Raw genomic sequence first — 56,093 nt, forward strand, 5'->3', positions numbered from 1 at the left:
GACGATCGCATCCTCAGCGGAGGGCGCGTGACCCTCGACATCGACCGGCACACGGTGGCGGTGGACGGCAACGAGATCAACATGCCGTTGAAGGAATTCGAGCTGCTCGAGGTCCTCATGCGCAACGCGGGGCGCGTGCTCACGCGCGGCCAGCTCATTGATCGCGTGTGGGGGACCGACTACTTCGGCGACACGAAGACCTTGGACGTGCACATCAAGCGCATCCGGTCGCGGATCGAGCAGAGCCCCAGCGAGCCGGCGATGCTCGTCACCGTTCGAGGGCTCGGCTACCGCTTCGAGTCCTGAGGCGACAAAAGGGGAAGGCGCCGCGTGAGAACGTCGGCGCCTTCCTCGTTGGTCGAGAAGTCGACCGGTTACGGCGTGGGGGTCGGCGTCGGGACGCTGGGCGTCGACGTCGAGCTCGGCATCGGGATCGGAGTTGCCGTGACCGTCGGGTACGGAGTCGGCGCGAGGGTGCTGAGGTACTGCACGGCACCGTCCAGGACGGGCACCTGCATGAGGGCGCCCTCGCCGTCGCCGGACTGGAAGTACACGGGGATCGTGGAGCCGGGAACGGCGTCGATTCCCTCGAGGCGGAGGGGCTCCACGCCGTTGGCGAGATCGCCGAGGCTGAGGGTGCTGCTGGCCGGGACCTTGACGGAAGCACGGACCGCCGAGGAGCCTTCGCCGACCTCGACGCGTAGGGTCTGCGGCTCGCTCGTGGAGTTGACGACGGCGGCGACGAAGTTTCCGAGCTCGCCGTCCTCGTCGGCCACGATCAGCGCGTTGCGCACGTCGAGCGGACCGGAGGCCGCGGGGACGTTCACGCCGTCAGAAGCGGAGTAGTCGATCGTCGTCGCCTGCGGCGCGAGGATGTTGCAACCCGTCGTGCCCAGCACGACAGCGGCACCTACGGCGATGGACGCGATCAGGCGCGATTTCACGGATCCTCCCAGGACGACAGACGGCACGCCCCCATCCTACGGGGTCGGCGCGCCGCGGTCGGCTCGACCACGCGTGCGGACGTGCGTCGCGCGGGCGAGATGCGCGCGTGAGAGAGGCGTCGGCCAGGAGGGCGGAACCTTAGCGTATGACTGCCTGTGGTATCCTGGATGTTGCCGAAAGGACATAACTCCATGCTTTTTGAGGTTGGCGAGACCGTCGTTTACCCGCACCATGGCGCGGCCACGATCATCGAGGTCAAAGAACGCGTCATCAAGGGCGAGACGAAGAAATACCTGAAGCTGAACGTCACGCAAGGCGACCTCGTGATCGAGGTCCCGGCTGACAACGTCGACCTGGTCGGCGTTCGCGACGTCATCGGCAAAGAGGGTCTCGATCGCGTCTTCGACGTGCTGCGCGCACCGTTCACCGAAGAGCCCACCAACTGGTCTCGTCGCTACAAGGCGAACCTCGAGAAGTTGGCCTCGGGCGATGTCATCAAGGTGAGCGAGGTCGTCCGCGACCTGTGGCGCCGCGACCAGGATCGCGGACTCTCCGCGGGCGAGAAGCGCATGCTGGCCAAGGCCCGCCAGATCCTCGTGTCCGAGCTTGCTCTGGCCGAGAAGACCGACGAAGACCGCGCGAGCGTCGTGCTCGACGAGGTCCTCGCGTCCTGAGACGCTTCATCGCCCGTCGCTCGCTCCGAGCGGCGGGCGATGCCCGCGCTAGCGTAGGGGAGTGACCCCCTCGCCTTCTCCGCGCCTCGCAGTCATCGTCGTCGCCGCCGGCTCCGGAACCCGTCTGAACGGGGGAGCGCCCAAGGCGTTCGTCGCCCTCGATGACCGCGCGATCCTGGAGCATTCCCTGGACGGGGTGTTCGCCGCCCCGTCCGCGCACGTCGTGGTCGTCGTTCCCGACGGTTACGAGGATGCCGCGCGCACCGCCGCCGGAGGCCGCGGCGGGCGGGTGCACGTCGTCGTCGGGGGGCGCACCCGGCAGGAATCGGTCGCCGCCGGTCTCGCGGTCCTCGAGCCGAGCGTCGAGTTCGTTCTCGTGCACGACGCGGCCCGCGCGTTGACCCCCGTCGCCGTCTTCGAGAGGGTCATCGACGCCCTCGAGCAGGGTGCGCCGGCGGTCATTCCGGCGGTCCCCGTCGTCGACACGATAAAGCGCGTCGACGATGACGGCATCATCGTGGCCGCGGTCGACCGGTCGGAGCTCGCCGCGGCCCAGACGCCTCAGGGCTTCCGTCGCGATGTCCTCGAGGCGGCGGTCGTCGCGGCTGACGCCGACCACACGGACGACGCCGCCCTCGTCGCGGCAGCTGGTCACACGGTCGTCACGGTCGCGGGCGATGCGAACTCGTTCAAGATCACCACCGCCCCCGACCTCGAGCGCGCCCGAGGCCTCGTCGCCCCGCGCCACGCGATGATCCCTCGCATCGGCATCGGGACCGATGTCCACGGCTTCGGGGGAGAAGGCACCCTCTGGCTCGCGGGTCTCGAGTGGCCCGGCGAACAGGCCCTCTCCGGTCACTCCGACGGCGACGCCGTCGCGCACGCGATCGTCGACGCGCTCCTGGCCGCTGCGGGGCTGGGCGACATCGGCACGCACTTCGGCACGGATCGGCCCGAGTTCTCGGGTGCCCACGCCGAGGCCTTCCTGTCGCACACCGTCGAGTTGCTGGCGGCCGCCGGCTGGCGGGTGGGGAACGTCTCGGTGCAGGTGCAGGCGAACCGCCCGCGCTTCGCCGCTCGCCGTGTCGAGAGCGAGCGGGCTCTGTCGGCAGCACTCGGCGGAGCGCCGGTGTCGGTGAGTGCGACGACGACGGACGGCCTGGGATTCACCGGCCGCACCGAGGGCGTCGCCGCGTTCGCGACCGCCCTGGTCGTCCCCCTCTAGAGCTCCCGCATCATGAACGTCGACAGCGGATCGGGCGCGTAGGGCGCGAACGGCGGGCACTCCGCGAAACCCTCGCTCGCATAGAGACGACGAGCGGCGACGAACTCCTCGGTGCTTCCCGTCTCCAACCACAGACTCCGGATGCCGCGCGCCCGCGCCTCGACCATGAGGTGCCGCACGAGTGCTCGTCCGATCCCCTGTCCGAGGAAGCGCTCGTCGACGCGCATCGACTTGATCTCGGCGCGCTCGTCGCTCAGGGCGGATAGCGCCCCGATGCCGGCGAGCTCGCCGTCGACCCACGCGGACCACAGCTGTACCCCGTCGCCCGCGAGCCGGTCGAGGTCGTAGGCGTGCACGCTCTCGGGCGGGGTGTTCGCGAGCATCCCGCCGAGGTGAGCGGCGACCAGCGCACGGGTCGCCGCGCCGGTCAGGTCGTCGGGTCGGATTTCGAGGGACACGACTCGACCGTAGCGTCCCCGTGTTTCCGGCTCGGGTCGCGGTCAGGGGCGGCCGGTAGGCTAGGGCGGTGACTGTTCGGCTGTACGACACGAGAGCGCAGGCCCTGCGCGACTTCGCTCCTCTCGACCCCTCGAACGTCACGGTCTACGTCTGCGGCCCCACCGTGCAGTCGGGCCCGCACATCGGTCATGTGCGCGCGGCCCTCGCGTTCGATCTGCTCCGCCGCTGGCTCGCCCACCGGTACGGCCGGGTGACCTTCGTCCGCAACGTCACCGACATCGACGACAAGGTGCTCGCGAACGCCACCGCCACCGAACCGTGGTGGGCGCTCGCCTACCGCATGGAGCTCGAATTCTCGCGCGCCTACGCGGCCATCGGCATCCTGCCCCCCACATACGAACCGCGGGCGACCGCCTCCGTGACGCAGATGCAGGAGTTGATCGCCGAGCTCATCGAGCGGGGTCACGCGTACGCCGCCGCCGGCGACGTCTACTTCGACGTGCGGTCCTGGCCCGCGTACGGCGAGCTGACCCGGCAGAGCCTGGATGCCATGGAGCCCGCCGCCGATGCCGACCCTCGGGGCAAGCGGGACCCGCGCGACTTCGCCCTCTGGAAGGGGGCGAAGGACGACGAGCCCGCTTCGGCCACCTGGGCGTCGCCCTGGGGAGCGGGCCGGCCGGGCTGGCATATCGAGTGCTCGGCGATGTCGCGCCGCTACCTCGGTCCGGAGTTCGACATCCACGGGGGCGGTCTCGACCTGCGCTTCCCCCACCACGAGAACGAGATCGCCCAGTCCACCGCGGCGGGCGACGCGTTCGCGCGGTACTGGGTGCACAACGGGCTCGTGACCGTCGATGGGCAGAAGATGTCGAAGTCGCTGGGCAACTTCACGCTCGCGTCCGACGTGCTGGCCGAGAACGATCCCCGCGTGGTGCGTTATGCGCTGGCCGCGGCGCATTACCGGTCGAACCTCGACGTTTCCGATCGCGCCTTCGCCGAGGCGGCCAGCGCCCTGGGCCGCATCGCGACGTTCCGCCAGCGCGTGCTGCGCGCCGCCGGGGCCGACCCCACCGTGATCCTTCCCGGGGACGTCCCCGAGACGTTCGCCGCCGCCATGGACGACGACCTCAGCGTTCCTCAGGCCCTCGCCGTGGTGCACGAGACGGTGCGCGCCGGTAACGTCGCCCTCGATGCGGGCGACCTCGACGCCGGCGTCGCGGCCCATCGCTCCGTCGCCGCGATGCTCGGCATCCTGGGACTGGATGCCGACGAGCCCGCGGTCGCGACAGGATCGAGCGAGACCGCTCTCGACGCCCTCGTGCAGACGATGATCACTCAGCGCGCTCAGGCGCGCGCCGACAAGGACTGGGCGGCGGCCGATCGCATCCGTGATGCCATCGCCGCCGCAGGAATCACGCTGGAGGACACTCCGGCCGGAACACATTGGAGTATCGATGGCTAAGCCTGGACGCCCGGGAGCACGCAACCCCGGAAAGAAGAAGGGTCCCCTGAAGGGCACCGGCGGGCACTCCCGCAAGGCGCTCGAAGGTCGGGGTCCCACCCCGAAGGCGGAGGACCGCGCCTGGCACCCCGCCGGCAAGCGCAAGGCCGCCGAGGAGCGGTACGCCGCCGCCGGCGGCAAGGGCCGCCCCGGCGTCCGCGCGGTCGGGAGCAACTCCAACCGGAAGAGCCCGAAGGCCTCGGACGACACCGAGACCGTCACCGGCCGTAACTCAGTGCTCGAGGCGCTGCGCGCGAAGATCCCCGCCACGGCCTTCTACATCGCCCAGCGCGTCGAGATGGATGACCGCGTCAAGGAGATGCTGTCGATCGCGACGAACCGGGGCATCCCCGTCCTCGAGGTCACGCGGCCCGAGCTGGACCGCATGGCCGGTTTCGACGGCGTCCACCAGGGCGTCGCGCTCAAGGTGCCGCCGTACACCTACGCGCACCCGCAGGACCTGCTCGAGCAGATCATCGACCGCGGCGAGGTTCCGCTTCTCGTGGCGCTCGACGGCGTCACCGACCCGCGCAACCTCGGGGCGATCATCCGCTCCACCGGGGCGTTCGGCGGTCAGGGGCTCATCCTTCCGCAGCGCCGCTCCGCGAGCGTCAACTCCGCCGCGTGGAAGACCAGCGCCGGCGCCGCCGCGCGCATCCCGGTGGCCCTGGCGGCCAACCTCACCGCGACGCTCAAGGAGTTCAAGAAGCAGGGCGTGTTCGTGCTTGGTCTCGCCGGTGACGGCGATGTCTCGCTGCCGGCGCTCGAGCTCGCCGACCGTCCCGTCGTGATCGTCGTGGGGTCCGAGGGCAAGGGGCTCTCGCGCCTGGTCACCGAGACGTGCGACCAGGTCGTGTCGATCCCGATCTCGACCGCGACCGAGTCCCTGAACGCCGGGATCGCGGCATCCGTGGCCCTGTACCAGGTGTCGACGCTCCGCGCCGCCCACTGAACCGCTGAGAGAGGAACGCTCATGACCCGTATCGCCGTCATCGGTGGCACCGGCTACGCCGGCAGCCACATCGTCGCCGAGGCCGTCCGCCGCGGACACACCGCCGTCTCGATCGCCCGGTCGGTTCCCTCCGAGCGCCTCGAGGGGGCGACCTATCTCGAGGGCACCGTCCTCGATGTCCCCGGTCTCGTGGCCCAGCTGGAAGGCGTCGACGTCGTCGTGTCGGCCGTGGCTCCCCGTGGCGATATGGAGGGCAAGCTCCGCCCCGCGATCGCCGAGCTCGTCGCTGCGCTGCCCGACAACGTCCGCGTGGGCGTCGTTGGCGGCGCGGGCGGCTCGCTCGTCGCCGAGGGCGGCCCGCGCCTGATCGACACCGACGGGTTCGCCGAGGAGTACAAGCCCGAAGCGCGCGAGGCCATCGACATCCTCGAGGACCTCCAGGCCGACGACACCGGCCGCGACTGGTTCTACGTGCACCCCGCCGGCGGGTTCGGCTCGTGGGCTCCGGGCGAGCGCACCGGCAGCTACCGCGACGGGGGCGACGTGCTCGTCGTCGACGCCGACGGGAACTCCTTCATCGGCGGTGCCGACTTCGCGATCGCGGTCCTCGACGAGATCGAGAACCCGAAGCACACGCGCGAGCGCTTCACCGTCGGTTACTGACGCTCGCTCCACGCTGAAGGCCGTGGCATCCCGGATCGATTCCGGATGCCACGGCCTTCCTCATGTGCGGGTGTGGCCTCAGACCAGGTCGCGCCAGTCCACCACGTCGGTGTCGGTCGTGGGCACCTCGCCGGTGGCGGGGGCATCCGCATCGGAGATCGTCGGGAGCGACATCGTGTCGGTCGGCGGGCCCATGACGGTGGCTTCGTCTCGGCGGTGGCGCAGAACGTCGTCGATGTAGGACGTCACGACCTCCGCGAGGGGCACGGAACGTCCGCGCGCCTGCGACATGTACCAGCGGTGCTCGAGCACCTGGTGGAACACCTCGGCCGGCTCGAGCTTCGCGCGCAGGTCGAACGGGATCGACATCACGATCGGCTCGAAGACGCGGGTCAGCCACTCGTGGGCGACCATCTCCTCGTCCGCGCCCAGCCGTGAGACGCGGGCGCGGAACTCGTCGAGGTCGTTCAGCAGGCGGCGGGCCTGATTCTCTTCGACGTCGAGACCGGTCAGGCGCAGCAGTCGGCGCTGGTGGTGGCCGGCGTCGACGACCTTGGGCTGGATCGACACCCGGGTGCCGTCGCTCGTCGTGCTCATCGACATCTCGCCGATGTCGAAGCCGAGGGCGTTGAGCCGGTGCACGCGTTCGGTGATGCGCCACGACTCGTCGACCGCGAACGACTCCTTGTCGGTGAGCGCGCCCCACAGCGAGTGGTACGACGATACGAGACCGTCGGCGATGGCGACGGCATCCAGTCCGCCTTCCAGACGTCCGCCGGCCTCGAGGTCCATGATCTCGCCGGCGATGTTCGTCCGCGCGATGTCGAGGTCGTGGGCGCGCTGTCCGGGGCTGAGGCGATTGCCGTGCAGCTCGCCCGTCTCGGCGTCGACGAGGTAGGCCGCGAATTCGCCCGCATCGCGACGGAACAGGGTGTTCGACAGGGATACGTCGCCCCAGTAGAAACCGACGTTGTGCAGGCGCACCAGGAGGACGGCGAGAGCGTCGACGAGGCGGGTCGCGGTGTGGGGGCGGAGGACTTGCGTGAACAGGGCGCGGTAGGGGAGCGAGAAGCGCAGGTGCGCGGTCACCAGCGCGGCGGGGAGCGGACGACCGGAGGCGTCGGTACGACCGGCGATGACGGCGATGCGGTCGACGCAGGGGGCATCGAGCCGGTCGAGGTTGCCGAGCATGTCGTACTCGCGGCGAGCCATCTCTTCGGTGGTCTCTTTGATCGCGACGACGCGGCCCGACAGGTTCGCGAAGCGGACGAGGTGGCGGGAGATGCCCTTGGGGAGCGCGACGATGTGGTTGCTCGGCCAGTCGGCGAGTCCCGTGGACCACGGGAGTTGGAGCAGCCCCGGATCGACGGCGCTGGCGGTGATGCGGAGGGATTCGGACACGGTTTCTCCGGGAAAACAGGTGCGGCGCGTCTTCGTCCCGTGACAGGTCAGGAACGAAGACGCGCCGCAGCGGTGCGTCGATCAGGCCGAGGCGATGGCCTTGTCGGTCAGGCGGTCGCCCGAGGTCGCGTCGAAGACGTGGACGTGTCCGGGGACGGGCGCCAGCACGACGGTTTCGCCGGCGTTCGGGTGACGACGGCCGTCGACACGGGCGACCAGGTCGGTGCGCTTGCCGTTGACGTCGGTGTGACCGTAGAGGTAGCCGTCGGCGCCGAGCTCCTCGACCAGGTCGACGACGACCGAGAGGCCACGGCCGTCGGCCGGGGCGACCTGGATGTCCTCGGGACGGACACCGATGGTGACCTCGGAGCCGTTCGCCTTGCCGATGACGTCGGCCTCGACGGGAACGACGAGGTCACCGAAGCGGACGCCGCCCTCGGCCAGGTCGGCCGAGAACAGGTTCATGGCGGGCGAGCCGATGAAGCCGGCGACGAAGACGTTCTTCGGCTTCTCGTACAGGTCGCGCGGGGTGCCGACCTGCTGGAGGAGGCCGTCCTTGAGTACGGCGATGCGGTCACCCATGGTGAGCGCCTCGGTCTGGTCGTGCGTGACGTAGACCGTGGTGACGCCCAGGCGACGCTGCAGCGAAGCGATCTGGGTGCGCGTCTGGACGCGGAGCTTGGCGTCGAGGTTCGACAGCGGCTCGTCCATGAGGAACACCTGGGGCTGACGGACGATCGCGCGGCCCATGGCGACGCGCTGACGCTGACCACCGGAGAGGGCCTTCGGCTTGCGGGTCAGGTACTCCTCGAGGTCGAGGAGCTTGGCGGCCTCGAGGACGCGGGCGGCGCGCTCTTCCTTGCCCACGCCGGCGATCTTGAGCGCGAAGCCCATGTTCTCGGCGACGGTCATGTGCGGGTACAGCGCGTAGTTCTGGAAGACCATGGCGATGTCACGGTCCTTGGGGGGCACGTCGGTGACGTCGCGGTCTCCGATGAGGATGCGGCCCGAGTTGACCTCTTCGAGGCCGGCCAGCATGCGCAGCGACGTGGACTTTCCGCAGCCGGAGGGGCCGACCAGGACCAGGAACTCGCCGTCGGCGACCTCGAGGTTCAGCTTGTCGACCGCGGCACGGGTGCCACCGGGGTACAGGCGGGTTGCGTTGTCAAATGTGACGGACGCCATCTTTTCTTCTCCTTCACCGGCAGGTACGTGCCGGACGATCCGTAGTGAATGGAATGAGCGGGGGCGACCCCGCACGCCCGACATTGGACGCAGGGTCAGTATGCCATGCGTCTGGGCTTTTCTCAGCCAGCCTGGCTAGCATCGATGCTCGTTCGCCCCAACCCGAGCGTTCCCCAGATTTGTTGCGGCACTTCGCGTGCCCGAGAGGTTCCATGTCCAACGACCAGACGCCGAATGTGCCCGCCGAACGCGATCGTCGCGAGGCGGTGCGTGAGAAGGCGCAGCAGGTGAAGGCACGCCAGGCTCGGCTGCGCATCCTTCGTCGCTCGGCGATCGGCGTGGGTGCCATCGCTGTCGTGGCGGTGGGCGCGGTCGCCGTGACGTACGCGCTGTCGTCGAACGGCTCGCGTCCCCAGGCGCTCCCGAACGCGGCATCCGACGATGGATTCCTCGTCTCGAGCGCGACCGGGATCGCCGACCCTCTGGCCACCCAGACCGTCGACGGCGACGCGTCGACGCTCGCGGCGGGGGCGACTCCGACTCCGGATGCCGCGACCACCCCCACTCCGTCGCCGACGACGACGGCCGCGCCCGTCGACATCCGCGTCTACGTCGACTACCTCTCCACAGAGGCTCGCGAGTTCCAGGTGGCCAACGCCGAGCAGCTCTCGAAATGGGTCGACGAGGATGCCGCGACGCTCACGTACTACCCGGTGGCGATGCTCACCTCGAAGTCGAACGGCACGAAGTACAGCCTCCGCGCCGCCGGGGCCTCGGCCTGCGTCGCGACTCACGCGTCGGACCGGTTCTTCGCCTTCAACCACGAGCTGCTGACGAACCAGCCCGCCGTGGACTCCGAGGGCTACAGCGACCAGCAGCTCGCCGACATGGCTCAGGGAGCCGGGGTCAGCGACGTCGACACGGTGCGCTCGTGCATCGAGGACGAGACCTACACCGGGTGGGCGAAGGCCGCGACCGATCGCGCCATCAAGAGCCTGCCCGACACGAAGGGCCTCGCGCTCACGACGCTGCCGACTGTCCTCGTCAACGGCACCCCGTACGTCGGCCACATGGACGACCCGAAGGAGTTCGCGCAGTTCGTCCTGACGATCGACAGCAACGCGTACTACTCGACGGCGACCCCCACGCCGACGGCGACACCGACGACCACGCCCGCGGGCTGAGCCCGCCCCGCCGTGCGCGGGGGAGGGCGCCGCGGATCGCTAGACTTGGTGGTCTGCCGGCTTGGCGCAATTGGTAGCGCACCGTACTTGTAATACGGGGGTTGCAGGTTCAAGTCCTGTAGCCGGCACCGACGATCCGGGCTGACCGGACGGCGTCACGCCGTTCGGCGGCTCGCGAGCCGACAGCCCCACACCGTTGCGTGTCGAACAATCTCGCGGATACGTTGGGGCGGATGCCAGAGCGTGTTTCGGATCGGGTGCGGAGGCTCCTGGTGGAGCAGCCGGACATCGTCGTACGCTTCACCGCCGCCATCGCGCCGGAGAGCTTCCACCATGCGGTTCGGCCGAACGGTGCGGTGCTGTTCCTCCATCCGGTTCACCGCGAGCTGGTCGAGCAACTGCGCGGCTAGCGGCCGTCCGCCACCCCTGGTCAGGTCGCCCGACGGAGGCGAGGATGGTCGTATGGGTTTCCTCGATCGATGGCGGCAGAACAAGGCGGACGCGGCATCCGGAGATGCGGATTCCTCCGTGGAACTGGGACCGGGAGAAGACACTTTCGCGGGACATGTGTTCGATGCTCTCGGCATCGACCCCGTCGTGATCGGGGAGCCGATCGGGGGGTCCGTCCTCGTCGTCGAGAAGCGCGTCCCTGACGGGCCGATCGTCGTCATGACCTCGGGGGCATCGAGGCTCCCGACAGATTCCGGTGAACAGGTCGAGCTGGCGGTCGAGGTCGTCGACGGGCAGCAGGGCGCTGCGCGGGTCGCGCTGTCGATCGTGTGCGACGACATCGCCGCCCATCGTCGCGTGCCACCGGTGGGCGCCCCCTGGCGCAACGACCAGGCCTTCCTCAACGGCACGCGCATCTCGGCGATCCTGGCCACACCGTCGCGCTGGGGCGCACCGTTCGACGAGGTGCGTTCCGCCGATGGAGCGCTCCGGGGGCACGTGCGTACCCTGCGACTTCTCACCGATGCCGAGGCTGCCACGGCGTCGGCGTTCGGGTGGGACGCGCTCGTGGACAAGGCGGGGAGCATCGACGCGTTCCTGGATGTCACACGCGGCGATGTGGTGGAGAGCCCGGGGCTGCCCGGAAACGCACCGGTCTTCGTGACGAAGCTCCACGCGGAGCACCCGCCCCGGTGGGTCACCTTCACGGGGGGTTCGCTGGAGTCCGTCACGGGGTTGGAGTCCCAGGAGTTCATGGACGATGCCGCGAACCACGAGATCTGGTCGGTCGAGTCGTTCCTCGCGCGTTTTCCCCAGGTCGCGGGCTTCGCGCGACAGGCGAGACCCGGTCAGACGGCGCTGTTCGCCGATGATTCCGGGGCCTACACGATCGAGGAAGGCTGATGCCCGAGGACGCCCCCGCCTCGTCGACCTCTACGACATCGACAACCCCGAGGTCCGGACCGCGCCGTCTACCGGGCGCTCGCCGACGACCGGGACGCCCGATCGATCCTCGACCTCGGGTTCGGGTGGGCCTGCTCACCGTGAGCCTCGCGCGCGCATGACGTCTTCTCGGTGACCGGGGACACGGTCATCGAGACGAAGCCCCTCGACGTCCGCGACCGCGCTGAGGTCGAGCGCGACCTGAGCGTGGTCGGGTTCGAGGTGGAGAGCATCAGCGGCGATGCGGACGGCACCCCGGTCGACGGCGTGGCCCAGCTGATGATCTTCGTCGCACGGGCTCGCTGAACCCGCCCCGGTGAGCTCTTCGCCCACTGTTCACACGATCGGAACGTCGCCGATGCCGGCCCCGGCGTCGACCGTGGCATCCTCCCGTGGAGGAGGAACCTCATGTCTCGTGCTCGCCTCGTCACCCACGCGTACCGCTACCCCGAGGGGTGGCAGGAGGTGAAGCGCGAGCGCCTCACTCGCGAGTACGCCCGGGAGCTGATCGCGCAGGGCTTCACGCTCATCCGAGCCCGACGCGGATTCTTCGACGTGCGGGAGGTCTCGCTCAGCTGGTACGTCGCCTGAGGTGCCGAACCGGGTCCGTCTCGCGGGGGAGGTGCGCGCGGAGACGCGTCGTTACCGTCGGGGGATGGAGACCAAGCACTCGGACAATTCGGCGTTCGTCTGGATCGCCATCCCGTTCTTCTCGCTCGCCGTCACGATGGGTCTGGTCATGCACAACTGGGCGATCGGCCTGCCGTTCGCCGTCCTTGCCGTGACCTTCCTCGTGATCGGCTGCTCGGGCATGTTCACGTCGGGCACACGCGGCGGGGTCGAGAAGGAGGAAGGCGACTCGACCGTCACGTGAGCGAGAGATTCGGAAGTGCCTGACCGACGCTTTTCAACGCGAGGCGAGCAGCGTGCCATCCCGCCATTCCGTGCACACCCGCGCCCGGGGGAGCTGCCGCCGAGCACAGATACACACCGGGCAGCGGGGTGCGCCAGGGGAGCCCTGTCGACGTCGGACGCGTCAGCAACTGGGCGGCATCCACTCGACCTCCCAGAACATCGCCGCCGACGAAGTTCGTGTTGAGGCCGGCGAAGAACGTCGCCGGGCGGGATTCGCGGTGCACGATCAGATCTCGGAAGCCGGGGGCGAAGTTCTCGATGCGCGAGGTGATGACCTCGGCGGCGTCGAAGGCCGAGCCGTTGGGGACATGGGCGTACGTCCACACGATTTCGTTATCGGATCCGGCGGGGAGCCTGGTGCGGTCGAGCCGCGTCGGCTGAGACAGTAGCACGTAGGGCTTCGCCGATAGGTGACCGCGGCGTGCGGCCTTTTCGGCTCGGGAGACCTCCCGCTCCGGTCCGCCCAGGTGGACGGTGCCGGCCTCGCGCAGACGCGTATCGCTCCACGGGATGGGACCGGACAACACGAAATCCACTTTCGACGCCCCGTTGCCGTACCGATAACGCCCGAGAGCGGCACGGTAGCGGTTGGAGATGGTGGATGCCGCGATGTCGGCGAACCCTCTCGGGCCCGTGTCGAAGAATGCCGCGTCGCCCGGCTGCCACACGTCTCGGATGTCGGTGACCCGGTGCCCCACCACGACGCGGCCACCGTGCGCCACGAGGTCGTCGACGAGGGCGCTCGCGATCGCGTGTGCGCCACCGACGGGTATGGGCCAGCCGGTGGCGTGGGCTTCGGCGGCGAGGACCGCACCGACGAAGCGTGCAGCCAGTGACCCGAAGGGCGCCGCACCGTGCGCCACCGCGCCCGCGGCCAAGGCACGTGCTTCTCCGCGGAGCGTCGAGAACCCCACGGTGGCCGTTGCGAGGGAGAGAGCCGCGAAAGCGGTCGCGAGGCTGGGGGTGATCTCGAGGCCGCTCAATGCGCGTACCCCGTCGATGTGGCGAACGAGAGGCCGCATGGCCATCCGCCAACCTTCCCCGGTCCGGCCGAGCTCGTCCGCGGTGCGGTCGAGGTCGCGATAGGCGACGGCGGAACGGCCGACGAGCGCGTGCGCGAACGAGATGTCCGGCAGGTGGAACTCGATCCGGCGGTGAAGTTCGAAAGAGCGGAAGAAGGTCGAGGCGAGAGCCATCGGGTGGACGGCGGAGGCGACGTCGAACGTGCCCTCTGCGCCGTCGAAGGCATCGGTACGGAGACCGCCTCCGGCCTTGTCCGCGCTTTCGAAGACGGTCACATCGTGGCCGGCACGGGCCATGATGACCGCAGCGGCGAGGCCATTCGGTCCGCTGCCGACGACGCTGACCCTCATGCGTTCGTGCCGTCCAGCTGAGGCGACCAGGCGCCGGGTGGAGCGGTCGGTCGGAGACGCCGGAAGATCCAGACGACGACGGGCGAGAAGAACACCGCGTAGACGAGCGAATAATCGATGAAGGAGATATCGAGCGTGAGGTAGACGCCGATATGGAAGCCGGTCAACAGGACCAACCAGCACCGGTAGATCAGCGGAGCGAGCACGGTGAAGAGGAGAAGCCCCTCGGCGGCGATCGTGGCGTAGTCGAGAGCTTTCCAGAAAAGATCCACGTCGATCGGCAGCAACCACGCACCAAGCGGGCCCGGTTTGTCTCCCCAGGCGATGTCTCGCGCGATGTAGCCGCGTGTCGCCTGTCGCGATGGGTCGAGCCATCCGCCGAGCAGCTTGGGGAGCGCAGCGGAGAGCATTGCCCATCCGATGGTGATGCCGAAAAGAAGCACGGGCATTCCCCTCGCGGGGAGTGCGGAGAGCCCGCGTCGTTTGCGGATCAGGCTGTCGAGAGACCACCAACGGCCCCACCCGGCGAACGCCAGGAAGACGGGCACGATCTCGAAGAGGATGAAGTGATCGACCTTCGAGAAGGAATAGGACAAACCGGATGCGGTGATCATCGTCGCCGTGAGAAGGATCGACACCGGCACGGTCAGGATTCCGAGGACGAGAAGCACTGCCAGCACGAAGCGGATGACCGAGACAGCGACTAGCACCTCGATCGAGGGGACCGAGGAGATGAAGCTGAAGAGGCCCGCGCGCGGGTTCAGGAAGTCCTCGGGCACGGCCGCGATCCATAAGAGATCGACGGGGAAGAAGATGATCCACAACCCATAGGCGATCCGCAGCGCGGCGAGGAATCGACCATCGGGGCGGTAGGAGTCGACCGCTCGGTCGATGAGGCCTTCGGCCAGACGGATCACAGGGGCACCTGGGTCCATTCGCACGGCTGTTGATCGGAAACGCGTGCATCGTCGTTGTGGACGAGGGCCTCCTGCCAGCAGAAACGGATCTCGGTGGCATCGGTGCGTCCAGTCACGGCTTCGACTCGCTCGCGGAGCCACGAGTGGACCTGGGGCGACCACTGGTGTGCGCTGGTGGGACCGAACGCATAATCGAGAGTGGGGCGAGCGGTCGAGAACCTCATCGTCTCCATGACCGCGAGCGGATCGATCTCTTGAGAGCTCCCATCGGAGAAGTCGACGGAGCCCTTGACGAAGGTCACCGGCAAGGTGCCCTTCGCGCTTGAGGCGGCTGCGAAGGCGGGCATCCGTATGACGGGGTAGGGCTCGGGCCACACACGGAACGAGTAGAACCCCTGGGCGGTGAGAAGGGTGAGGGCGACGACGACGATGATCAAGCCGTTTCTTCGCCGCTTCTGCTCATTCGACGCCACAGTATGTGTCCATATGCTTCCCCCGGCCCCCCGACTGTTCGCCCGAAAGCGTATCAGCGTGTCACCCGCGCCACGTAGGATCGGCGCGTGGGGGAGACGAGCGTGAGGCGGCGGGTCGCATGGTTCGTGGGCGGTACCGTCGCCGCGGTTGCGCTGGTCGCTGCGGGCGCGGTGGCCGTACGGATCTCGCCCGGTTCCGCCCCCCTGGTGGTTGCGCGTGACGATGACGGTGTGGCCACGGTATTGGTCAGCGGCGACTCCCTCGCGGGGGCCTTCTTCGCCAGCACTCCGGAGCAGGGCTTCGTGAACCTCGTCTCCGACGCCCTCGGGCCCGTGCAGATCACGGAGGCTGCGCAAGCTCACCAGACGTTGACGACGGTGGCCGCGATCACGGATGTCCCTTCCGACGTGGACGTCGCGATCATCGAGCTCGGAACGAACGACGTGGGAGAACAGACCCCTCTCGACGACTTCGATGCCCAGTATGGGGCGCTTCTCGATCGGATTCGTGCGTCGTCGCCGGACGCCGCGATCGTCTGCCTCGGTACCTGGACCGGATGGGGCGGCGACTACGACCGGGCGATCGAGAGCGCGTGCGTCGATCATGAGGGACGCTATGTGCCGCTCGGGGGCCTCTTCCGCGACGCCGCGAACCGCGGGCCGGAGGGGCGCCCCACGTTCCTCGGCACGGGCGACGACTTCCATCCCAACGACCTCGGCCATCGAGCGATCGCGAACGCGATCCTCGCCGTGCTGAAGCGCTGACGCCTCAGCGCAGCGCCACGCGCCACCACGCGACGCCGTGCGCGGGGAGGGTGCGACCGGGACGCAGAGAGATGTGCGCGCCCTCGATGAGGTCGACCGCGTCGGGCGCGAGTCCCGACAGGGTCAGCGGGGCGATGTGGACCGCGTGGTCGCCGACGTTCGCGAGGACGAGCACCGAGCTCCCCGCCGGGCCCGGCCGGAGGAAGCCGACGACCGGATCGTGGTGCGCGTCGAAGGGGATGAGCTCGTTGCCCGCGAACTCCGGCGTGCTCTGCCGCACGTCGATGAGCCGCGAGAGCCGGGCGAAGACGCGTCCGGCGGGGGTGTCGGCATCCGTCCGGTCGGCGTATCCCTGCTCCGGACGGAAGGGGCGGTGCACCCAGCGGCTGTCACCGGCCTCATCGGCACGGTCGCGATAGCCGTAGTCGTTGAGCTGGGCGACCTCGTCACCGAGATACAGCAGAGGGATGCCGCCGGTCGACAGCGCGAGGGCGTGCGCCAGCACGACCCGGTCCTCGCCGCCCGCGTCGCCCGCCTCGATGCCCGCGAGGGAGGCGGTGGTGCCGGTGACCCGGGCGTCGCCCGTGCGAGGGTTCTCCTGGAACGGCACCCCGCGGGCGAAGGTGCCCTCGGCGCGCCCGACGTAGAAGTCGTTGAGGAAGCGCCGGTGCGGGTAGCCGTCGATGCCGAGCTCGGCGGCATCCTCGTCGGCGAAGGTCCAGCCGATGTCGTCATGGCTGCGCACGTAGTTGACCCACGCGGTGCCCTCGGGCAGCGCGTGCCGACGCTCGAGCGCCTGCTGGAGAAGGCGGCCGTCGCGGGTGGCGAGGGCCTCCCACGTGAGGGCCATCTGGAGGGGGTTGTAGGAGATCTGGCACTCCTCCGGCGAGATGTACGAGACGACCTCGTCGGGGTGCACGATCGCCTCCGACTTGAACAGCAGGCCGGGGGCGGCCATCCGCAGCACCGCGTTGAACGCCTGCAGTAGGAGGTGCGCCTCGGGCAGGGATTCGCAGGTCGTGCCGAGCTGCTTCCAGATGAAGGCCACGGCATCCATCCGCAGGATCTCGACACCCTGATTCGCGAGGAAGAGCATCTCGCCGGCCATGGCCTCGAAGACCGCGGGGTTGGCATAGTTGAGGTCCCACTGGAAGTGGTAGAACGTCGCCCAGATCCACCGCCCGTCGTCGAGCTGCACGAACGAGCCCGGGTGGTCGTCGGGGAAGATCTCGCGGGTGGTCCGCTCGAACGCGTCGGGCATCTCGCGGTCGGGATAGATGAGGTAGAAGTCCTCGAAACCGTCCTCACCCGTGACGGCCTTCTGCGCCCACTCGTGCTCGTTGCTGGTGTGGTTGAAGATGAAGTCGACGACGAGCGAGATGCCGGCGCGGCGGAGGTCGGCGGCGAGGGCCGCGAGCTCCTCCATCGTGCCGAGCGCCGGGTTTACACGGCGATAGCTCGACACCGCGTAGCCGCCGTCGCTGTTGCCCTCGGGGCTCTCGAAGAGCGGCATGAGGTGCAGGTAGGTGAGTCCCAGCTCGCGGAAGTACGGGATCTGATCCCGGATGCCGCGGAGTCCGCCGGCGTAGCGGTCGACGTAGCAGACGCCGCCGAGCATGCGCTCGTCCTCGAACCAGTCCGGGGCGCTCTCACGGTCGCGGTCGAGGGCTTTCAGGGCCGCGGGACGCTCGGTCCACGAACGCCGGGCGAGATCGACGACGGATGCCAGGCGCTCGAACCCGTCGGACCGGTCGCTGTACAGCCTCACGAACAGCTCGTGCAGCCGGGGGAGGTGCAGCTCCGCGTGGGCGAGGAACTCGCGGTCCGCCCCGGACGCCGTCAGGTCGGACAGGATTCGCGAGACGTCACGAGAGCCGGGGTTGAGCGTGGTCACGGGTCACAGCTTGTCGCATGGAACGGGCCGCGGCCAGTACCGACGTGCGTGGCGCCCGGATCGGATTGTGTCGCGTACATGGTACGAATTGTGTTAGACATGTGACACGAAAGGTGGCCGCATGAACACACAACGCTTCGAGGACTTCGCGAGCTTCCTCGCGCGGGTCTCACCCCTCGACCTCGTCTGGGGGCTCCTGTCCTCGCCGGTCGTCTCCGTCGCGCTGGCCGTGGTGGCCGCCGTCGCGATCGCTGCGATCCCGCGTCGAGCCGGTGGTGTGTCCGCCGTGGTCGGTCCTCGCGGGGAGCGCGTGGTGGTCGCTGCGCTCGCGCTCGCCGTCGGGGTCTTCTGGCTCCTCGACATCCTCCTGCGCGGCTACGTCTTCGACATGTCGGCCACGGTGTCGTGGTGGCGCTTCGCCGTGGCGCCGACCGTGGCGGCCGCGGGGCTCGCCCTCCTCGCGATCGCCATGCGGACGCGCAGTCCGCGCCGAGCCGTCGACGCGGCGACGGTGGTCCGACGCACCTGGACGACCTTCGGCCCGCGTCGCGGCATCCTGTCGTTCGTCGCCCTCGCGGGAGTCGCGGTCGCCATCACGCTGGTGTTCGGGTGGATGTCCACGTCGTTCGAGCCGGGCCTCGCCGCCCACGTCGCCCTGGAGCTGCCGAACACCGACGAGGCGCCCGTCATCCTCCCGTTTCCCGGCTGGGCGTACGGCATCCCCCTGATCCTCTCGATCTGTGCGCTCGCCGCGGCGCTGGTCTTCGTCCTGCGGCGAAACGCCATCCGTCCCTTCCCGGACGACGTCGCCCTCGATGTCGAGCGCCCCCGGCGGGCGTCCGTCGCGCGCGACGCGGTCGTCCTCGCGACCGCCGCGACCCTCCTCGCGCTGGCGGGAGCGCTGCGACTCGCCCGCTCCGCCGTGGTGACGTCGGTGACGACCCTGACCGATTCGGGCAGGGGACCGGCGCTGAGCGTGGACCTTCCGCACGCCGACCTCATCCTGGTGGGTGGCGCGCTCGCCCCCGCGCTCGAGATCGGCGGCTGCCTGTTGCTGGCCCTGCTCGTCGGTCGGGGAATCCGGGTGGCCGGTGCCCGACGTCGGCGCACGCCCGCGCGTGCGGAGGTGCCGGCATGACGGATGCCGCGCCCCACATCGTGGAGGAGACCGGTTCGACCGCGGACCTCCACAGGTTCTTCCGTGGGCTCATCGTGTCGGGACGACTCGGTGCCGGAGAGCGTCTCCCGACGGTGCGCCAGGCGGCCGCCGACTTCGGCGTCGCCCCCGGAACGGTGCAGAAGGCGTACCGGTCGCTCGAGAACGACGGTCTCATCGTCACGCGCGTCGGATCGGGGACCCGGGTCGCCCCCGGTGTCGCCGTCCTTCCGGCGGACCTCACGAGACAGCTTCGCGCCCTGGTCGACGCGGCCGTCGCCGAGGGGGTCGCGGTCGAGACTCTCGCCGACGTGCTCCGCGTGATGTGGGGGGACGCGCGGACGCCCTGAGCGGCTCCTCCGCGTGCGGGCAGGCGCGGCGAGCGGTGCCCCGTACGATCGACGATGGTCCTCGAGCCGGGGGCACGGAGGGGAGAGCGGTGTCGGAGCGCGGTGCCATCGGCGTGGCCGTCGGGGGAGCGGTGCTCATCGGCGCCCTCACGGCGTTGCAGGCACGCATCAACGGCACCCTCGGTGCCGAGCTCGGGGACGGCATCGTGGCCGCGGCCGTCTCGTTCAGCTCGGGCCTGGTGATCCTCGTCGTTCTCTCGGCCCTGATTCCCGAGGGTCGACGCGGGTTCTCCCGGTTGGCCGGTGGCATCCGGAATCGCTCGATCCCGCCGTGGATGCTCCTTGGCGGCCTCGCGGGGGCCCTCACGGTCGCGAGTCAGGGTCTGACGGTCGCCACGATCGGGGTGGCCCTGTTCACGGTCGGCTTCGTCGCGGGGCAGACCTCCGGCGGCCTCGTCCTCGACCGGGTGGGATACGGGCCGGCCGGTGTCGTGCCCGTCACCGTGCGCCGACTCCTCGGTGCGGCCCTGGCGATCGCCGGAGTGGTGGTGTGTCTGTCGGGCGATGCGCTCGGGGGCGTGCCCCCGTGGATGCTCATCGTCCCGGTCGTCGCGGGCGCCGGCGTGGCGTGGCAGCAGGGGACGAACGGTCGGCTTCGCGTGCGGGTCGAGAGCCCCCTCACCGCCACGCTGGTCAACTTCATCGGGGGAACGATCGTCCTGCTCATCGCCGCGATCGTGCACGTGATCGCGGCCGGGGCACCGCGAGCCGTGCCGACGGAACCCTGGCTCTACCTCGGTGGCGCCGTCGGGGTGGTCTACATCTTCCTGTCGGCGGTGGTGGTCCGCCGGACCGGCGTGCTGCTGCTGGGCCTCGGGTCGGTCGTGGGCCTGCTCAGCACCTCGGTGCTCCTCGATGCTCTGTGGCCCGCTCCCGCCGCCCCGTCCACTCCGGTCGCGCTGCTGGCTGCGGCGGTCGCGATCGCGGGCGTCGTCGTCGCGGCGGTGCCGTGGCGGCGTCGGCGCGCCTGAGCGGTCGAAACCGGCCCGGTGCGCCGAGACCGCACCCGGCGAACGGATGCGGTCTCGGCGAACGCGTCAGAGGCGGGCGTCGTGGGCCTTGCGGTCCTTCTTGCTTCCGGGCAGGCGCGAGATGTGCTTCGCGGCATCCACGGTCTTCCGACGAACCGGACGAGAGCGCTGCGGCTTGCCGCCCACGTAGAGCCAGCCCAGGAGGACCTCGCCCTTCTTCAGGCCGTGCGCCTTCGCGAGCGCCTTGCTGCGGGTGTTGTCGTCGGTGCGCCAGAACACGCCGAATCCGGCCTCGTCGAGCGCCAGGCTCAGCATGTGCGCGACACCGGATGCCACGGCCTCCTGCTCCCACGCGGGGATCTTCTTCGAGGACAGGTCGGCGACCACCGCGAGGATCAGCGGTGCGCGCCGAGGCTTCGAGGAGTGCCCCTTCTTGCCGTCCGCCTTGTTGAGGGCTCGCGCGAGGAGGTCCCGGTCGCTCCCGCGGATCTCGATGATCCGCCACGGACGCAGGGTCTTGTGGTCGGCGACGCGACCGGCCGCGGCGACGAAGGCCTCGAGCTCGACGCTCGTGGGGGCGAGTTCGGTGACCTTCGACCAGGAGCGGCGATCGCGCATCGCCTCCAGTGCGCTCACGCGTCGCTCTCGGGGGTGAACGAGAGCGACAGCGAGTTCATGCAGTAGCGGTCGCCGGTGGGCGTGCCGAAGCCGTCGGGGAAGACGTGGCCCAGGTGCGAACCGCAGTTCGCGCACCGCACCTCGGTGCGCTGCATGCCGTGGCTGTTGTCGTCAATGAGCTCGACGGCCTCGGGACGCACCGACTCGTAGAAGCTCGGCCATCCGCAGTGCGAGTCGAACTTCGTCCCGCTCTGGAACAGCTCCGCCCCGCACGCGGCGCACGCGTAGAGGCCGGCGCGACTCTCGTCGAGGAGTTCACCGGTCCAGGCGCGCTCGGTCCCGGCCTGGCGCAGCACCGCGTACTGCTCGGGCGTCAGTTCTTCGCGCCACTGATCGTCGGACTTGTCGACGGCGTAGGTCATGGGGAAGTCTCCTTCTTTCGCGTCCTATTCTCTCGTGCCGGACGACCGTCAGGTCGGCGCGAGAGAATTCCCGGATGCAACAGGATGCCGAGACCTTCCTCGTCGACCGGTACCGACGGTTCGCCCGAGACGAGGCACCCGGTCGTTCCGCGCTCTACGCGCAATGGGCCGAGCGCGTCGCCGTCGACCCCGCCGTGACCGGGGTCATCGCCCGCGTCACCGAGACTCACCGGCAACCTCCGCTCGTGTTCGCCGTCATGCGTCTGCTCGGAGCGCCGGAGGGCGAGATCGACGCGTGGGCGGCCTGGGTCGTCGCCCACGCCGACGATCTCGTGTCCGAGTGCGATCGCCGCAGCGTGCAGACCAACGAACCGTTGCGCTGCGCGGCGCTGCTGCCGGCGCTCTCGCTCATCGACGGCCCGATCGCGCTGCTCGAGGTCGGGGCGAGCGCGGGACTCTGCCTCTTCCCCGACCGCTATTCGTACCGCTACCGCCGTGGCGGCGGCATCGTCGCGCTCGATCCCGCGGACGGCCCGAGTCCCGTCGTCCTCGACTGCGACCTGGAGGGCGCACCGCCGTTGCGGATGCCGGAGATCGTCTGGCGCGCGGGCATCGACCTGAACCCGCTCGACGCGGGGGCGGCCGAGGACCGGGCGTGGCTCGCCGGGCTGGTCTGGCCGGGGGAGGAGGGGCGGCGGGAGCGGATCGTCGGCGCCCTCGACATCGCGGCATCCGACCCGCCCCGGCTCGTCGCGGGAGACGGAGGTGCTGCTCTCCCGGCGCTCGCCGCGGAAGCGCCGCGAGACGCGACACTCGTCGTCACCACACCCGGCGTCCTCGCGCACGTTCCCCGGTCCGGTCGGGCCGCCGTGATCGCCGCCGCGCGCCGTGCGGGGCGGTGGATCACGCTCGACGCTCCGGGCCTGCACGACGGATGGACGAGCGCCCCGGCGGTGCGACCGGACGGCTTCGCGCTCGCGCTCGACGGCGACGTTCTGGGCAGCGCCGATCCGCTCGGGGCGTGGGTGGCGTGGCACCCGGAGACGGGGGTCCGAGCGCAGTAGCGTGGCGCCGTGCCTCTTTCCGACCGCGACCGCGACGTCCTCGCTTTCGAGGGTGAGTGGCGCCGCCACGGGGGTGCGAAGGAGGAGGCGATCCGGCGCACGTTCGACATCCCTCCCGCGCGGTACTACCAGCTCCTCGGACGCCTGATCGATCGGCCCGAGGCGCTCGCTCACGACCCGATGCTGGTGCGCCGCCTGCGCCGGTTGCGCGACGGTGAGACGCAGACGCAGCGCGATCGCGCGGCGACCCTCTGACGGGGCACAGAAGTAAGGACCGGTAGCATCGTCCAATGGCCAGATCGACCTTCCCTCGGGATCGCTTCGACGACCTTCCCGCCGAATCCGGCCGCGTGGGAGCCCATCGCGCGGAGAATCCGCATCTTCGGGGTTGGGTCGTGTTCCTGTGGGCCGCTGTCGCCACGGTGGTGCTCATCGTCGTCGGCATCTTCGGGACGCTCGTGGTGTCGGGGCGCATCTCCTTCGGCTCCGAGCCCGTTCCGACGCCCACGATCGCGCCGACGACTCCGTCCGTGATCGACACCTCGTACTCGGTCGTCGTCCTGAACGGCACGTCCGACGAAGGTCTCGCCGGCAACCTCCGCGACCAGATCATCGCGGCGGGATGGTCGGCCGACACGGTGCAGACGGGGGACTCGGACACGACCGACTTCGCCTCGACCACCGTCTACTACCTGCGTACCGATGACGAGCAGGCTGCTCGGGGCCTCGCCGACGCCATCGGCGGGGCCGAGGTCGCGCAGAGCGACTTCCTGCAGCCGACCGACGACCCCAACACCCCCGATGACGAGAGCGCCGATAAGCGCCTCATCGTCGTGATCGGCCTGGACCGCGCGGCGGCTCAGCCGACCGCGGCACCCACTCCCTGACACGCGCGCAGCCCGCGTGTTTCCGCGGCGTAACAAGTTGGCTGCACGCACGTCAACAATGTCGCCGCGGGCCGTTTCGACGCGGATCCCCGTGCTTACGATGACCTCGTCATCAAGCAGCACAGGAGATTCGCATGACGCAGGGCACCGTCAAATGGTTCAACGCCGAGAAGGGTTACGGCTTCATCACCGTGACGGACGGCCAGGACGTTTTCGTCCACTACTCGAACATCGAGATGTCGGGTTTCCGCGTCCTCGAGGAGGGCCAGGCGGTGGAGTTCACCGTCGGCTCGGGGCAGAAGGGCCCGCAGGCCGAGTCCGTGCGCCTGATGGCGTAACGCGACGTTTCCGACGCCGTGGCATCCGTTCGACGGATGCCACGGCGTCGTGCTGTGCGGCGGCGGTCGCGGCTTGCACTCCCTAGGGGCGAGTGCCAGAATGAGTTAGCACTCGCTTTCGTCGAGTGCCAAAATCTGGAAGTCACCCGTCCGGGAGGGACGACACACTTATGGCAAAGATCATCGCTTTCGACGAGGAGGCCCGCCGCGGCCTCGAGCGCGGCCTCAACACGCTGGCCGACGCCGTCAAGGTGACGCTCGGCCCCCGCGGTCGCAACGTCGTGCTCGAGAAGAAGTGGGGCGCCCCCACGATCACGAACGACGGCGTCTCGATCGCCAAGGAGATCGAGCTCGACGACCCGTACGAGAAGATCGGCGCTGAGCTGGTCAAGGAGGTCGCCAAGAAGACCGACGACGTCGCGGGTGACGGCACCACCACGGCCACCGTCCTCGCCCAGGCACTCGTTCGCGAGGGCCTGCGCAACGTCGCCGCCGGCGCCGACCCCATCAGCCTGAAGAAGGGCATCGAGAAGGCCGTCAAGGCCGTCACCGACGAGCTCCTCGCTTCGGCCAAGGAGGTCGAGTCGAAGGAGCAGATCGCCGCGACGGCGTCGATCTCCGCCGCCGACCCCGCGATCGGCGAGCTCATCGCCGAGGCCATCGACAAGGTGGGCAAGGAAGGCGTCGTCACCGTCGAGGAGTCGAACACCTTCGGCACCGAGCTCGAGCTCACCGAGGGCATGCGCTTCGACAAGGGCTACATCAACCCCTACTTCGTCACCGACCCCGAGCGCCAGGAAGCGGTCTTCGAAGACCCGTACATCCTGATCGCCAACCAGAAGATCTCCAACATCAAGGACCTTCTGCCGATCGTCGACAAGGTGATCCAGGAGGGCAAGGAGCTCCTCATCATCGCCGAGGACGTCGAGGGCGAAGCGCTCGCGACCCTGGTGCTGAACAAGATCCGTGGCATCTTCAAGTCGGTCGCCGTCAAGGCTCCCGGCTTCGGCGACCGTCGCAAGGCGCAGCTGCAGGACATCGCGATCCTCACCGGCGGCCAGGTCATCACCGAAGAGGTGGGCCTCAAGCTCGAGAACGCGACCGTCGACCTGCTCGGCCGTGCACGCAAGGTCATCATCACCAAGGACGAGACCACGATCGTCGAGGGTGCCGGTGAGTCGGAGCTGATCGAGGGTCGCGTGACCCAGATCCGCCGCGAGATCGAGAACACCGACAGCGACTACGACCGCGAGAAGCTCCAGGAGCGCCTCGCCAAGCTCGCCGGCGGCGTCGCCGTCATCAAGGCCGGAGCCGCGACCGAGGTCGAGCTCAAGGAGCGCAAGCACCGCATCGAGGACGCCGTCCGCAACGCCAAGGCCGCTGTGGAAGAGGGTGTCGTCGCCGGTGGTGGCGTCGCCCTGATCCAGGCCGGCAAGACCGCTCTCGCGAACCTCGAGCTCACGGGCGACGAGGCAACCGGTGCGAACATCGTCAAGGTCGCCATCGAGGCCCCGCTGAAGCAGATCGCGCTCAACGCGGGTCTCGAGCCCGGTGTCGTGGCGAACAAGGTCGCGGAGCTCCCCGTGGGCCACGGCCTGAACGCCGCCACCGGCGAGTACGGTGACCTGTTCGCGCAGGGCATCATCGACCCCGCCAAGGTGACGCGTTCGGCTCTGCAGAACGCCGCGTCGATCGCCGGTCTCTTCCTCACCACCGAGGCCGTCGTCGCCGACAAGCCCGAGAAGGTCGCCGCTCCCGCGGGCGACCCGACGGGTGGCATGGACTTCTGATCCACGCTCAGGCATGACACGAGTGGCCCCTTCCTTCGGGAGGGGGCCACTCGCGTTTCGTCACGTCACGACAGCGGCAGGCAGACGTCGGTGACGAGATCGACCTCGCTGACGCGGTCCGGCGTCGACAGATAGATGTTGAAAGCGCGCGCAGCCAGGTCGTCTCCGCTTCGCGGTGTCAACGACTCCGCTGCCATCTGACTATTTATGAGGTCGTGTGCCTGGCTGATCTGGTCGTACGATCCCCGAACGCGGGCGACGAGACAGTCGCGCGCCGGCAGCTCGACGACGTGGAGGGGCTCCTCGACCCGTGTTCCCGGTGAGACCGGCGCGAAGATCGACAGATCGACGTCGGACTCGACGTACTCATCGTCGTGCTCGATGACGCCGCACGGGCCGATCGGCGCGATCGATCGCCGGGCCAACAGGGGCATCATCTGCCCCCAGAGGCGACCTTCGTCGGAATAGGTGGGGACCGTGCCGCGGAAGGCGACGACGGTCATGGCGGGCACGATGGTGCGGGTGACGGTGATGGACATGAGGTTTTCTCCGTGATCGAGAAGGCGGGCGATGAGCGATACCCGCTCTCTCGCCTCGCGCACCTCGCGTTGCAGCTCCGCATGCTGCATCTGCAGCGCGCGCGTCCACGCGGGGGTGCCTCGAGCCTCGAGGAGGGCACCGATGGCGGAGACGCCGAAACCGACATCGCGGAGGTTTCGGACATCGGCGGCATCCCCCAACTGGTGAGGGGCGTAGCGCCGGTATCCCGTCCCGGGATCGACCACGGCGGGAACGAGCACACCGTGGGCGTCGTAGTGACGAAGCATTCGGACGGAGAGTCGGGTCAGCGAACTGAACCGACCGATCGTCATGTGCGTCGAGGTCTCAGCCATGGCTTCATCGTGACCCGTGACATCGTGTGAGGGTCAAGCGCCCCGTTCCGCGTCTTCCCCTGGAGCGCCCTCGGGCCGGTAGTCCTCGGGGAGGCGCTCGAGGGGCTGCGTCTCGATCAGCGCGTGCTCCTGGGCATCGCGTCGGTCGGCCAGGGGGAGCGAGACACGGAACGTCGCGCCGCCGCCGGGAGTGTCGACGACCTCGACCTTCCCATGCAGGAGGTCGACGATGGATGCCACGATCGACAGGCCGAGACCGGAGCCACCCGTCTCCCGCGTCCGCGAGGTGTCGGCGCGCCAGAAGCGCTGGAAGATCTGGTCGCGGATCTGCTCGGGCACGCCGTCGCCGTGGTCGATGATCTCGATCCACCCCATGTCGGCGTCGGCATCCACTCCCACGCGCAGACCGATGGGGGAGTCGTCCGGCGTGAACCTCCGCGCGTTCCCGAGGAGGTTCGTCACGACCTGGCGAACCTTGTTCTCGTCGCCCAGCACGATCGGGGCGAGACGGGGAGAGGTCCGGACCGTGCCGGTCGCGGGTGTCGGCAGGGGCGCGGTCTCGGTGCCGGGTTCACCCACGGCAGCGTCGCCCGCGTCCTTGGAGCGGCGCCGCAGGCGGGAGAGGGTCGCACCCGCGATCGCCATCGCCGAGGTGGTCGGGGCGGTGCGTCGACGGGTGCCGTTGCCCGTGGCATCCGTGTTCGGGAGAACCTCCAGGCTCATGACGGGCAGCACCAGCTCGTTACGGCTGGTCGTGTCGTCGACCGTGACCTCGCGCTGCGGCGAGGTCACCCGGAGGTCGAGGGCGGCGTCGCGCGCGATGGGCCGCAGGTCGATCGCGGTGATGCTCACATCGCGGCGCTCGTCGAGCCGCGCGAGCGCCAGGAGGTCTTCGACGAGAGCCCCCATGCGGATCGCCTCCTTCTCGATCCGCTCCATCGACTGGGCGACGTCCTCGTCCGAGCGGATGGCGCCCATGCGGTAGAGCTCGGCGTAGCCGCGCATGGTCACGAGAGGCGTCCGCAGCTCGTGGCTGGCGTCGCCGATGAAGCGGCGCATCTGCCGCACGGTGGCATCCCGTTGTCCGAGAGCGCCGTCGATGCGCGCCAGCATCGCGTTGATCGCCGTCTTCAACCGACCCACCTCGGTGTCGGGGACGATGTCGGTGAGGCGTTGGCTGAAATCGCCCGCGGCGATGTCCATCGCGGTGGTCTCGACCTGATTGAGGCTGCGGAACGTGAGCGTGACGAGCCATCGGGTGAGGAGCGCGCTGGCGATCAGGATCAAGAGCGCGACGAACCCGTAGATACCCACGTAGGCCGCGACGATCCGGTCGGTCGGACCGAGCGGCTGGATGACCATCTGGGTGTACGACCCACTGTTGGGCACCTCGAAGAGGCCGACCCGCGCGATGAAGTGCTGACCGGTGACCGGGTCGTCGAGGTCGATCCGCTTGTCCAGCTGCGTGTAGGTCTGCGGGGTGGTGAAGGTGTCCGGCAGCTGCGGGGTCGCCTTCGTCGACGTCCCGTTGAAGAACGCCTCGCGCTGCCCGTCGGCGTTGTACACGACGACCATCGAGCCGATCTGCGGCGCGTTCTCGACGGGGGTGAAGACCATCTTCCCGTCCTGCGGGGTCGTCGTGAAGATGGTGTCGGCGATGTTGCCCGCGGCCTGTTGCGCGAGCTGTTCATCGAGGTTGTTCACGAGGGTGGTGCGCAGGAACACCATCGTGCCGATGCCCGCGGCGAACAGCCCGACGGCGAGGAGCGTGACGGTGACGCCGGTGACCTTCGCCCGCAGGCTGAGGCGGCGCCACCAGCGCGTCAGGGCATCGTCGGTATGCAGGAGGAGACTCCGCTCAGACGGTCTTGCCCGACTTCAGCATGTAGCCGAAGCCGCGCTTGGTCTGGATCAGCGGCTCCGAGGAGTGCGGATCGATCTTGCGGCGGAGGTACGAGATGTAGCTCTCGACGATGCCGGCGTCGCCGTTGAAGTCGTACTCCCAGACGTGGTCGAGGATCTGAGCCTTCGACAGCACGCGGTTGGGGTTGAGCATGAGGTAGCGGAGGAGCTTGAACTCCGTGGGGCTGAGATCGATCGAGACGTCGCCGACGCTGACGTCGTGCGTGTCCTGGTCCATCGTGAGCTCGCCCGTGCGGATGATCGATTCCTCGTCGGCCTGCATCGTGCGGCGCAGGATCGCCTGGATGCGCGCGACGATCTCGTCGAGGCTGAACGGCTTGGTGACGTAGTCGTCGCCGCCGGCGTTCAGGCCCATGATCTTGTCCTCGGTCTCGTCCTTGGCGGTGAGGAAGAGGATGGGGGCGGTGTAGCCGGCTCCCCGGAGCCGCTTGGTGACGCTGAACCCGTTCATGTCGGGGAGCATCACGTCGAGCACGATGAGGTCGGGTTCCTCTTCGAGCACGGCGGAGATCGTCTGCGCGCCGTTCGCCACGGCTCGCACCTGGAAACCGGCGAAGCGGAGGCTCGTGATGAGCAGATCGCGGATGTTCGGTTCGTCGTCCACGACGAGGATGCGAGGAGCTGTCATGCCCTCATTATCGTGACTGCACCCAGCAAAGTGCTGGATATGGAACGGAAAGCCGCTCCCTGGTATGTCTCAGGCGGCCTCGGCGTCGATCCCGTCGGCATCCAGAATCGTGTATGCGTAGCCCTGTTCGGCGAGGAAGCGCTGGCGGTTCTGCGCGAAATCCTGGTCGACGGTGTCGCGCGCGATGAGGGTGTAGAAGCTCGCCGTGTGGTTCGACTGCTTCGGCCGGAGGAGGCGTCCGAGGCGCTGTGCCTCCTCCTGTCGGGAGCCGAAGGACCCCGACACCTGGATGGCGACGGATGCCTCGGGAAGGTCGACCGAGAAGTTGGCGACCTTCGACACGATGAGCAGAGAGATCTCGCCGACGCGGAAGGCCTGGAACAGTTCCTCGCGCTCGGCGACCGGGGTCGCGCCCGTGATCTTGGGCGCATCGAGCGCTTCGGACAACTCGTCGATCTGATCCAGGTACTGCCCGATGACGAGGATGCGCTCGTCCGGATGCCGGTCGACCAGTCGCCGGACCACGTCGATCTTGGCGGGAGCGGTGGCCGCGAGCCGGTAGCGGTCTTCGTCGGCAGCGGCGGCGTACTCGAGGCGCTCGTACGCGGGAAGGTCGATGCGCACCTCGTAGCAGGCGGCGGGCGAGATGAAGCCCTGCGCCTCGATCTCTTTCCACGGCGCGTCGAAGCGCTTGGGTCCGATGAGGCTGAAGACGTCGCCCTCGCGCCCGTCCTCGCGCACGAGCGTGGCGGTCAGACCGAGACGGCGGCGCGCCTGCAGGTCGGCGGTGAGCTTGAACACCGGCGCGGGGAGCAGGTGCACCTCGTCGTACAGCACGAGGCCCCAGTCGAGCGCGTCGAGGAGGGCGAGGTGGGCGTACTCGCCCTTCCGCTTGGCGGTGAGGATCTGGTACGTCGCGATCGTGACGGGCTTGACCTCTTTGACCTGGCCGGAGTACTCGCCGATCTCCTCCGGGGTGAGCGTCGTGCGGCGCAGCAGCTCATCGCGCCACTGACGGGCGCTCACCGTGTTCGTCACGAGGATCAGGGTGGTCGTCCGGGTCTCGGCCATGGCTCCCGCGCCCACGAGCGTCTTGCCCGCACCGCAGGGGAGCACCACGACCCCCGAGCCGCCCTCGGAGAAGGAGTCGACGGCCTGGCGCTGGTAGGGCCGCAGGCTCCATCCGTCTTCGGCGAGGTCGATCGGGTGCGGCGTGCCGGGCGTGTAGCCGGCGAGGTCTTCCGCGGGCCAGCCGATCTTCAGCAGCTCCTGCTTGATGTGGCCGCGCGCCCACGCGTCGATCAGATACGTGTCGGGGGTGGGGTGGCCGATCAGCAGGGGAGAGATGCGCTTGTTGCGCGACACCTCGCCGAGCACCGCCGGGTCGGTCGAGCGCAGGACGAGCTCGTTGTCGTCGTTGCGCTCGATCACCAGGCGCCCGTAGCGGTTCACGGTCTCGCGGATGTCGGTGCTCACCGAGGCGGGCACGGGGAAGCGCGACCAGCGGTCGAGGGTGTCGAGCATCGCGTCGGCGTCGTGGCCGGCGGCTCGGGCGTTCCAGAGCCCCAGGCGCGTGATGCGGTAGGTGTGGATGTGCTCGGGTGCGCGCTCGAGCTCGGCGAAGACCGCGAGCTCATGCCGCGCCGTCTCCGCCTCGGGGTGTGCGACCTCGAGGAGGACGGTGCGGTCGCTCTGCACGATCAAGGGGCCGTCAGCCATAGCGTTCGATTCTACCGGGGTCGCGACGGTCGGGCTTCACGCGCCGTCACTCGACGGGGGTGATTCCGTCGATGTGCGACAGCGGCAGCGTGCGCTCCACGTCGGCGCCGCGGTCACGACCGCGAAGCCGTCCCCCGCCCAGTCCGGTGGCTTCGAGGCGGAACACGCGCGTCGAACCGTCCGGCAGGCGCACGCTCACATCCATCACCGCGCGCGCTCGCACGGCCTGATCGAGCTCTCGCTCGAGCCAGGCGGCATCCGAGTCCTCGCCTCCGGCGCGCACGCGCGCGATGAGCGGCCCGTAGGTGTCGAGCGGGTCGGTCGAGGGGGAGTCGTCGGCGAGGCGGGCGCGTTCGAGCGTGCGGGGTGCTCCGTCGGCACCGATGGCGACGGCCGGATAGTGCGCGTCGGTCAGCGCCCAGAAGACGACGTCGGCGGCGACGTGCGATTCGAGGGCGTCTTCCGTGCGCGTGAGGGCGACCGACCGCAGCGATTGGTCGACCTCCATCGCCTGGAGGAGGGTCGGATCCGTCGTGGTCACGCGGGTCATCCGCGTCTCGGGGTCGCTCGCGACGCGGACGCGTCCGTGCTGAGCGGAGGTGCGCTCGATGACGTAGGCGAGCGGCTGGGGAAGGCCCGTGAGGGACAGCTCGGTGAGGAACGCGCGCAGCGATTCCGCCGTCTCGCCGCCGGTGATCGCGGCACCGATCGTCGCGGCGCTGAACCGGTAGCTCGACGCCTGAGCGCGCGACTCGCGCATCGCCATGCTGCGCAGGCGTACGTCGAGGTGCGGGGCCAGCGGTCCGGGGGCGATCGCCGTCAGGTCGTTCTGCAGGTAGACGCGGTCGACCTCGGGCGGAAGGAGATCCCGCAGGGCGGAGACGTCCACGTCGCCGCCCGCCGCCAGCCCGGCGCTCCAGGGCGGAGTCTCGCCGGCCGCATCGAGGAGTCCCCACGCCGAGAACCGCTCGCGCCACCGCGCGGCACGCTCCGGGCCGGCGGGGTCGAAGGGCAGGGCGTCGGTCCACCGGGCGCTGGGGATCCATCCCCCCTCGGGCGTGCGGTACGCCCGCGGCAGCGCATCGCGCAGGGCTCGTGCGGTGCTCTGCCACCGGTCGAGGGTGGGTAGGCGCAGCCATGTCCGTCCGGCCGCGGTGACGAGCCACGCCCGACCCGTGCTGCCCAGCAGACCCACGGATGCCGCGATCCCGACGAGCAGATCCGCCTCTTCCGGGGTCTCCACCGCGCCCGCATCGACGAGACGTCGGCGTTCGGTGGCACCGAGCGAACCCGAGCCGATCCGCCCGAGGGGTGCCTCCAGGGTGAGCAGGAGGACATCGGCGAGGGCTGCGGCCTTCGTGAACGCGGCCTCGGCGGCGGCATCGGAGGCCACGGCGCGATCGGGGCGGGGAGAGGTGGCATCCGGGAGTCCGTCGGGGAAGGTCTCACCGACGATCGCCGCCACAGGGGTGTAGACGACGCCGTCGTCGCGGACGAGGGCGCGCGCGACGAGGGGGGCTCGGGTGTCGGCGACGACGGGAGCCTCGGCCGACACGGCGGAGACGAGGGCCAGTGCCTCGGTGCGGGTCAGCGGGGGAAGGGCTCGGGCGATCGACGCGGGGTCGAGGAGCGCGTCCGCAGCGTCGAAGGTGTCGCGCCAGGTCGCCGAGGGGGAGATGTCGCGCTCGGAGAAGAGCTGCGCGAGGTCCTCGTCGGTCCGCGCGCTCAGCGAGACCGCCAATGCGCGTTGGTCGGAGGTCTCGGGCACGGTCAACGTCCCTTGTTCGCCCGTGCCCTCCGCACGAAGCTCATGATGAGCACAGCCACGAGGCAGGCGAACGCGACCGGGGGTGCGATGTAGAGGAGAACGCCGACCGTCGGCCAGATGCCGGTGCTCATGTCGGCCTTGGCGCTCGACCCGATGATGATCGCGAAGAAGCTGACGACGGAGAGGATGAGCAGGCCGAGCGACATGAATGCCAGGATGCGATCGACGCGGCGGATCGGAACGTCGCCGTCGGGGGTGCGTGTGCTCATCGCGCTCAGCCTACTGCCTGGCACACGTGGCGTAGGCTGAAGGGCCGGGATCCGTTCGGGTCCCGTGTTCCGCCGCGCGTTCGCGCACGTCTTTCAGCGAGGTTTCCATGCCCACCGGCAAGGTCAGGTTCTACGACGAAGAGAAGGGCTTCGGCTTCATCGCCACCGATGACGGCCAGGACGTGTTCCTGCACGCCACCGCCCTGCCCGCCGGGACCCCTGCGCCCAAGGCCGGCACCCGTTTGGAGTTCGGCGTCGCAGACGGCAAGCGGGGGCTGCAGGCTCTGTCGGTGCGCGTCCTCGAGGCGCCCGTGAGCATGGCGAAGCGCTCGCGCAAGCCCGCCGATGACATGGCGATCATCGTCGAAGACCTCGTGAAGCTCCTCGACGGCATCGGCGGTGACCTGCGTCGCGGCCGGTACCCGAGCGGCGCCCACGCCAGCAAGATCGCCGCGGTACTGCGCAAGGTCGCCGATGACTTCGAAGCCTGAGCAGCCGGTCGACGAGCGACTGCTTCACGCCCACGATCTCGCGCTGAACGCGCTGCACGAGATCACCCCGGCCGACACCGTGGGCCCGCCGGCCGACTACCTGCTCGAAGAGGGCGGTGTCGTCTCGCTGCGCTTCCACACGCGGCTTCTCGGTTACCCCGGGTGGTACTGGACGGTGAGCGTGGCCGTGGTCGACGACGCGGAGCCGACCGTTCTCGAGGCCGAGCTGATGCCCGGCGAGGGAGCCCTCCTGGCGCCCGAGTGGGTGCCCTGGGCGACGCGTCTGGCGGACTATCAGGCGGCGCAGGCTGCCGCGGCGGAGAACGACGAGTCCGAGGACGACGAAGACGACCTCGACGATGAGGACGACCTCGACGACGCCGAGGATGACGACACCGACGACGAGGATGCCGAGGACGAGCCGAAGGCGCGATTCCACGCCGGTGACCTCGACGGCGTCGACATCGACGAACTCGACGAGTCGGACGATCCCGAGGCCGATGCGGACGAGGACGAGCCCGACGAAGACGCGTCCGACGAGGACGAGGACGAGCGCGAACGCAGCTACTGATCCCCGCACGAGAAAGGCCGTCCCGCGTGAAGCGGGACGGCCTTCGTCGTCTGATCAGGCGCCGGGCAGGTGCTCGATCGTGTAGTCGATCGCGCCGATGAGGCGGCGGACGTCGTCGGGCTCGATCGAGACGAAGGTCGCCACCCGCAGCTGGTTGCGGCCGAGCTTCCGGTAGGGCTCGGTGTCGACGATGCCGTTGGCCCGGAGGCTCTTCGCGATCGCCGCGGCGTCGATGTTGTCGTCGAAGTCGATCGTGACGACCACGGGGGAGCGGTCGGCCGGGTCGGCGACGAACGGAGTCGCCACGGAGCTGGCGTCCGCCCACTCGTAGAGGGCCGACGAAGACTCGGCGGTGCGGGCACCGGCCCACGCCAGGCCGCCGTTGCCGAGGATCCAGCCGAGCTGGTCGTCGAGCAGCAGCAGCGTCGCGAGCGCCGGGGTGTTGAGCGTCTGCTGCAGGCGCGAGTTGTCGAGCGCGTTCTTCAGGCTCAGGAACTCAGGGATGTAGCGACCGGATGCCGCGACGCGTTCGATCCGCTCGATCGCGGCCGGCGACACGGCGGCGTACCAGAGCCCGCCGTCGGAGCCGAGGTTCTTCTGCGGCGCGAAGTAGTAGACGTCCGCCTGGGTCACGTCGAAGTCGATGCCGCCGGCGGCGCTGGTCGCGTCGATGACCGTCAGGGCACCGGCATCGCCGTGGACGCGCTCGATCGGCGCGGCCACGCCCGTCGAGGTCTCGTTGTGGGGCCAGGCGTACACGTCGATGCCCTCGACGACCTCGGCGCGCAGTCGCGTTCCGGGCTCGGCGCGGCGGACGTCGGGAGCTTCGAGCCACGGGGTCTTCGCGGCGGAGGCGAACTTGCCGCCGAACTCTCCGAAGACGAGGTTCTGACTGCGCTTCTCGATGAGGCCGAAGGCGGCGGCATCCCAGAATGCGGTCGATCCTCCGTTGCCGAGGATGATCTCGTACCCCTCGGGAAGGCGGAAGAGCTCGGCGAGGCGCTCGCGCGTGCTCGCGACGAGGTTCTTCACGGGGGCTTGGCGGTGCGAGGTGCCCAGGATGCTCGCGCCACGGGTGACGAGAGACTCGAGCTGCGCTCCGCGCACCTTCGAGGGGCCGCATCCGAAGCGGCCGTCGGCGGGCAGGAGGTCGGTGGGGAGGTCCACGTGCGGCATGGGCTTGATTCTAGGGCGCGGGGATGTGGCATCCGGAGTGTGTGTCGGACGGGGTCGGTAGGCTGTCCTTACCAGCCGCGCGACGCCGAGGACTTTCTGAATGACCGATCTCATCGACACCACCGAGATGTACCTGCGCACGATCCTCGAACTCGAGGAAGAGAACATCGTGCCGCTGCGTGCGCGCATCTCCGAGCGTCTCGGGCACTCCGGGCCCACCGTCTCGCAGACCGTGGGGCGCATGGAGCGCGACGGTCTCGTCGTGGTCTCGGAGGACCGCCGCCTCGAGCTCACCGACGACGGTCGGCAGAAGGCCGTCGACGTCATGCGCAAGCACCGTCTGGCCGAACGTCTGCTCAGCGATGTGATCGGCCTCGACTGGGCCTACGTGCATGACGAGGCCTGCCGGTGGGAGCACGTCATGAGCGAGCAGGTCGAGCGCCGCCTCGTCGAGCTGCTGGGCCACCCCACCGAGTCGCCGTACGGCAACCCGATCCCCGGTCTCGACCAGCTCGGAGACGCCGCCAGCTCGACGTTCGAAGAGGGCGTCGTCGGCCTGGTCCGCAAGCTCAACGATGCGGGCGGGCCCATCACCGGTACGGTGCGCCGCCTCGCTGAGCCCGCTCAGGTCGACCCCGAACTGCTCCAGCAGCTGAAGGCGGCCGGCGTCCTCCCCGGAGCGCGGGGCGACTACCGCTTCAACGAGGGGTACGTCCTGGTGCAGATGGAGGGCGTCGACGAGGGCCTCGAACTGCCCGTCGAGGTGGCGTCGCACATCTTCCTGGTCGACGAGGCCTGAGCCCTCGACCCGGGCATGGCGGATTCCGCGTGAGATTTCGCCTTTCGTCCATCTCGACCGGGCATCTGCTGTGCGCGGTGCCCGGGGCGTGACTTGTTCGTTATCTTCGGGTAGCCTCGGAGGGTCCACAGGCGAGAAGCCCGCCGTCGGACCCCTCGCGGTTTGCCTCCCCGGCTCGTCGTCCGCAGAGGGTGAAGCCCGCACATCGTGCCCCCAATCGAGTGCCGACGAGCCAGCGTCCTCCCGGACGCAGAGGCGCCGGAGGAAATTTGGCTGAACACATCGACCCCGTCGACGACCGACCCGAGGTCTCCTCGACGGGGCAGACCCGAAAGAGTGCGCGCGCGGCGGTTGCCCGACCCTCGCGCCGAACCATTCGACCCACCGCTCCCGCGGCATCCCCGGTTCCCCGGACCGCGCCGCCCGCACGCTCCCTCCCCGCGGTGCGTCGGGGTGCGAAGCCCCTGCGCAGCGCCGTGATCCTGTCGATGGTGGCGGGACTGGTCGCGACGGTGGCGATCCCCGCGTACGCCGCGACGGTCCCCACCGCGAACACCATGACCCTCGGCGAGATGTCGGCCCCCGACAACCAGTCGATGGTCGTCGCATCCGACGTCGCCAACGAGACGCTCGACCGCAGCAGCTACTCGGCCACCACGGCCGACGAGATCCAGAAGAAGAAGGATCAGGAAGCCGCCGCTGCCGCTGCCGCCGAGCGGGCGCGCCAGCTGGCCGCCAACGCCGGTGCGTCGCTGTCGAACATCGACCTGAACATGACCGCTCCCGGTTCGGGAGAGGTGCGCTGGCCCCTGACGAGCTACGTGCTCGGACGCGGTCTCTGGGACTCCGGATACCACCAGGGTGTCGACCTGCTCGCCCCCGGCGGGCAGCCGATCTTCGCCGCCGCCGCCGGTGTCGTGAGCACGTCGTCGGAGAGCTTCGGCGGCTACGGCGTGGGGATCGTCATCCAGCACGTGATCAACGGACAGAAGGTCTCGACCACGTACGGCCACATGACCTACGGCAGCCGTCAGGTGCAGGCCGGTGACACCGTCGCCGCGGGTCAGTTGATCGGCCTCGTCGGCTCGACCGGAAGCTCGACCGCCAACCACCTGCACTTCGAAGTGCACATCAACGATCAGGTGGTCGACCCGTACGCCTGGCTGCAGCAGAACGCCGGCTGACCGCTCGACACACGACACGGCGTGTCGGAGACTCCTGTTCTCCGACACGCCGTTTCTTGTTTCCTGATTCCGCGGAGCCGGGTGTGTCTGTCGTGGGTTAGCCTGTCAGCGACGTTGGGAAGAACCGGAGGGAAAAGCCGATGGACGCCAGGCCTCGCATCCGCACCATGGATGCGCTCGGGCTGCTCGTTCTTCGGCATCGTATGTTCCGGATGCCGCGGTTTCACCGTGACTCCTGAGGCGCTGTCTGTCTAGACAGCGCCTTTTTTCATACGCCTGCGCACCTTCCTCTCGTCACGAGTCGAACATCCGAGAAGCCGTCTCGGCCATTCGAGAGGAAACCTCATGCGTACTCTGGTGCTGAATGCGGGCTACGAACCGCTCGCCGTCGTGTCGTTCAAGCGAGCTCTCGTGCTCGTGATGAACGAGAAGGCCACCGTCGTCGAATGCGTCGACGAAGATCCGGTCTGGGCGGCGGGCGGAACCTACGATCGCCCGGCGGTGATCATCCTCACGCGGTACATCCGGGTGCCGGGGGCGCGCCAGGTGCCCGTCACCCGGCGAGGGGTGCTCCGCCGCGACGCGCACCGGTGCGGATACTGCGGCAAGACCGCCTCGACGATCGACCACGTGCTGCCGCGATCGCGCGGGGGGAAGGACACGTGGGAGAACCTCGTCGCCTGTTGCCTGCGGTGCAACAACGTCAAGGGCGATCGCACGCCGCAGGAGATGTCGTGGGAGCTCAAGATCATCCCGGCGCCTCCGCGGGGCTCGTCCTGGACGGTGCGCGGGGTCGACAAGAGCGACCCGCGGTGGGAGCCGTATCTCGCCCTCGCGGCGTGATGGCGTTCTCGCGTCGGTGATCGTCTGTTTCCGACGCCCGCGGTGTCGGCGGTCGGTGATGGGATGGGGGCATGACACGAGCTCTGATCGTCATCGACATGCAGCGGGGTTTCGACGACCTCGCGTTCTGGGGTCCCACGGCCAATCCCGAGTGCGAGGCCAACGTCGCGGCCCTGATCGAGAGATGGGGCCGAGAGGGCGAGCCGATCGTGATCGTGCGTCACGATTCCCCGAAAGAAGGCTCACCCCTGCACCCTTCGGCGCCGGGGAACGCGCTCGTGTCGGCGGTGGCCGCCGTCGAGCCCGACGTCCTCGTGAGTAAGAGCGTGAACTCGGCGTTCTACGGCGACCCCGACCTGCAGGCCTGGCTCGAGGAGCGTGGCATCCGGGATCTGGTGATCTGCGGCATCCAGACGAACATGTGCGTCGAGACGACCGCGCGGATGGCGGGGAATCTCGGGTACGACGTGACCGTCGCGCTGGATGCCACGCGCACGTTCGATCTGACGGGCGAGGTCGCGGGCGTCGGGACGGTGAGCCGCACGGCGGCGGAACTGATGGCCGAGACCGCGCTGGTGCTGCAGCAGGGCGGATTCGCGCGGATCGTGAGGACGGCCGACCTGCTCTGACGCGAGGATCCGGCCCCCGGAGGCGATGTCGGAGGTAGATCGTATCTTCGAACCACAGGGATTGAGAGTGTAGAACACATGTTCTAACCTGTGGGAGTGAGGGCGATCGTGCGAGACCAGGTGCAGGCGGTGCCTGACATCCACGCGCTGCGAGACCGTCTCGAGCGCATGCAGGGCCGGCGGATGGATGCCCCGATCCTCCCGACGCATCCCGCGTTCACGTCTCTGCTCCCCGGTGGGGGCCTACGCTCGGGCTCGGCCTACGCGGTCGCCCGGTCGGCGTCGCTGCTGCTCGCCCTCATGGCGCGTCCGTCGCAGGACGGAGCCTGGTGCGGGGTGATCGGCATGCCCGAATTGGGGGCGGAGGCCGCCGAGAAGTACGGGCTCGACCTCGATCGTCTCGTCTTCATCCCGGATCCGGGGCCGCGGTGGCTCGCGGTCACGGCGACGATCGCGGAGGTGCTGCCCGTCGTCGCGGTCCGCCCCCCGCAGGGGTCGAACGCGGCACGTGGGGGTGCCGAGGCCACCCGGTTGGCCGCGCGCTTGCGTGACCGGGGGACTGTTCTGCTGGTGCAGGGGTCGTGGCCGCAGGCCGAAGCGGTCATCGACGTGGCCGACCCGCGGTGGACGGGTCTGGGGCAGGGGAACGGGTATCTTGCCGGCCGCGAGCTGACGGTGTCGGTGAGCAGCCGACGCTCCCCGAACGCGCGACGGGCGCGCATGCTGCTGCCCGCCGCGGACGGCACGATCGAGTTGCTCGGCGCCCCGACCGAACGTCTCGTCCCGCGCACGCACGAGACGTACCGCACGCGGGCGGTGGGCTGATGCAGGCACCCACGCGCAGTCTCGTGCTGTGGTTCCCCGATTGGCCGATCACGGCGTTCGTGCACGAGGCGTCGTCACCACCGCGCGACGATGCTCCCGTCGCGGTGTTCGCCCACAACGTCGTCGTCGCCTGTTCGGCCGCCGCCCGCGTGCAGGGGGTGCGGCGGGGACAACGTCGACGCGACGCCCAGGCGCTCTGCCCCGCGCTCATGGTGATCGCCGCCGACCCGGTCCGCGACGCACGGGTCTTCGGCCCCGTGGTCGCGCGCATCGAAGACCGTGCGCCGGGGGTGCAGGTCGTCCGTCCCGGTCTCTGCGCGCTGCGGGCCCGAGGGCCCGCCCGGTATTACGGCGGCGAAGCCGAGGCCGCACGCACCCTCGTCGACCTCCTCGCCGCCGAGGGGTTCTTCGGAGTGCGCGCGAGCGTCGCCGACGGCATCTTCACCGCCGGTCATGCGGCCCGCGCCGCGTCCTCCGAGGAACCCGTGCGGGTGGTGCCGCCCGGTGAGGCCGCGCCCTTCCTCGCCCCGCTGTCGGTGGCGGCCCTCGACGACGAAGAGATGGCGAGTCTGCTCGCCCGGCTCGGCGTCCACACCCTCGGAGCTTTCGCCGCGATGCCCGTCGAGCGGGTGCAGGAGAGGTTCGGTCCGCGCGGGGTGCGGCTTCATTCCCTCGCCGGAGGGCGCGACTCCCAACCGGTCGAACCGCGTACTCCGCCACCGGAACTGCACCGCGACGTGGCGTTCGAACCCCCGCTCGACCTCGCCGATCAGGTCGCTTTCGGGATGCGCGTGGCGGCCGAGGAGTTCATCGCCCATCTCGGGGCCCAGAACCTCGTCTGCACCGAGCTTCGTGTCGTGCTTTCGGGCGAGCGCGGCGAACGCAGTGAGCGCGTGTGGTTGCATCCCGGTTCGTTCGACGCCGCCGCGGTCGTCGACCGGGTGCGCTGGCAGCTGGCCGAGGACGGGCAGGGCATCTTCGGCAGCGGGGTCGCCGGGGTGCACATCGAGCCCGAGGCCGTCGACGACGCCGCGCACCACAGTAAGGGGCTCTTCGGGGCCGGTCCCGACGAACGGGTGCATCACGCGCTGTCCCGCGTGCAGGCCATGCTCGGCCACCGCGGGGTGGTCACGCCGACGATCGGGGGAGGCCGGTGGCTCGCCGAGCGCCAGGTGCTCGTGCCGTGGGGGGACCGGGCGGTGACGGCGAAGGATCGTGCCCGCCCGTGGCCGGGAAGCCTGCCGGATCCGTTGCCGGCGACCGTCTACCCCGAACCGCGGCTCGTCGAGGTCACCGACATCGCGGGGGCCCCGGTCACCGTGGGCGAGCGCGACGTGCTGAGCGCTCCGCCCGCCGTGTTGGTGACGGGGGAGCGACGCAGCCGCATCCGCGAGTGGGCGGGTCCCTGGCCGATCAGCGAGCGTGGATGGGATCCGCTGCGCCGGCGCCGGGCGCATCGGTTCCAGGTGGTCGACGCCGACGGCGGCGCCTGGCTGCTGGTGGTCGAAGAGGGCGAGTGGCGGGCGGAGGGACGCTATGACTGAGCCGGATGCCGCGCCTTCTCGCTCTGTGGCGGGGGTGCGCTGATGGGGTGGGCCAACCCGCCGGTGAAGTGGTCGGAGCTCGAGCGGCTGCTGAGCGATGCTCGGCGCCCGACCGGCGCTCCGCCGAACGGCGATGGAGGCGACAGTCCGGCGTGGTCCCACAAGCGCGGGGCCTACGTCCCCCCGGCGATCGAGCGGCCGGCCGACACCGTGCCCTACGCCGAATTGCACGCGCACTCGTCGTACTCGTTCCTCGACGGGGCCTCCTCGCCCGAGGAACTCGTCGAAGAGGCCGAGCGCCTGGGGCTGCACGCGCTGGCGGTCACGGATCACGACGGGTTCTACGGGATCGTGCGCTTCGCCGAGGCGGCCGAGGCTCGGGCGGTGCAGACCGTGTTCGGAGCGGAGCTGTCGCTCGAGCTCCCCGCGCCCCAGAAGGGGGAGGCCGATCCTGCCGGATCCCACCTGCTCGTGCTCGCCCGCGGAGAGGAGGGGTATCACCGTCTCGCCGCGGCGATCACCCACGCACAGCTCACGGGAGCAGAGAAGGGGCGCCCGGTGTACGACCTCGCCGAGTTGTCGGAGCGGTCCGGCGGCCCGGCGGATCCGCACTGGGCGGTGCTCACCGGATGCCGGAAGGGGGCCGTGCGTCAGGCTCTGGCATCCGCGGGTCCGGAGGCGGCCGCCCGCGAACTCGACGCGCTCGTCGACCTGTTCGGGGCCGAGGCCGTGTTCGTCGAGCTGATGGATCAGGGCAACCCTCTCGACTCGCGCCACAACGACGTGCTGGCGGGGCTCGCCGCGGAGCGTGGACTGCCGATCCTCGCGACCAACAACGTGCACTACGCCGTCCCGGAGAAGGAGCTGCTCGCGGCCGCCGTCGCCGCGGTGCGGGCGAACCGCGGCCTCGACGAACTCGATGGCTGGCTTCCCGCCCATGCCGGTGCGCATCTGCGGTCGGGGGCCGAGATGGCCGCCCGGTTCGCCCGCTACCCGGGCGCGGTGGCGCGCACCGTGACGCTCGCCGACGAGCTCGCCTTCCCCCTGCGACGGGCGAAGCCCGCGCTGCCGAAGCAGGACGTGCCCGAGGGGCACACCCCCATGTCCTGGTTGCGGCACCTGGTGTGGGAGGCCGTGCCGCGCAAGTATCCGAACCTCTCCGACGAGGATCGTGACCGTATCGAGCGCGAGCTCGGCGTCATCGAGATGAAGGACTTCCCGGGGTATTTCCTCATCGTCTACGGCATCGTGGCCGAGGCCCGGCGTCGCGGCATCCTGTGTCAGGGGCGCGGATCGGCTGCGAACAGCGCTGTCTGCTTCCTGCTCGAGATCACCGCGGTCGACTCGATCTTCTACAAGCTGCCGTTCGAGCGGTTCCTCTCGAGCCTGCGCGACGAGGAACCCGACATCGATGTCGACTTCGACTCGGATCGCCGCGAAGAGATCATCCAGTGGGTCTACGAGACCTACGGGCGCGAGCGCGCGGCGCAGGTGGCGAACGTCATCCAGTACCGGCCGAAGAACGCGGTCCGCGACATGGCGCGGGCGCTCGGGCATTCGCCCGGGCAGCAGGACGCCTGGTCGAAGCAGGTCGAGCGGTGGGGCGCGACGCTCGAGACCGGGGCCGACCACGACATCCCCGACCAGGTGATCGAGTTCGCGGCGGAACTGCTGAAGGCGCCGCGGCATCTCGGCATCCATTCGGGGGGCATGGTGCTCACCGACCGCCCGGTGGGGGAGGTCGTGCCGATCGAGCACGCGCGCATGGAGAACCGCACGGTGATCCAGTGGGACAAGGACGATGCCGCGTGGATGGGACTGGTGAAGTTCGACCTGCTCGGACTCGGCATGCTCGCGGCGCTGCAGTACTGCTTCGACCTGATCCGGGATGCCACGGGCGAGGCGTGGGAGCTCTCGACGCTGCCGAAGGAGGAGAAGGCCGTCTACGACATGCTGTGCCGGGCCGACTCGATCGGGGTGTTCCAGGTGGAGTCGCGGGCGCAGATGGGGTTGTTGCCACGGCTTCAGCCGCGGAAGTTCTACGACCTGGTCGTGCAGATCGCGTTGATCCGGCCCGGGCCCATCCAGGGCGGGGCGGTGCATCCGTTCGTCCGGCGCAAGCTCGGGCAGGAGGAGATCACCTACGTGCACCCCAAGCTGAAGCCGGTGCTGGAGCGCACGATGGGGGTGCCGGTGTTCCAGGAGCAGCTCATGCAGATGGCGGTGGCCGTGGGCAACTGCACCGCCGAGGACGCGGACCAACTGCGGAGGGCGATGGGGTCGAAACGCGGTCTCGAACGCATCGACTCCCTGCGCGAGAAGCTGTACGAGGGGATGGCCGAGAACGGCCTGGTCGGACACGTCGCCGACGAGCTGTACGCGAAGATCCAGGCGTTCGCGAACTTCGGCTTCGCGGAATCGCACTCGCTGTCTTTCGCCCTGCTGGTCTACGCGAGCTCCTGGATCAAACTGCACTACCCGGCGGCGTTCCTCGCGGGACTTCTGCGCGCGCAGCCGATGGGGTTCTATTCACCCGCCACCCTGACCGCCGACGCCCGCCGGCACGGGGTGCGCGTGCGCCGCCCCGACCTGCTGCGCTCGGGGGTGGAGGCGGGCATGGAACCCCTCGACGACGCGGGGGAGCGAGGCCCCACCGGCCTCGACGCGTGCGCCGAGGCGCACCAGCCGCCGACGGGGGAGTTCGATCGGTCAGAGCCCGACGAGACCGCCGCCCACCGGCGGGACGGGGCTTTCGCGGTGAGGCTGGGGCTCGCGGGTGTCACGGGGATCGGCACGAACGTGGCCGAGCGCATCGTCTCCGAGCGGGAGAGGGGAGGTGCGTACCGCGACATGCGCGACCTCGTGCGGCGGACGGGGCTGATCACCGCACAGCTCGAAGCGCTCGCGACCGCGGGGGCGTTCGAGAGTCTCGGCCATTCACGGCGGGAGGCGATCTGGCTCTCGGGCTCCGCAGCCCTGGACCGGCCCGAGTTCCTGCCCGATTCCCTCGTGGCGGTGCAGCCTCCGCTGTTCACCGACCCGACGAGCTACGAGCTTCTCGCCTCGGATCTCTGGGCGACGGGGCTGTCCGCCGACGATCACCCCCTCACGCACTTCCGGTCGGCGCTCGATGCGCGAGGTGTCCTCACCTCCCGCGAGTTGCAGACCGCCGAGACCGATCGGCGCATCGAGGTGGCGGGGCTGGTCACCCACCGTCAGCGTCCGGCGACGGCATCCGGAATCACCTTCCTCAACCTCGAAGACGAGCACGGACTCATGAACATCATCTGCTCGGTAGGGGTGTGGAATCGGTACCGTCGCATCGCGCGTGAATCCCCGGCGCTCATCGTGCGAGGGATGCTCGAGCGCTCGGTCGAGGGGGTGACGAACGTCGTCGCCGACGGGTTCACCGATCTGCGCGTGGGCGTCTCCCACGCGTCGAGGGATTTCCGATGACCGCGAACCCGCTCACTAGACTCGGGGAACTCGCAAGAACCGCACGAGGGGACGACCATGACCGACACGCCCACTCCGCCCGACGGCTGGTACCCCGACCCCGCGGGAAGCGGGGGCACGCGCCGCTGGGACGGCATCGCGTGGACGGACGAGGTGCGACCCGCAGGCGAAGAGCAGCGGGATGCCGGTCCCGTCGAGACCTCGAATGCGGGAGTGACCGCGCACCCGGCGGCGGGTGAGAGCCCGGATGGCGTGGCGGATCCCGCTTCGGCTCCTGGGGCGGCTGCCCCGGCCTCCGGTGCTGAGGCGGTATCCGCTCCGGCATCCGCTTCCGTTCCCGCCTCTGATGCGGCCCCCATCCCGGCCGCGGTCCCCGCTTCTGGTGCCGAGGCGGCACCTGCTCCTGCCGAGGCGGCCCCTGCTCCCGAGGCGGCACCTGCTCCTGCCGCGGCACCCGCACCAGTCGCGGCCGCCGCGGCCCCCGCCCCCGCACCCGCACCCGCTTACGGGGCGGCGCCGGTCTCGGCCCCCGCACCCGCCGCGGCTCCCGCTTACGGGGCGACGCCGGTCTCGGCCCCCGCCTCCCCGAGCACTCCCGCCACCCCGCCCGGGTATCCCGCCTACTCGACCGCCCCGGGCTACACCGGTGCATCGGCCCCGGCCTACGGCGGTGGCGCCCCGGGCTACACCGCACCGGGGGCCCAGGCGGCGACCCCCGCAAATCCCGGCGTTCCCACCGACACCGTCTGGGTCTGGCTGATCGTCGCCCTGCCGCTCGTGCAGTTGCTCGTGCTGTTCCTGTTCGACTGGCGTGCGCTTATCGAGCAGAGCCTCGCCACGGCCTTCCTCTCCGCGCAGGGCGGGACGACCTCGTCTGTGGTGGGTCTCTCGCTGCAGTCGACCTTCCTCTCGTTGGGCGTAGGCCTCGTGTCCCTCGTGATCAGCGGGCTCAGCGTCCTCTTCGCCTTCCTCGACTGGCGCCAGCTCCGCGCGCGTGGCATCCAGAAACCGTTCCACTGGGCGTGGGCCTTCTTCGCCTTCGTGGTGTCGGCGGGCGTCTACGTCATCGGACGCGGGATCGTCCTGCGTCGACAGACCGGCAAGGGCCTCGGCCCGATCTGGGGTTTCATCGGGGTGTCGGTCGTCTCGATCATCGCCGCGGCGATCTGGGCGATTCTGCTCCTGCGGGACTTCTCCGCGCTGTTCGAGCAGTACATGTACTACTACTACGGCTACTGACCCGGGTGCACCGTCGTGCTCATCGCCCCTGCGCGGTGAGCACGGCGTCGAGCAGGGAGTGCGCCGTGTCGTCCTTCGATCCGGATGCCGTCGCCACGATCTCTCCGTCGCGTCCGATGATCACGAGCTCGTTGTCGACCGACTCGAACCCGCGCGTCCACCCCACGGCGTTCGCCGCCAGCAGGTCCACCCCCTTGCGCGCGGCTTTCGCGCGGGCGCGTTCGAGGAGCTCGTCGTCGTCGCGGACGGTCTCGGCGGCGAATGCGACGATCGTCTGGCCATCCCGGCGCGCCGCGACGAGACCCGCCACGATGTCGCGGTTCTCGACGAGTTCGAGGGTGAATCCTCCGGGGGTGTCCTGCTTGCGGAGCTTGTGCTCCGACACCGAGGCGACGGAGTAATCGGCGACCGCCGCGGCCATCACGATGACGTCGGCGTCGGGGGCCGTGGCATCCATCGCCCTGCCGAGTTCTTCGGCGGTCGCGACCGCGATGACCTCGACGCGCGGGTCGGGGACGACGTCGGCGTCGAGGTGCGCGGCGACGAGCGTGACCCGCGCCCCGCGGTCGGCGGCGGCCCGGGCGATCGCGACGCCCTGTCTCCCGCTCGAACGGTTGCCGAGGAAGCGGACGGGGTCGATCGGCTCGCGCGTTCCGCCGGCGCTGACGACCACCGACACACCCTCGAGGTCGCGCGGACGCTCGACGAGCGCGAGAGCTGCGGCGACGATGTCCTCGGGCTCCGACATCCGGCCGGGGCCGGAGTCGCCGCCCGTGAGCGCGCCGTCGGCGGGTCCGACGACGTGCACGCCGCGCGAGCGCAGCACCTGCATGTTGTGAGCCGTCGCCGGGTGCCGCCACATCTCGGTGTGCATCGCCGGGGCGACCACCACCGGGGCCGTCGTGGCGAGAAGCGTCGTGCCGAGGAGATCGGACGCCAGCCCCGCGGTCATCGCGGCCAGGGTGTTCGCCGTGGCGGGAGCGATGATCACGAGGTCGGCCGCCTGCCCGAGGGCGACGTGGCGGACGCGCGCGACGTCGTCGTGCACCGAGGTGGTGACGGGGTTGCGGCTGATCGCCTCCCACGTGGGCGACCCGACGAAGCGCAGAGCGTCGTCGGTGGGGATGACGTGCACGTCGTGCCCGGCCTTCACGAGAAGGCGCACCAGCCCGACGGTCTTGTACGCGGCGATTCCTCCGGTGACCCCGACGACGATGAACATCGCCCCAGTCTTCCAGGTGCGCAGGCCGGTGGAGGCGTGAGTGGACTGGTGTGCGGTGCGGCCGGGGCGGGCCGGGGCGGGCCGGGCCGGGGCGGGGCGGGGCGGGTCGGGCGCTGGCGCGGGTGCGGGAGCCGCGGGTCGCGGTGCGCCGTGGGGCGGGCGTCACCAGAACAGGAGATGCGACGACGACAGGCCGACCTGGCGCCGCTCGCCCTGTTCTCGTCGCATCCCCTGTTCTCGTGCGCGGGCAGCGTTCTCTCGGGCGCAGGTAGCGTGGGGCGGGTGTGCACCGTCGTCATCGATGTCCCCGCCGCGCCGAGCGACCCCGTGCGCCTTCTCGCCGTCCGCGATGAAGACCGTGATCGTCCGTGGCGCGGGGTCGGACCGTGGTGGCCCGACCGTTCCGGCGTCCTCGGCGTGCGCGACGACCGCGCGGGCGGGGCGTGGCTGGCCGTCGATCCCGACCGGCGGCGTCTCGCCGTGCTCCTCAACCGCGAGGATCTCTCCACCCGCGGGGACGACGAGGTCGTCAGCCGCGGCGCGATCGCCCTCGATGCGCTGGGTGACGGCATCCCGGATCAGCCGCCGACGCGCGGATTCAACCTCGTCGACGTGGATGCCACCGGTGCCCACCTCGTCGAGTGGGACGGCCGCGAGTCCCGGCGCACGCGGCTGAGCCCCGGCACGCACATGGTCGCGCACCACGCGGTCGACGATCCGGGGACCCCGCGCATCGCGCGCTGGCTCGAGGAGTTCCGGCGCGCAGGGCTCGGCGAGGGATCGGGGTGGTGGGAGCCGTGGATGAACGTCGTCGAGCGGGCGACGCGCGACCCCGGATCCTCGGTCCTGCGGCGCGACGCCCACGACGGTCTCGTCCTGGAGTCGCTGCTCATCTGCGCCGCGAGCATCGGCCCCGACGGCGTCGAGGTGCGCGAAGCGCGGCTGGCGGAGCCGGGGCACTGGGATGCCGGGCTGCCGACCCGGCTGCTCTCGGGCGACCCGCTGTCGCGGCGGTAGGCTGGTGGCATCCCGCCTCCGTAGCTCAGGGGATAGAGCGCCGCACTCCTAACGCGGGCGTCGCAGGTTCGAATCCTGTCGGGGGCACGTCCGTTCTCTGCAGCACGGCTCTGCCACACTGACTTCGTGAGCAGCACAGCGCGGCCCGGGCACCGCACCGCCGTCGGGGTGGGCGGCATCGTCGTCGCGATCATCGCGCTCTACGTCACCGTCGTGGTGCTCTACGCGAGCGGGAGCGGGGTCGTCTCGCGAGGCGACGACGAGGTATCGCCGGGTGCCGTGTCGCTCGTCCTCACGCCGGAGAAGATGGATGCCGCGACCAGCCGCCTGACCGTGTCGCTCCTGCCGAAGCAGGCCGACGGCGGCGAGTACACGAACGGCGTCACGATCGACAAGCCGTTCGCCGTGCTCGTGTCCGCGGTCGCGGGCTCGACGGCGGTGCACTATCAGCCGAGCGAGCTGGTCGCCCCGACCGAGGTGTCGTTCGTGATGGACGGGGCGATCGAGCAGTGGCCGTTCGATCGATACCACGTGACGTCGTTCGTCGTGGCCGCCGTGGATGATGCCGACGGCGAGAGCGTGCCGCTTCCCACCGCCGTGACGGTCAGCGGGCGCGGCGTCACGGGCTGGGACATCACGATGGCCGAACGCGACGCGGGCGACGGTCTGCTCGCGGTGGACATCTCGGCGTCGAGGTCGGGGGCGACGGTGGCGTTCGGCATCGTGCTGCTGACGCTGATGGTCATCATCCCCACCCTCGTGCTCATCGTCGCGATCGCGGTGCTGCGGGGTCGGCGCAAGGTCGAGGTCACCACGCTGGGGTGGATGGGCGCGATGGTGTTCGCGACCATTCCGCTGCGCAACTTCCTGCCCGGTTCGCCGCCGATCGGCTCGTGGATCGACTACCTCATCGTGCTCTGGGTGATCGCGGCGCTGGTCGCCGGGCTGGTCATCTTCGTGATCGCCTGGTGGCGGCGCGGTCCGGCCTGAGGCAGCGTCGGGATTCCCGCGCCGCGGCGTGCGCCGCGCCCGCGCGTCGCGATTGCACGCCGCGATTGCACGCCGCGAGGTCACACGTTCCGCGCGACATCACATCCGCGGGCACGGTTGGAGTCCGTGTCTTCGACCCGATCGTGTGATCTCGGCGACGCGACGCGGCGCGACGCGACGCGGCGTTGCCCTTCGCGACGTCCTCTGACATGATTACTGAACGATCGGTCGGAAAACCTCACGGGTGAGGTGGACGGACCCCGCCAGAGTCGGCGGGGGAGAGGATGGCGATGTCGCAGGCGTTTCTCATCGGCGGTGCACGCACCCCGGTCGGACGGTACGGCGGGGCTTTGGCATCCGTCCGCCCCGACGATCTCGCGGCTCTCGTCGTCGGCGAAGCCGTGGCCCGTGCGGGCGTTCCTGCCGAGGCGATCGACGAGGTGATCCTCGGCGCGGCGAATCAGGCCGGCGAGGACAACCGCAACGTCGCACGGATGGCCGTGCTGCTCGCGGGGCTTCCGGATGCCATTCCCGGACTCACCGTGAACCGTCTCTGCGCCTCGGGGATGAGCGCGATCGCGCTCGCCGCGCAGGCCGTGCGGGCGGGTGACGCCGACATCGTCGTGGCCGGGGGTGTGGAGTCGATGACCCGCGCGCCCTGGGTGCAGGCGAAGCCCGCGAAGGCGTGGGCGAAGCCCGGCGAGGCGTTCGACACCTCGATCGGCTGGCGCTTCACCAACCCGCGGCTCGCGGCCCGCGACAGGGCGACCTTCACGATGCCCGAGACCGCCGAGGAGGTGGCCCGCGTCGACGGCATCTCGCGCGCCGACGCCGACGCCTTCGCCCTGCGGAGTCACGAACGGGCGATCCGGGCTCAGGATGCCGGGCACTTCCGCGACGAGATCGTCGGTGTCGAGACACCTCGGGGTCTCGTCGACACCGACGAAGGGCCGCGGCGAGACACCTCGCTCGAGGTGCTCGCGGGGCTCCGACCCGTCGTGAAGGGCGGCGAGGTGGTGACCGCGGGCAACGCGAGCTCGCTCAACGACGGCGCGTCGGCGATCGTGGTGGCCAGCGCGGCGGCGGTGGAGCGCTACGGCCTGCGGGCACGCGCGCGGATCGTCGCGCACGCCTCGGCGGGAGTGGCTCCGGAGGTCATGGGGCTGGGTCCCGTGCCCGCGACGGAGAAGGCGCTCGCGAAGGCCAGGCTGTCGGCATCCGACCTGGGGGCGGTCGAGCTCAACGAGGCGTTCGCGTCGCAGTCGCTGGCGTGCATGCGTCGGCTCGGTCTCGACCCCGAGATCGTCAACGCCGACGGCGGGGCGATCGCGCTGGGGCACCCGCTCGGGTCCAGCGGGTCGCGGTTGCTGGTGACGCTGCTGGGCCGGTTGGAGCGCGAGGAAGCGCGCTACGGGCTCGCGACGATGTGCGTCGGCGTGGGGCAGGGGACGGCGATGATCGTGGAGCGGGTCGATGGCTGAGGGGGCGGGGGTCCCGGGGGCTTCGACGGGCTCAGCCACCTCGGCGGGGGAGGCCCCTGAGGGTGTCGAAGGGACCGAGGCTCTCGTGGGTCGGGTCCCGGGGGCTTCGACGGGCTCAGCCACCTCTGCGGGGGAGGTCCCTGAGCCTGTCGAAGGGACCGGGATCCTCAGCGCGCCCCGCCTCCGCATCGAGGCCCGCGACGACCGCGTCGTCGCGACCCTCGATCGCCCCGAGCGCCGCAACGCGATCGACCAGGCGATGATCGACGAGCTGCACGCGCTGTGCGCGGAGCTCGAGGAGCGGCCGCGCACCCTGATCCTGACCGGGGCCGGCGGGATCTTCGCTGCCGGCGCCGACATCGCCCAGCTGCGCGAGCGCACCGGCGACGATGCCCGTCGGGGGATCAACGCCACCGCCTTCGACCGCATCCGCCACCTCCCGATGCCCGTGATCGCCGCCATCGACGGCTTCGCGCTGGGCGGGGGAGCGGAGCTGGCGTACGCCGCCGACATCCGCATCGGCACCCCGCGCGTGCGCTTCGGGAACCCCGAACCCGGTCTCGGCATCATCGCCGCCGCCGGCGCGGCCTGGCGCTTGCCCGAGATCGTCGGGCACGCCCGTGCGAGCGAGCTGCTGCTCACCGCGCGCATGATCGACGCCGACGAGGCCCTCGCGTGGGGACTGCTGTCGAGCATCCACGAGCCCGACGCGTTGCTCGACGCCGCGCACGCGATCGCCGACCGGATCGCGGCGAACTCCGTGCGCGCGACCATCCTCACCAAGCGCGCGCTGCTCGCCCCGCGGGCGGAGCACCCGACGATCGACGGCGACCTTCAGGCCGAGCTGTTCGACAGCGCCGACAAACGCGCGCGCATGACCGCGTTCCTCGAGAGGAAGAAGAAGTGACCCTTCCCGACACCACGTCCGCGCCCGATATCGCGAACGCCGGGTCCCCGGCATCCCTCCCCGCCACCGTCGGCGTCCTCGGCGGGGGCCGCATGGGCGCGGGGATCGCGCACGCGTTCCTGCTCGCCGGAGCCCGCGTGCACGTCGTCGAGCGAGACGCCGCGGCCGCCGGGCAGGCGCGCGAGCGCGTCGAGACCGCCCTTGCTCGCTCGGTCGAGCGAGGAACGAAGATCCCGGATGCCGACTTCCTGACCACCGGAGACGATGCGGACGCGTTCGCCGAGGCGGGCCTCGTGATCGAGGCCGTGCCGGAGGATCGCGACCTCAAGCTCGACGCCCTCGCGCGGATCGAGGGAGCTGTGCGGGGCGACGCGGTTGTGGCATCCAACACCTCCTCCATCTCGATCGACGCGCTCGCCGCGTCGCTCGGCCGGCCCGAGCGGTTCCTCGGCCTGCACTTCTTCAACCCGGTGCCGGCGTCGGCGCTCGTCGAGGTCGTGACGGGGTCGGCCACCCTACCGGGGGTCGTGAGCGCGGCGACGAACTGGGTCGAGGCCATCGGCAAGACCGCCGTCGTCGTGCGCGATGCGCCGGGCTTCGCCTCCAGCCGCCTCGGCGTCGCCCTCGGGCTCGAGGCCATCCGCATGCTCGAGGAGGGTGTCGCCTCGGCCCACGACATCGACACGGCGATGGAGCTCGGGTACCGGCATCCGATGGGCCCCCTCCGCACGACCGACATCGTCGGTCTCGACGTGCGTCTGGGCATCGCCGAAGAACTCGAGCGCGCGTTCGGCGCGCGCTTCACCCCGCCCGCGCTGCTGCGAGAGCTCGTCGCCCAGGGGCACCTGGGCCGCAAGACCGGCCGCGGATTCTACGAATGGAGCGAATGATGACGTTTCTCCCCAGCTACGTGAACGGTGCGTGGTGGGCGCCCGGGAGCGACCCCGACGCGGCGATCGTGCGCGACGCCTCGACGGGGGAGGAGATCGTGCGCATCAGCACTCGCGGGCTCGATCTCGCGGGCGCCATCGCCTACGCCCGCCGCGAGGGACAGAAGAATCTTGGCGCCCTCACCTTCCCTCAGCGCGCGATGGTGCTGAAGAACCTCGCGATCGCGCTGAACGAGCGCCGCGAAGAGCTGTACGCCCTCTCGGAGCGCTCCGGCTCGACCCGTCGCGACTCGCTCAGCGACATCGACGGCGGGATCGGCGTGCTCTTCACGTTCTCGTCGAAGGCGCGGCGCGAGCTGCCCGCCGGCAAGGTCGTGCTCGACGGTCCGATCGAGCCCCTGTCGAAGGACGGCTCCTTCCTCGGCCGGCACGTCTACACGCGCCTCCCCGGGGTCGCGGTGCAGATCAACGCCTTCAACTTCCCCATGTGGGGAGCGCTCGAGAAGTTCGCGCCCGCGTTCCTGGCCGGGCTCCCCACGATCGTCAAGCCCGCGACCCCGACGGCATACGTCGCCGAGGCGTGGGTGCGGATGGTCGTCGCGACCGGCCTGCTGCCCGAGGGATCGCTGCAACTGGTGAGCGGCAGCGTCCCGGGCCTGTTCGACCTGCTCGACCTCGGCGACACCGTCGGGTTCACCGGCAGCGCCTCGACCGCCGAGCGTCTGCGCGCCCAGGCGAAGCCCGGCGTGCGCTTCACGAGCGAGACCGACTCGATCAACGCCTCGATCCTCGGTCCCGACGCCGTGCCCGGCACCCCCGAGTTCGACGCCTACGTCAAGCAACTGCTCGTCGAGCTGACCACCAAGGCGGGGCAGAAGTGCACGGCGATCCGCCGCGCGATCGTGCCGAGGGGGACGACGGATGCCGTGGCCGAGGCGCTGCGCGCGAAGATCGCCGAGCGTGTGGTCATCGGTGATCCGCGCGCTGAGGGCGTGACGATGGGACCGGTCGTCTCGCTCGCGCAGCGCGACGAGGTGCTGCGGCAGGTGCGCGCGCTCGAGGAAGCCGGGGGCCGCTTCGTCGTGGGCTCGGCCGACGCCCCGGAGGGGGCGCCCGCCGACGGCGCCTTCCTCCAGCCCATGCTCCTGGCCTTCGCGGATGCCACGACCCCGGCCGTCAACGACATCGAGGCCTTCGGGCCCGTCGCGAGCATCGTCGAGTACGCCGACGTCGCGGACGCGGCGACCATCGTGGCGCGCGGCGGCGGCTCGCTCGTCACGAGCGTTGCCACCCACGACCCCGACGTCGCGACCGAGCTGCTCACCCGCATGGGCGCGATGAACGGCCGGGTGCTCTTCCTCGACCGCGACGACGCGCGCACCTCGACCGGCCATGGCGCCCCCGTGCCGCACCTTGTGCACGGCGGACCCGGCCGCGCCGGCGGTGGCGAGGAGCTCGGCGGCATCCGCTCCGTGCTCCATTACATGCAGCGCACGGCGATCCAAGGCTCGCCGCGCATGCTGACCGCGCTCACCGGGGTGTGGCATCCGGGAGCCGAGACCGACTCCGCCGGCACGCACCCGTTCCGCAAGCCCCTCTCGGACCTCCGGATCGGGGATGCCGTGGAGTCGGCCGAACGCGAGGTCACCCTCGACGACATCGAGGTGTTCGCGAACTTCACCGGCGACACGTTCTACGCGCACATGGACGAGGAGTCCGCCGCGGCGAACCCGTTCTTCCCGGGGCGCGTTGCGCACGGCTACCTCCTCGTGTCGTGGGCGGCGGGGCTGTTCGTGGACCCGGCGCCCGGTCCGGTGCTGGCCAACTCGGGCCTCGAGAACCTGCGCTTCGTCACGCCGGTCTCACCCGGCGACCGCATCCGCGTCGCCCTCACGGCGAAGCAGATCACCCCGCGCGAGACCGACGAGTACGGCGAGGTGCGGTGGGACGCCGTGATCCGCAACCAGGATGACGAGATCGTCGCGCAGTACGACGTGCTGACGCTCGTGGCGAAGACGTGGGCACCCGCTCCCGTGGCGGTGCCGGCATGAGCCTGCGGCCGATGATGCGGAACGACCGCGCGTCGGCGATGCTCGGCATGGTCGTCGAGCACGACGAGCCGGGGGAGTCGCGCGTGTCGATGACCGTGCGCGACGACATGCTCAACGGCTTCGCCATCACCCATGGCGGGCTCGTCTTCACCCTCGCCGACACCGCCTTCGCGATCGCGTGCAACGAGGACGAGCGGGTCACCGTCGCCGGGGGCGCGGACATCACGTTCCTGAAGTCGACCACCGCGGGGCAGACGCTCACGGCGACGGCCGAGCGGCGGGCCCGCAGCGGTCGTACGGGCCTCTACGACATCCGCGTGACCGATGAGAAGGGCGACCTCGTCGCCGAGGTGCGAGGCCGCAGCATCACGACGGATCGGCGACCGCCGGTCCCGGTCCCTTCGACGGGCTCAGGGACCTCTGATGCGCGGGTGGCTGAGCCTGTCGAAGCCTCCGGCCCCCGATCCGCGTCGGTTCCGGTCCCTTCGACAAGCTCAGGGACCTCGGCCGCGCCGGTGGCTGAGCGTGTCGAAGCCTCCGGCCGCCGATCCGCGGCGGTTCCGGTCCCTTCGACAAGCTCAGGGACCTCGGCCGCGCCGGTGGCTGAGCCTGTCGAAGCCTCCGGCCCCCAGCCCTCGAACGACCCCGAGCGCGACGGCGCGCTCCGCACCACGGAGGTGTCCCGATGACCCTGACGACCGCATCGCGCCCGGACTTCCTGGCATCCGTCGATCCCACCGGCATCCCACTCGAGAGTCTGCGTGCGCTGCAGCTCGAGCGCCTGCAATGGACGGTGCGCCACGCCTACGACAACGTCGCCCTCTACCGCCGGAAGTTCGACGAGGCCGGCGTCGGTCCCGACGACATCCGGAGCCTCGACGACATCCGCCTCCTGCCGTTCACCACCAAGGCCGACCTGCGCGAGACCTACCCCTTCGGCATGTTCGCCGTGCCGATGCCCGATGTCCGTCGCATCCACGCATCATCCGGCACGACCGGGCGTCCCACCGTCGTCGGCTACACCGCGGGCGACCTCGACCGCTGGGCCGATCTCGTCGCGCGATCGCTGAGCGCCGCGGGCATCCGCGCCGGCGATCGCGTGCACAACGCCTACGGCTACGGCCTGTTCACCGGCGGACTCGGCGCCCACGCGGGCATCGAGCGGCTCGGCGCGACCGTGATCCCGATGTCGGGCGGGCAGACCGCTCGGCAGGCGCAGCTCATCCAGGACTTCGAACCGGATGCCATCCTCTGCACGCCGAGCTACCTCCTCACCATCGCCGATGCGCTCGAGGCGGCGGGCGTCGACCCGCGCTCGACCTCGCTCAGGGTCGCGGTGCTCGGTGCGGAGCCGTGGACGAACGAGATGCGTCGAGAGATCGAGCGCCGCCTCGACATCGTCGCCGTCGACATCTACGGCCTCAGCGAGGTGATGGGTCCGGGCGTGGCATCCGAGAGCGCCCTCACCAAGGACGGACCGCACATCTGGGAGGATCACTTCCTTCCCGAGACGATCGACGGCGACACGGGCGCGCCCGTCGCCGACGGCGAGCTCGGCGAGCTCGTCTTCACCTCGCTCACCAAGGAGGCCTTCCCGGTCATCCGCTACCGCACGCGCGACCTCACCCGCCTGCAGCCCGGCACCGCGTTCCCGGCCATGCGGCGCATCGAGAAGATCACCGGGCGCAACGACGACATGATCATCCTGCGCGGCGTGAACCTCTTCCCGACGCAGATCGAGGAGATCGTGCTGGGGATCGAGAAGCTCACCCCGCACTTCGTGCTCGAGCTGCGGCGAGAGGGGCGAATGGATGCCATGACCGTCCGCATCGAACGGCATCCGGCCCTCGAGCGCGAGGTGTGCGAGGCCGCCGGCGTCGTGCTCCAGCAACGCATCAAGGTGCTCATCGGCACGAGTGTCGACGTGCGCGTCGAGGAGCCCGGCACGCTGCCCCGCAGCGAGGGCAAGTACAAGCGCGTCTACGACCTGCGCTGACCCCGGGC

At 70.1% G+C, this 56,093-nt stretch carries 57 protein-coding genes and 2 tRNA genes (1 of these 59 running past the window's edge); 41 read left to right on the forward strand and 18 right to left on the reverse strand.

The window, feature by feature from the left end:
• Positions 1 to 306, forward strand: partial view of a response regulator transcription factor gene (locus tag MTES_RS13465; protein WP_013585819.1) — the end only. 378 nt of this gene lie to the left of the window's left edge; the window shows 306 of its 684 coding nt (coding positions 379-684); its start codon lies beyond the left edge, outside the window; its stop codon occupies positions 304 to 306.
• 68 nt (positions 307 to 374) lie between these two features.
• Here MTES_RS13465 and MTES_RS13470 read toward each other — a convergent pair whose 3' ends face one another.
• Positions 375 to 971, reverse strand: coding sequence for a hypothetical protein (locus MTES_RS13470; RefSeq protein ID WP_013585820.1), 597 nt, complete (start codon positions 969 to 971; stop codon positions 375 to 377).
• A 165-nt stretch (positions 972 to 1,136) separates the two neighbouring features.
• Between MTES_RS13470 and MTES_RS13475 the strand changes: the two genes are divergently transcribed.
• Positions 1,137 to 1,619 carry a CarD family transcriptional regulator gene (locus tag MTES_RS13475; protein WP_013585821.1) on the forward strand — a complete coding sequence of 161 codons (483 nt, stop codon included), beginning with the start codon at positions 1,137 to 1,139 and terminating at the stop codon, positions 1,617 to 1,619.
• A gap of 61 nt (positions 1,620 to 1,680) precedes the next feature.
• Positions 1,681 to 2,844 (forward strand): 2-C-methyl-D-erythritol 4-phosphate cytidylyltransferase, encoded by a 1,164-nt coding sequence (gene ispD / locus MTES_RS13480; RefSeq protein WP_013585822.1) that lies wholly within the window; start codon positions 1,681 to 1,683, stop codon positions 2,842 to 2,844.
• Here the strand turns inward: ispD and MTES_RS13485 are convergent.
• On the reverse strand, positions 2,841 to 3,302 hold the full coding sequence (locus tag MTES_RS13485; protein WP_013585823.1) for a GNAT family N-acetyltransferase: 462 nt from the start codon (positions 3,300 to 3,302) through the stop codon (positions 2,841 to 2,843). The two genes, ispD and MTES_RS13485, sit on opposite strands and share 4 nt — an antisense overlap.
• Before the next feature lie 68 nt (positions 3,303 to 3,370).
• Between MTES_RS13485 and cysS the strand changes: the two genes are divergently transcribed.
• Genes cysS through MTES_RS13500 form a run of 3 tightly spaced genes read left to right on the forward strand, consistent with a single transcriptional unit; the run spans position 3,371 to position 6,419 of the window.
• A complete protein-coding gene (gene cysS, locus MTES_RS13490; protein WP_013585824.1) occupies positions 3,371 to 4,765 on the forward strand; it encodes a cysteine--tRNA ligase in 1,395 nt (464 codons plus the stop codon).
• Positions 4,758 to 5,756 carry a 23S rRNA (guanosine(2251)-2'-O)-methyltransferase RlmB gene (gene rlmB, locus MTES_RS13495; RefSeq protein ID WP_013585825.1) on the forward strand — a complete coding sequence of 333 codons (999 nt, stop codon included), beginning with the start codon at positions 4,758 to 4,760 and terminating at the stop codon, positions 5,754 to 5,756. Before cysS ends, rlmB begins: the two co-directional genes overlap by 8 nt.
• A 21-nt stretch (positions 5,757 to 5,777) precedes the next feature.
• Complete coding sequence (locus tag MTES_RS13500) at positions 5,778 to 6,419, forward strand: NAD(P)-dependent oxidoreductase (RefSeq protein ID WP_013585826.1); 642 nt, start codon at positions 5,778 to 5,780, stop codon at positions 6,417 to 6,419.
• A 78-nt stretch (positions 6,420 to 6,497) separates the two neighbouring features.
• On the opposite strand, the gene MTES_RS13505 is transcribed toward MTES_RS13500, so the two are convergent.
• Entirely contained in the window at positions 6,498 to 7,820 is a 1,323-nt protein-coding gene (locus MTES_RS13505; protein ID WP_013585827.1) for a DUF4032 domain-containing protein, read from the reverse strand.
• Between the two features lie 81 nt (positions 7,821 to 7,901).
• Positions 7,902 to 9,005, reverse strand: coding sequence for an ABC transporter ATP-binding protein (locus MTES_RS13510; RefSeq protein ID WP_013585828.1), 1,104 nt, complete (start codon positions 9,003 to 9,005; stop codon positions 7,902 to 7,904).
• A 212-nt stretch (positions 9,006 to 9,217) separates the two neighbouring features.
• On the opposite strand from MTES_RS13510, the gene MTES_RS13515 reads away from it, so the two are divergent.
• From MTES_RS13515 to MTES_RS13540, 7 genes are all read left to right on the forward strand, one after another.
• Positions 9,218 to 10,189: a DsbA family protein gene (locus MTES_RS13515; RefSeq protein WP_013585829.1), complete on the forward strand. Its 972-nt coding sequence runs from the start codon at positions 9,218 to 9,220 to the stop codon at positions 10,187 to 10,189.
• Between the two features lie 55 nt (positions 10,190 to 10,244).
• A tRNA-Thr gene (locus MTES_RS13520) sits at positions 10,245 to 10,317 on the forward strand.
• Positions 10,318 to 10,389: 72 nt separating this feature from the next.
• On the forward strand, positions 10,390 to 10,599 hold the full coding sequence (locus MTES_RS13525; RefSeq protein ID WP_231848086.1) for a chemotaxis protein CheY: 210 nt from the start codon (positions 10,390 to 10,392) through the stop codon (positions 10,597 to 10,599).
• 52 nt (positions 10,600 to 10,651) lie between these two features.
• Positions 10,652 to 11,542 carry a suppressor of fused domain protein gene (locus MTES_RS13530; RefSeq protein ID WP_013585831.1) on the forward strand — a complete coding sequence of 297 codons (891 nt, stop codon included), beginning with the start codon at positions 10,652 to 10,654 and terminating at the stop codon, positions 11,540 to 11,542.
• Positions 11,543 to 11,713: 171 nt separating this feature from the next.
• Positions 11,714 to 11,887, forward strand: coding sequence for a hypothetical protein (locus MTES_RS19580; RefSeq protein WP_013585832.1), 174 nt, complete (start codon positions 11,714 to 11,716; stop codon positions 11,885 to 11,887).
• A gap of 102 nt (positions 11,888 to 11,989) precedes the next feature.
• Complete coding sequence (locus MTES_RS13535; protein WP_013585833.1) at positions 11,990 to 12,172, forward strand: hypothetical protein; 183 nt, start codon at positions 11,990 to 11,992, stop codon at positions 12,170 to 12,172.
• Between the two features lie 64 nt (positions 12,173 to 12,236).
• Entirely contained in the window at positions 12,237 to 12,455 is a 219-nt protein-coding gene (locus tag MTES_RS13540; protein WP_043361453.1) for a hypothetical protein, read from the forward strand.
• On the opposite strand, the gene MTES_RS13545 is transcribed toward MTES_RS13540, so the two are convergent.
• The 3 genes from MTES_RS13545 to MTES_RS13555 are packed head-to-tail and all read right to left on the reverse strand — an operon-like array spanning position 12,448 to position 15,223.
• Positions 12,448 to 13,869 (reverse strand): phytoene desaturase family protein, encoded by a 1,422-nt coding sequence (locus tag MTES_RS13545; protein ID WP_013585835.1) that lies wholly within the window; start codon positions 13,867 to 13,869, stop codon positions 12,448 to 12,450. The genes MTES_RS13540 and MTES_RS13545 overlap by 8 nt on opposite strands.
• Positions 13,866 to 14,786, reverse strand: coding sequence for an HTTM domain-containing protein (locus MTES_RS19725; protein ID WP_013585836.1), 921 nt, complete (start codon positions 14,784 to 14,786; stop codon positions 13,866 to 13,868). The genes MTES_RS13545 and MTES_RS19725 overlap by 4 nt, the downstream gene beginning before the upstream one ends.
• Positions 14,783 to 15,223 (reverse strand): hypothetical protein, encoded by a 441-nt coding sequence (locus MTES_RS13555; protein ID WP_013585837.1) that lies wholly within the window; start codon positions 15,221 to 15,223, stop codon positions 14,783 to 14,785. Before MTES_RS13555 ends, MTES_RS19725 begins: the two co-directional genes overlap by 4 nt.
• Before the next feature lie 123 nt (positions 15,224 to 15,346).
• Here MTES_RS13555 and MTES_RS13560 point away from each other — a divergent pair, with 123 nt between their 5' ends.
• Complete coding sequence (locus MTES_RS13560) at positions 15,347 to 16,024, forward strand: SGNH/GDSL hydrolase family protein (RefSeq protein WP_013585838.1); 678 nt, start codon at positions 15,347 to 15,349, stop codon at positions 16,022 to 16,024.
• A gap of 4 nt (positions 16,025 to 16,028) precedes the next feature.
• Here MTES_RS13560 and MTES_RS13565 read toward each other — a convergent pair whose 3' ends face one another.
• The gene (locus tag MTES_RS13565; RefSeq protein WP_013585839.1) at positions 16,029 to 17,918 is read right to left on the reverse strand and encodes an alpha-amylase family protein; all 1,890 of its coding nucleotides are present in this window, start codon (positions 17,916 to 17,918) and stop codon (positions 16,029 to 16,031) included.
• 121 nt (positions 17,919 to 18,039) lie between these two features.
• Between MTES_RS13565 and MTES_RS13570 the strand changes: the two genes are divergently transcribed.
• The 3 genes from MTES_RS13570 to MTES_RS13580 all read left to right on the forward strand — a co-directional run bounded on the left by MTES_RS13570 (position 18,040) and on the right by MTES_RS13580 (position 20,455).
• Positions 18,040 to 19,056 (forward strand): hypothetical protein, encoded by a 1,017-nt coding sequence (locus MTES_RS13570; RefSeq protein ID WP_013585840.1) that lies wholly within the window; start codon positions 18,040 to 18,042, stop codon positions 19,054 to 19,056.
• Entirely contained in the window at positions 19,053 to 19,424 is a 372-nt protein-coding gene (locus MTES_RS13575) for a GntR family transcriptional regulator (protein ID WP_013585841.1), read from the forward strand. The genes MTES_RS13570 and MTES_RS13575 overlap by 4 nt, the downstream gene beginning before the upstream one ends.
• An 89-nt stretch (positions 19,425 to 19,513) precedes the next feature.
• A complete protein-coding gene (locus MTES_RS13580) occupies positions 19,514 to 20,455 on the forward strand; it encodes a DMT family transporter (RefSeq protein ID WP_013585842.1) in 942 nt (313 codons plus the stop codon).
• A 66-nt stretch (positions 20,456 to 20,521) separates the two neighbouring features.
• Here MTES_RS13580 and MTES_RS13585 read toward each other — a convergent pair whose 3' ends face one another.
• Both MTES_RS13585 and msrB read right to left on the reverse strand, forming a co-directional pair.
• Positions 20,522 to 21,073, reverse strand: a complete 552-nt coding sequence (locus MTES_RS13585) for a nitroreductase family protein (RefSeq protein WP_013585843.1) — start codon at positions 21,071 to 21,073, stop codon at positions 20,522 to 20,524.
• Between the two features lie 14 nt (positions 21,074 to 21,087).
• Positions 21,088 to 21,495, reverse strand: coding sequence for a peptide-methionine (R)-S-oxide reductase MsrB (msrB, locus tag MTES_RS13590; protein WP_013585844.1), 408 nt, complete (start codon positions 21,493 to 21,495; stop codon positions 21,088 to 21,090).
• 74 nt (positions 21,496 to 21,569) lie between these two features.
• On the opposite strand from msrB, the gene MTES_RS13595 reads away from it, so the two are divergent.
• The 5 genes from MTES_RS13595 to groL all read left to right on the forward strand — a co-directional run bounded on the left by MTES_RS13595 (position 21,570) and on the right by groL (position 25,574).
• The gene (locus MTES_RS13595; protein WP_013585845.1) at positions 21,570 to 22,559 is read left to right on the forward strand and encodes a DUF2332 domain-containing protein; all 990 of its coding nucleotides are present in this window, start codon (positions 21,570 to 21,572) and stop codon (positions 22,557 to 22,559) included.
• Positions 22,560 to 22,568: 9 nt separating this feature from the next.
• Positions 22,569 to 22,814, forward strand: coding sequence for a DUF3263 domain-containing protein (locus MTES_RS13600; protein ID WP_013585846.1), 246 nt, complete (start codon positions 22,569 to 22,571; stop codon positions 22,812 to 22,814).
• Between the two features lie 35 nt (positions 22,815 to 22,849).
• Entirely contained in the window at positions 22,850 to 23,446 is a 597-nt protein-coding gene (locus MTES_RS13605) for a LytR C-terminal domain-containing protein (RefSeq protein ID WP_043361458.1), read from the forward strand.
• A 134-nt stretch (positions 23,447 to 23,580) separates the two neighbouring features.
• Positions 23,581 to 23,784, forward strand: coding sequence for a cold-shock protein (locus MTES_RS13610; RefSeq protein ID WP_013585848.1), 204 nt, complete (start codon positions 23,581 to 23,583; stop codon positions 23,782 to 23,784).
• A gap of 170 nt (positions 23,785 to 23,954) precedes the next feature.
• Positions 23,955 to 25,574 (forward strand): chaperonin GroEL, encoded by a 1,620-nt coding sequence (groL, locus tag MTES_RS13615; RefSeq protein WP_013585849.1) that lies wholly within the window; start codon positions 23,955 to 23,957, stop codon positions 25,572 to 25,574.
• Between the two features lie 65 nt (positions 25,575 to 25,639).
• Here groL and MTES_RS13620 read toward each other — a convergent pair whose 3' ends face one another.
• From MTES_RS13620 to MTES_RS13645, 6 genes are all read right to left on the reverse strand, one after another.
• A complete protein-coding gene (locus MTES_RS13620; protein WP_013585850.1) occupies positions 25,640 to 26,467 on the reverse strand; it encodes a MerR family transcriptional regulator in 828 nt (275 codons plus the stop codon).
• Positions 26,468 to 26,500: 33 nt separating this feature from the next.
• Entirely contained in the window at positions 26,501 to 28,195 is a 1,695-nt protein-coding gene (locus tag MTES_RS13625) for a sensor histidine kinase (RefSeq protein ID WP_013585851.1), read from the reverse strand.
• Positions 28,196 to 28,325: 130 nt separating this feature from the next.
• On the reverse strand, positions 28,326 to 29,018 hold the full coding sequence (locus tag MTES_RS13630) for a response regulator transcription factor (RefSeq protein ID WP_013585852.1): 693 nt from the start codon (positions 29,016 to 29,018) through the stop codon (positions 28,326 to 28,328).
• A 69-nt stretch (positions 29,019 to 29,087) separates the two neighbouring features.
• Entirely contained in the window at positions 29,088 to 30,737 is a 1,650-nt protein-coding gene (locus MTES_RS13635; RefSeq protein ID WP_013585853.1) for a DNA repair helicase XPB, read from the reverse strand.
• A 46-nt stretch (positions 30,738 to 30,783) separates the two neighbouring features.
• A complete protein-coding gene (locus MTES_RS13640; protein ID WP_013585854.1) occupies positions 30,784 to 32,505 on the reverse strand; it encodes a helicase-associated domain-containing protein in 1,722 nt (573 codons plus the stop codon).
• A 2-nt stretch (positions 32,506 to 32,507) separates the two neighbouring features.
• Positions 32,508 to 32,774, reverse strand: a complete 267-nt coding sequence (locus MTES_RS13645; RefSeq protein ID WP_013585855.1) for a hypothetical protein — start codon at positions 32,772 to 32,774, stop codon at positions 32,508 to 32,510.
• A 107-nt stretch (positions 32,775 to 32,881) separates the two neighbouring features.
• Between MTES_RS13645 and MTES_RS13650 the strand changes: the two genes are divergently transcribed.
• Both MTES_RS13650 and MTES_RS13655 read left to right on the forward strand, forming a co-directional pair.
• A complete protein-coding gene (locus MTES_RS13650; RefSeq protein ID WP_013585856.1) occupies positions 32,882 to 33,265 on the forward strand; it encodes a cold-shock protein in 384 nt (127 codons plus the stop codon).
• Positions 33,249 to 33,836, forward strand: a complete 588-nt coding sequence (locus MTES_RS13655) for a DUF3027 domain-containing protein (RefSeq protein WP_013585857.1) — start codon at positions 33,249 to 33,251, stop codon at positions 33,834 to 33,836. The genes MTES_RS13650 and MTES_RS13655 overlap by 17 nt, the downstream gene beginning before the upstream one ends.
• Before the next feature lie 54 nt (positions 33,837 to 33,890).
• Here the strand turns inward: MTES_RS13655 and serC are convergent, their stop codons facing one another.
• Positions 33,891 to 35,012 (reverse strand): phosphoserine transaminase, encoded by a 1,122-nt coding sequence (gene serC / locus MTES_RS13660; RefSeq protein ID WP_043361459.1) that lies wholly within the window; start codon positions 35,010 to 35,012, stop codon positions 33,891 to 33,893.
• Between the two features lie 100 nt (positions 35,013 to 35,112).
• Here serC and MTES_RS13665 point away from each other — a divergent pair, with 100 nt between their 5' ends.
• The 8 genes from MTES_RS13665 to MTES_RS20000 all read left to right on the forward strand — a co-directional run bounded on the left by MTES_RS13665 (position 35,113) and on the right by MTES_RS20000 (position 45,531).
• Entirely contained in the window at positions 35,113 to 35,811 is a 699-nt protein-coding gene (locus MTES_RS13665; protein ID WP_013585859.1) for a metal-dependent transcriptional regulator, read from the forward strand.
• A gap of 443 nt (positions 35,812 to 36,254) precedes the next feature.
• Complete coding sequence (locus MTES_RS13670; RefSeq protein WP_013585860.1) at positions 36,255 to 36,995, forward strand: M23 family metallopeptidase; 741 nt, start codon at positions 36,255 to 36,257, stop codon at positions 36,993 to 36,995.
• A gap of 345 nt (positions 36,996 to 37,340) precedes the next feature.
• Positions 37,341 to 37,838 (forward strand): HNH endonuclease, encoded by a 498-nt coding sequence (locus MTES_RS13675; protein WP_013585861.1) that lies wholly within the window; start codon positions 37,341 to 37,343, stop codon positions 37,836 to 37,838.
• Positions 37,839 to 37,909: 71 nt separating this feature from the next.
• Positions 37,910 to 38,467: a cysteine hydrolase family protein gene (locus tag MTES_RS13680; RefSeq protein WP_013585862.1), complete on the forward strand. Its 558-nt coding sequence runs from the start codon at positions 37,910 to 37,912 to the stop codon at positions 38,465 to 38,467.
• A gap of 96 nt (positions 38,468 to 38,563) precedes the next feature.
• Positions 38,564 to 39,292 carry a hypothetical protein gene (locus MTES_RS13685; protein ID WP_231848088.1) on the forward strand — a complete coding sequence of 243 codons (729 nt, stop codon included), beginning with the start codon at positions 38,564 to 38,566 and terminating at the stop codon, positions 39,290 to 39,292.
• On the forward strand, positions 39,292 to 40,836 hold the full coding sequence (locus MTES_RS13690; RefSeq protein ID WP_013585864.1) for a DNA polymerase Y family protein: 1,545 nt from the start codon (positions 39,292 to 39,294) through the stop codon (positions 40,834 to 40,836). The genes MTES_RS13685 and MTES_RS13690 overlap by 1 nt, the downstream gene beginning before the upstream one ends.
• Before the next feature lie 42 nt (positions 40,837 to 40,878).
• Entirely contained in the window at positions 40,879 to 44,292 is a 3,414-nt protein-coding gene (locus MTES_RS13695; protein WP_013585865.1) for an error-prone DNA polymerase, read from the forward strand.
• Positions 44,293 to 44,349: 57 nt separating this feature from the next.
• On the forward strand, positions 44,350 to 45,531 hold the full coding sequence (locus tag MTES_RS20000) for a DUF2510 domain-containing protein (protein ID WP_013585866.1): 1,182 nt from the start codon (positions 44,350 to 44,352) through the stop codon (positions 45,529 to 45,531).
• A 19-nt stretch (positions 45,532 to 45,550) separates the two neighbouring features.
• Here the strand turns inward: MTES_RS20000 and coaBC are convergent, their stop codons facing one another.
• Positions 45,551 to 46,753, reverse strand: a complete 1,203-nt coding sequence (gene coaBC / locus MTES_RS13705; RefSeq protein ID WP_013585867.1) for a bifunctional phosphopantothenoylcysteine decarboxylase/phosphopantothenate--cysteine ligase CoaBC — start codon at positions 46,751 to 46,753, stop codon at positions 45,551 to 45,553.
• 177 nt (positions 46,754 to 46,930) lie between these two features.
• On the opposite strand from coaBC, the gene MTES_RS13710 reads away from it, so the two are divergent.
• From MTES_RS13710 to paaK, 9 genes are all read left to right on the forward strand, one after another.
• Positions 46,931 to 47,770: an NRDE family protein gene (locus MTES_RS13710; protein ID WP_013585868.1), complete on the forward strand. Its 840-nt coding sequence runs from the start codon at positions 46,931 to 46,933 to the stop codon at positions 47,768 to 47,770.
• Positions 47,771 to 47,784: 14 nt separating this feature from the next.
• Positions 47,785 to 47,857 (forward strand) — tRNA-Arg (locus MTES_RS13715).
• Positions 47,858 to 47,896: 39 nt separating this feature from the next.
• Positions 47,897 to 48,760, forward strand: a complete 864-nt coding sequence (locus tag MTES_RS18590; RefSeq protein ID WP_158309757.1) for a DUF4436 family protein — start codon at positions 47,897 to 47,899, stop codon at positions 48,758 to 48,760.
• A gap of 290 nt (positions 48,761 to 49,050) precedes the next feature.
• Positions 49,051 to 50,241 (forward strand): thiolase family protein, encoded by a 1,191-nt coding sequence (locus MTES_RS13725; protein WP_013585870.1) that lies wholly within the window; start codon positions 49,051 to 49,053, stop codon positions 50,239 to 50,241.
• On the forward strand, positions 50,234 to 51,148 hold the full coding sequence (locus MTES_RS13730) for an enoyl-CoA hydratase/isomerase family protein (RefSeq protein WP_013585871.1): 915 nt from the start codon (positions 50,234 to 50,236) through the stop codon (positions 51,146 to 51,148). The genes MTES_RS13725 and MTES_RS13730 overlap by 8 nt, the downstream gene beginning before the upstream one ends.
• Complete coding sequence (locus tag MTES_RS13735; RefSeq protein ID WP_013585872.1) at positions 51,145 to 52,038, forward strand: 3-hydroxyacyl-CoA dehydrogenase family protein; 894 nt, start codon at positions 51,145 to 51,147, stop codon at positions 52,036 to 52,038. Before MTES_RS13730 ends, MTES_RS13735 begins: the two co-directional genes overlap by 4 nt.
• On the forward strand, positions 52,035 to 54,089 hold the full coding sequence (paaZ, locus tag MTES_RS13740; RefSeq protein WP_148272885.1) for a phenylacetic acid degradation bifunctional protein PaaZ: 2,055 nt from the start codon (positions 52,035 to 52,037) through the stop codon (positions 54,087 to 54,089). The genes MTES_RS13735 and paaZ overlap by 4 nt, the downstream gene beginning before the upstream one ends.
• Positions 54,086 to 54,778, forward strand: a complete 693-nt coding sequence (paaI, locus tag MTES_RS20035) for a hydroxyphenylacetyl-CoA thioesterase PaaI (protein WP_013585874.1) — start codon at positions 54,086 to 54,088, stop codon at positions 54,776 to 54,778. Before paaZ ends, paaI begins: the two co-directional genes overlap by 4 nt.
• Positions 54,775 to 56,085, forward strand: a complete 1,311-nt coding sequence (gene paaK, locus MTES_RS13750; RefSeq protein ID WP_013585875.1) for a phenylacetate--CoA ligase PaaK — start codon at positions 54,775 to 54,777, stop codon at positions 56,083 to 56,085. The genes paaI and paaK overlap by 4 nt, the downstream gene beginning before the upstream one ends.
• Positions 56,086 to 56,093 lie beyond the last annotated feature (8 nt).

The organism is Microbacterium testaceum StLB037, assembly GCF_000202635.1.
Lineage (GTDB): Bacteria > Actinomycetota > Actinomycetes > Actinomycetales > Microbacteriaceae > Microbacterium > Microbacterium testaceum_F.

Bases quoted from the DNA above. Each gene is read 5' to 3' on its own strand.
- MTES_RS13475 (WP_013585821.1), top strand. From the start codon at position 1,137: ATGCTTTTTGAGGTTGGCGAGACCGTCGTTTACCCGCACCATGGCGCG.
- rlmB (WP_013585825.1), top strand. From the start codon at position 4,758: ATGGCTAAGCCTGGACGCCCGGGAGCACGCAACCCCGGAAAGAAGAAG.
- MTES_RS13500 (WP_013585826.1), top strand. From the start codon at position 5,778: ATGACCCGTATCGCCGTCATCGGTGGCACCGGCTACGCCGGCAGCCAC.
- MTES_RS13510 (WP_013585828.1), bottom strand. From the start codon at position 9,005: ATGGCGTCCGTCACATTTGACAACGCAACCCGCCTGTACCCCGGTGGC.
- MTES_RS13515 (WP_013585829.1), top strand. From the start codon at position 9,218: ATGTCCAACGACCAGACGCCGAATGTGCCCGCCGAACGCGATCGTCGC.
- MTES_RS13530 (WP_013585831.1), top strand. From the start codon at position 10,652: ATGGGTTTCCTCGATCGATGGCGGCAGAACAAGGCGGACGCGGCATCC.
- MTES_RS13535 (WP_013585833.1), top strand. From the start codon at position 11,990: ATGTCTCGTGCTCGCCTCGTCACCCACGCGTACCGCTACCCCGAGGGG.
- MTES_RS13540 (WP_043361453.1), top strand. From the start codon at position 12,237: ATGGAGACCAAGCACTCGGACAATTCGGCGTTCGTCTGGATCGCCATC.
- MTES_RS13545 (WP_013585835.1), bottom strand. From the start codon at position 13,869: ATGAGGGTCAGCGTCGTCGGCAGCGGACCGAATGGCCTCGCCGCTGCG.
- MTES_RS13570 (WP_013585840.1), top strand. From the start codon at position 18,040: ATGAACACACAACGCTTCGAGGACTTCGCGAGCTTCCTCGCGCGGGTC.
- MTES_RS13575 (WP_013585841.1), top strand. From the start codon at position 19,053: ATGACGGATGCCGCGCCCCACATCGTGGAGGAGACCGGTTCGACCGCG.
- MTES_RS13585 (WP_013585843.1), bottom strand. From the start codon at position 21,073: ATGCGCGATCGCCGCTCCTGGTCGAAGGTCACCGAACTCGCCCCCACG.
- msrB (WP_013585844.1), bottom strand. From the start codon at position 21,495: ATGACCTACGCCGTCGACAAGTCCGACGATCAGTGGCGCGAAGAACTG.
- MTES_RS13595 (WP_013585845.1), top strand. From the start codon at position 21,570: ATGCAACAGGATGCCGAGACCTTCCTCGTCGACCGGTACCGACGGTTC.
- MTES_RS13605 (WP_043361458.1), top strand. From the start codon at position 22,850: ATGGCCAGATCGACCTTCCCTCGGGATCGCTTCGACGACCTTCCCGCC.
- MTES_RS13610 (WP_013585848.1), top strand. From the start codon at position 23,581: ATGACGCAGGGCACCGTCAAATGGTTCAACGCCGAGAAGGGTTACGGC.
- groL (WP_013585849.1), top strand. From the start codon at position 23,955: ATGGCAAAGATCATCGCTTTCGACGAGGAGGCCCGCCGCGGCCTCGAG.
- MTES_RS13620 (WP_013585850.1), bottom strand. From the start codon at position 26,467: ATGGCTGAGACCTCGACGCACATGACGATCGGTCGGTTCAGTTCGCTG.
- MTES_RS13625 (WP_013585851.1), bottom strand. From the start codon at position 28,195: ATGGTGTTCCTGCGCACCACCCTCGTGAACAACCTCGATGAACAGCTC.
- MTES_RS13630 (WP_013585852.1), bottom strand. From the start codon at position 29,018: ATGACAGCTCCTCGCATCCTCGTCGTGGACGACGAACCGAACATCCGC.
- MTES_RS13635 (WP_013585853.1), bottom strand. From the start codon at position 30,737: ATGGCTGACGGCCCCTTGATCGTGCAGAGCGACCGCACCGTCCTCCTC.
- MTES_RS13645 (WP_013585855.1), bottom strand. From the start codon at position 32,774: ATGAGCACACGCACCCCCGACGGCGACGTTCCGATCCGCCGCGTCGAT.
- MTES_RS13650 (WP_013585856.1), top strand. From the start codon at position 32,882: ATGCCCACCGGCAAGGTCAGGTTCTACGACGAAGAGAAGGGCTTCGGC.
- MTES_RS13655 (WP_013585857.1), top strand. From the start codon at position 33,249: ATGACTTCGAAGCCTGAGCAGCCGGTCGACGAGCGACTGCTTCACGCC.
- serC (WP_043361459.1), bottom strand. From the start codon at position 35,012: ATGCCGCACGTGGACCTCCCCACCGACCTCCTGCCCGCCGACGGCCGC.
- MTES_RS13665 (WP_013585859.1), top strand. From the start codon at position 35,113: ATGACCGATCTCATCGACACCACCGAGATGTACCTGCGCACGATCCTC.
- MTES_RS13675 (WP_013585861.1), top strand. From the start codon at position 37,341: ATGCGTACTCTGGTGCTGAATGCGGGCTACGAACCGCTCGCCGTCGTG.
- MTES_RS13680 (WP_013585862.1), top strand. From the start codon at position 37,910: ATGACACGAGCTCTGATCGTCATCGACATGCAGCGGGGTTTCGACGAC.
- MTES_RS13690 (WP_013585864.1), top strand. From the start codon at position 39,292: ATGCAGGCACCCACGCGCAGTCTCGTGCTGTGGTTCCCCGATTGGCCG.
- MTES_RS13695 (WP_013585865.1), top strand. From the start codon at position 40,879: ATGGGGTGGGCCAACCCGCCGGTGAAGTGGTCGGAGCTCGAGCGGCTG.
- MTES_RS20000 (WP_013585866.1), top strand. From the start codon at position 44,350: ATGACCGACACGCCCACTCCGCCCGACGGCTGGTACCCCGACCCCGCG.
- coaBC (WP_013585867.1), bottom strand. From the start codon at position 46,753: ATGTTCATCGTCGTCGGGGTCACCGGAGGAATCGCCGCGTACAAGACC.
- MTES_RS13710 (WP_013585868.1), top strand. From the start codon at position 46,931: ATGCGACGACGACAGGCCGACCTGGCGCCGCTCGCCCTGTTCTCGTCG.
- MTES_RS13725 (WP_013585870.1), top strand. From the start codon at position 49,051: ATGTCGCAGGCGTTTCTCATCGGCGGTGCACGCACCCCGGTCGGACGG.
- MTES_RS13730 (WP_013585871.1), top strand. From the start codon at position 50,234: ATGGCTGAGGGGGCGGGGGTCCCGGGGGCTTCGACGGGCTCAGCCACC.
- paaZ (WP_148272885.1), top strand. From the start codon at position 52,035: ATGATGACGTTTCTCCCCAGCTACGTGAACGGTGCGTGGTGGGCGCCC.
- paaI (WP_013585874.1), top strand. From the start codon at position 54,086: ATGAGCCTGCGGCCGATGATGCGGAACGACCGCGCGTCGGCGATGCTC.
- paaK (WP_013585875.1), top strand. From the start codon at position 54,775: ATGACCCTGACGACCGCATCGCGCCCGGACTTCCTGGCATCCGTCGAT.